Below are 56,982 nucleotides of genomic sequence, written 5' to 3'. Positions count from 1 at the left end.
GCGAGGTGACGTGGACCTTCACGCCCAAGCAGTTCGCGCCCAACGTCTACGTGAGCACCTTCCTCGTGAAGGACCCGCATCTGGAGTCCCGCGAGGCGTTCATGCCGGACCGCGCCTTCGGCGTGGCCAGCGTCACGCTGGAGCCCGTGGACTTCACGCAAGCCGTGACGCTGAACGTGCCCAAGGAGGTCCGCTCCAACGACACGCTCAACGTGGACCTGGACCTGGGGGCGCTGGAGGGGCCGACCTTCGCCACGGTGGCGGTGGTGGACGAGGGCATCCTCTCCCTCACGCGCTTCCAGAGTCCGGACCCGCTCAAGCAGATCTTCACCAAGCGCGCGCTCGGCGTGGGCACCTACGAGACCATCGGCTGGACGCTGCTCGTGCCGCCCGGCGGCAACTCGCGCTCCACGGGTGGTGACGCGGAGAGCGATGCGAGTGGCCGGGTGCAGCCCGTCAAGCCCGTGGCGCTGTGGAGCGGCGTGGTGCTGGTGCCCGCCAGCGGCAAGCTGCGCCTGCCCTTCCAGATTCCGCAGTACCGGGGCGCGGTGCGGGTGATGGTGGTGACGGCCGGACCCAAGCGCCTGGGCCGCGCGAGCGCGCAGGTGCTGGTGAGAGACCCGCTGGTGCTCCAGACGACGCTGCCTCGCTTCCTCACGCAGAACGACGAAATCCAGGTGCCCGTCTTCGTCACCAACCTGTCCGGCAAGCCGCAGGACGTGAAGGTGACTCTGGGCGCGGAGTCGCTGCCGGTGCCGGGCCTGTTGCAGCCCGCGACGGCGTCGTCGCCGCTCCAACTGCTGGGCAAGAGCGAGGGTCGGGCCCGGCTGGAGGATGGCAAGTCCACCACCTTCGTCTTCCAGGCGCGCGCGGTGCAGGCGGTGGGCGCCGCGCGGCTGAGCGTCGTGGTGGAAGGCGGTGGCTACACGTCGAAGGAGACGCTGGATGTGCCGCTGTCCCCGGCGGGCCCCCGCGAGCGGCGCGTGCAGCGCATCGAGCTGGCGGAGGGCGTGACGGACCTCTCCAAGCACCTCCAGGGCTGGGTGCCCACCACGGAGCGCTCCACGCTGTGGGTGACGACCAATCCCTATGCGCAGTCGCTCCAGCACCTGTCGTACCTGGTCCAGTACCCCTATGGCTGCATCGAGCAGACGACGTCCTCCACGCGTCCGCTGCTCTTCGTGTCGGAGCTGGTGGACACCGTGGACCCCACGCTGACCCAGAAGGGCTCCGTGGGAGACATGGTGCTGGCGGGCATCAACCGCGTGCTGTCCATGCAGACGTCCTCGGGCGGCTTCTCCTACTGGCCGGGCTCCACGGAGCCGGTGGAGTGGGGCACCGCGTACGCGACGCACATGCTGCTCGATGCGCAGAAGCTGAAGTACCCCGTCTCGCAGGACCGGCTGAACGACGCGATTCAGTGGATGAGCAGCCGCATGGGTTCCTACGAGAACGCCGCGGTTCGCTCGGATGGCCGCATCAACAGCGAAGAAGCTTACATGCACTACGTGCTGGCGGTGTCCGGCAAGGGCCGCAAGGCGCGCATGTTGAAGCTGGTGGAGACGCTGGCCGAGAAGTCGAAGAAGGGCGCGCTCGATGGTCAGGAGCGTGAGGACGACTACATGCTCAAGGCCGGCCTGTGGCTCGCCGGAGACCGCCGCTACGAGAAGGAGCTGCGCACCCCGGACCTGTCGCCCGTCACCGACGAGCGCAAGAACAGCTGGTCCTTCTACTCGGACCGTCGGCGCCGTGGCTTCATGCTGAGCACGTACCAGGACCTCTTCGGCAACTCCGCCGCGGGGGAGCCCCTGGCGGCCATGGTGGCCGAGTCCCTCCAGGCCCACACGAGCAGCTGGTACACGACGCAGGAGCTGGTGTGGGGAATCACGGGCCTGGGCAAGCGACTGCAGGGCGCGGCCTCGCAGTTCACTCCGCCGGTGTTGACGGTGGACGGCAAGGACGTGGCGTCGCTGCAGGCGAAGGACGCGCGCGCGTCGGACCGGACGTGGGCCCTGGCTCGGGCCAGCGAGCGCAAGCAGCTCCAGCTCGACGTGAAGTCGAAGGACGCGGGGAAGCTGTACCTCGTGTTGAGCAGCGAGGGCGTGCGCGCGGACGGACAGGTGCGCACCGGAGGCGAGGGCCTCACGCTGAAGCGCACCTATCGCAAGCAGGACGGCACGGAGCTGAAGCTTCAGGCGTCGCCCCTGGCCCTGGCGGAGCTCATCTACGTGGAGCTGACGCTGACCAACACCACGCACGAGCGGGTGCAGAACATCGCGCTGGTGGACCGACTGCCGGCGGGCTGGGAAATCGAGAACGCGCGGCTGGGGCGTGGCGGCTCGGTGGACTGGGTGGGCGCGGACGCGCTGTGGACGCCGGACTACGTCAACATCCGGGATGACCGGATGGAGGTCTTCGGCGCGCTCGGGGCTCGGGAGTCGAAGAGCATCGTGTACGCGGTGCGCGCGGTGACGGCGGGGGCCTTCACCCTGCCGACGGCGGAGGCCGAGGCGATGTACGACCCGCGCATCTGGGCCCGCGAGGGGGGTGGCACGGTGCAGGTGTCCGGCCCGTGGAAGGACAGCCTGCTCTGATATGCGCCGCGCTCGCCACCTCCTGAAGAAGCTCGTGTGGTTCGCCGTGGGGCTCGTCGGCCTCACGGCGGTGGGGGTGGCGGCGGCGTGGGTGTTGCCGCTGCCGTCGCGGCTCTCCGCGCCGCCCTCGGTGGTGCTGGAGTACCGCGATGGCACTCCGGCGCATGTCTTCCTCGCGCCGGACGAGCGGTGGCGCATCGCCGCTCCGGCGGAGCGCATCGACCCGGCCTACCTCCGGGCCCTGCTCGCGTTGGAGGACAAGCGCTTCTATTCCCACCCGGGCGTGGACCCGCTCGCGGTGGCGCGCGCGGCCGTGCTCAACCTGACGCGAGGCCGCCGGGTGTCGGGCGCGTCCACGCTGACGATGCAGCTGGTGCGTATGCTGGAGCCGCGTCCGCGCACCTTCACCTCGAAGATGGTGGAGGCCTTTCGCGCGGTGCAGTTGGAGCTGCGTCTGACGAAGCAGGAGGTGATGGGCGCCTACCTCCAGTTCGTCCCGTACGGTCGCAACGTGGAGGGCGTGGAGGCCGCGGCGCTCGCGTACTTCGGCCACACGGCGGCCCACCTGAGTCCGGCGGAGATCGCCACGCTGCTGGCGGTGCCGCAGAACCCCAACCGTCGTTTCCCCACGACGGAGAACCGCGCCCGGCTGCGCGCGGCCCGGGATGACGTGGCCCGACGGCTGCTGGAGGCCCACGCCCTCCCACGCGGCCCCGAGGGCGCGACGGTGTCGGCCGAGCAGGTGCTCGCGGAGGTGCATGCCTCCGCCGTGCCCCTGGACTTGAAGGCGTTTCCTCGCGAGGCCCCGCACGCGGCGGTGTGGCTCCGGGCGCAGCGCCCTGGGCAGACGCGGCTGCGCACCACGCTGGATGCCGGCACGCAGCGGTTGGTGGAGCGGGTGATGCGCGACGGGGCGAAGGACCTGACGTCGCGCGGCGTCCACAACGGCGCGGCCGTGGTGGTGGAGCGCGAGCGGGGCGAGGTGCTCGCGCTGGTGGGCAACTTCGACTTCTTCGACGAGAAACACGGCGGACAGATTGTCGGCTTCGCCGCGCCGCGCTCTCCGGGGTCGGCGCTCAAGCCGCTGCTGTACGCCATGGGCATCGACCTGGGGCTGGTGGGGCCGGAGCAGCTCGTGGCGGACATCCCCACGACGTACGGCGGTTATGCCCCGCGCAACTTCGACGGCCGCTTCCTGGGCCTCGTGCGGCTGGAGTACGCGCTGTCCCAGTCGCTCAACATGCCCTTCGTGCGGCTCCTGGAGCGCGTGGGCGTGGAGCGCTTCCTGGGTTCGCTGCGCACTGCGGGGGTCGCAAGCCTCGTCCCGGAGCCCGGCTACTACGGCCTGTCCGCGGCGGTGGGCGGCATCGAGGTGACGCCCCTGGAGCTGGCGGGGGTGTACGTGGCGCTCGCGGGTGATGGCCGCACGCGGCCGCTGCGCCTGCTGGAGGAAGGGCAGCCGGTGGAGTCCCCCGTGGAGGTCATGTCTCCGGGGGCGGCGTGGCTTACGCGCAAGGCCCTGTCGCTGAAGGACCGGCCGGACTTTCCGGAGCGGCGCCGGCTGACGGGCCTGCCCGCGCGCGTGCACTGGAAGACGGGGACGAGCTTCGGGCACCGGGACGCGTGGGCCGCGGGCTCCGGGCCTCGGCACACGGCGGTGGTGTGGCTGGGAAATTTCGACCACTCGCCGAGCGTGCACCTGGTGGGCGCGGATGCGGCGGGCCCCCTGTTGTTCGACATCCTCGAAGGCGTGGGTCCCCGGGGTCGCTCGCTGCCAGAGGATGAAGTGAATGCGCCGGACGACTTGATGCGCGTGGAGGTCTGCGCGTACTCGGGACATCTGCCGACGGAGGCCTGCACGCAGCGCAAGGAGGTCTACGCGCGGCGCTCGGCGGTGCCCACCGCCCGCTGTCCCTACCACCAGCACGTGGAGGTTGACGTGGCCTCCGGGCTCGCGGTGGGGCCCACCTGCCGCGCCGGGCGGAAGACGGAGTCGCGGGTGTTCGTCACCTGGCCCGCCACCATCCGCCGTTGGCTGGAGGAGCAGCACCGCCGCCTGCCGGAGCCTCCCTCGGCGGCGCCCGGCTGTGAGCCCGGTGGCGAGCGCGCCGCGCCCAGCATCGTCTCGCCCGCCCAGGGCCACATCGCGCTGCTGATTCCCGGAGTCCCTCCGGAGCAGCAGGAGATGCCGCTGGAGGCGGAGGCCTCCCACGAGCGCGCGCTCACCTGGTTCGTGGACGGCGCGCTCCTGGGAACGGCGCGCGCCGACGAGCGCATGTGGTGGAAGCCCTCGGTGGGCTCCCACGAAATCCTCGTCACGGATGACCGGGGACTCAGCGCGAAGCGCACGCTCGTCGTCCGCGAGCGGCGCTAAAGCGAAGCACTCCGGCTCAGCGGACCTCCCAGCCCTTGTCGCCGCGCTCGTACTGCTGACCTGCGCGCAGCGCGCCGTAGAAGAGGAAGTCCTTCACGCCCACGACGGACTTCCCATCGAACAGGCCCAGCTCCCCCTTGGGCATCAACTGGATGCCCAGCTCGGAGAGCTTCAGCCGCACCTTCGCGCCCGGGGCCACCGTCACGTCCGGCAGCACCGCGCCCACGGGGGTTCTCACCAGGGTGGGTGCATGGTCGCTCTGCGCCAGGCTCACCCGCAGGTTCGTGGTCAGCACCATGCCCTTGAGCGACAGCGCCACCGTGCCCCGGTTGCCCACGTCCACCCAGCCCGCCACCGGGTCGAACGCCTCGAACACCAGGGGCGAGCCCTGGGCCTTCAGCCGCGCCCAGTCCTTCTCCACGAAGGTCCGGCGCTCCTTCACGTAGCGCTTCATGTAGTCGCGGCCCGCCTGGAACTGGGCGAAGTCGGTGTACGGGGCTCCACGCATGTGCGGGGTGATGAGCGCGTGCAGCGCGTCGATGTACGGGTTCATCACCTCGGGGGTGAACAGCTCGTCGAGCGCCTTGTCGAGCCGCGCGCCCAACTGCTCACGCAGCGCGGGGTTGGCCAGCACGCGCGTGCCCAGGTTGGAGAAGACGGGCAGGTAGCCGGGATAGGACTGCGTCTCCGTCTTGCGCTGCAGGTACATCCTCTCCGTCCACGCGTCCGTCAGCGTGAAGTTGAACAGCGGGTGGCGCATGTTGTTGGAGCTGGTGCTCATTCCCTCCACGGGATTGAGGTACCACCAGCGCGCGTCCACGTTGTTGAGGTCCCAGGGCACGTAGGACCACTTCGCCACGGCCCGGTCGTAGATGAAGTAGCTCTCCGAGTCCTCGACGAAGTTGTTGGACATCAACGCGTCCAGGACCATGGAGCGCAGGTAGTGCTCGAGCTGGAGGTGTTTCTCCAGTGCCTCGGCGAACTGGGGCTCCGGCGTGTGGTTGATGACGTCCAGCATGGCGAGGAGCGCGTCGTCCGGCTGCTGCTCGTTCGTCTTCTTCGTCCAGTCACCCTGGTAGGGCACCTTCCACGTCTTCAGCTCGCAGTCCTTCCAGCCGCACCGGTAGATGGTGGCATCGTCGTCCGCGAAGGCGTGGGCCTTGAGGAAGGCCTTGTTCACCTGCTCGATGTCCAGGAACACGCCCTGGTACTGGCCATTGAGCTTGAGGCGCACGTAGGTCGCCTTGGACGCGGGCACGCGCATCGCGGCCATCAAGTCGAACGCCATCTTCTCCGCCAGCATCGTCGCATCGGCGTACTCGGCCACGAGGTTGAGTGACGTGCGTCCCTCGAACCGGGCGTCCTTCTCGAAGCTCACGTTCCAGCTCTTCTTCGGGAAGTAGCGCGCGGAGGCACCTCGCAGGCGCACCTTCACCTGATACGTCGTCCCGCCCGCCTTGAAGACGGCGTCCTGCTCCGGCGTCCACACGTCCGCCTCGAACTTCTTCATCGCCGCCTCGGGGATGATGAGCTCGTACTCGGGCACGCTCGCTTGCAAGGCTGGCATCGTGAAGGGCCGCTGGGCCTCGGGCGTCACCGGAGGCGGGTCCACGGGGGGCGGGTCCACCGGAGGCGGGCCCACGGGCGGAGGGTCCACGGGGGGCGGGTCCACCGGCGGAGGTTCCACGGGCGGATTTGTTGGAGGCGGCTCCTCGATGATGACGGGAGGCGATTGAGTGGGCGAGGACGGGGCTCCAGAGCCGCAAGCCCACAGCCACATCACCGGAAGGCAGAGCAAGAGTCGTGAGCGAGTCATCGCCGGGTGTTGAGCAAGGCTCGTGCCTCATGGAGGGAGACGTGCGCCGCTCGAAAGTGAACGAAGCCAGTGCCCTGAGACGCCGTGGGGTGGGTAGTTGATGAAAGGGATTTCCCTTCCTGGTCCGGTCATTTGCTTCACCCTGGAGGGCTGAGGACCTGTCGACCCCTGGGTCGGCGTGAGGGCTTCTTGAGAAGGAGCTGCGTCGCACGCGAGCCTCCCTGGTGGGGCAGGCGGGCAGGCAGGGAAGCCTTCTTCCCTTCTTCCCACCGCTGTTCCCGACGCGGAACGTCGGGCCTAGCTTCTTCAGGAAGAGGGGAGCGCCGCGACAGGGAGACGCCCGCGATGGAGACCTGGAACCAGTCGTCTGATTCCGCCCGCAATCACACGCCGCTGATGGTGAACCGCCGTATCGACGAGCATGTAGAGGCGTGCGTGCGGCACATGGCGACGCACGCGGACCGGCCGGAGATGAGTCGCTACCTCCAACGGTTGGAGCGCGAGTGGGACCTCAACCGCGCCGTCATGGTGGGCACGGCCGCGATGGGGGCGCTGGGCCTGTTGCTGGGCAAGAAGGATGGCGGCCGGTGGCGGGTGCTGAGCGCCGTGGCCGCGGGAGTCCTCCTCCAGCACGGCGTCTTCGGCTTCGGGCCCTTGTCCGCTCCCTTGCGCGCGCTGGGCATCCGCTCGCGCCGGGAAATCGACCTGGAGAAGTTCGCCATCAAGGCGCTGCGCGGTGACTTCGAGCGCATCCCCAATGACGGCGGGCCCATGGCGAAGGCCAACGCGGCGCTCGTGGCCGCGCAGTCCTGACGCCGCGTCCCCAAGCCTCACCAGCCCCCGCTCACCCGATGAAGGGAGCGGGGCGGCCTTGTCGCCTCAGTGCCGAGGCGAGGTGTAGCCACCACCCTGCGCCGGCATCAGCGCGGGGGACCCGCCCTGGGGTGGGCCGTTGTTCGTCGCGCCGGTGTTCCCCTGGTCGAAGAAGCCGTTGAGGCCGGCGATTCCCAGCGAGAAGTTCGTCACCCAGCCGGAGTCCGGCTTGCCGGCCTTGGCGCCGATGTCGAGCGGCCTGCCGAAGTGCAGCCGCAGCAGCAGGGGCCCCAGCGCCAGGTTCACACCGACGACGGCGTTGAGCACGCGGTGGTCCCACAGGTCCTCGGCGCTGTTGCCCACGCCACCCACGTCCATCGCCGCGATGGCTTCCAAATCACTGAGGAAGGCCACGCGGATGATGTCGTTGAGGGGCAGCTGCAGCTCCAGCGTGGCGTAGGTGAAGTTGCGGCCGAGCAGCCACCGCTCGTCGCCGAAGTTCACGCCGCGCAGGGTGTCGAACGACGACAGGAAGTAGGAGCGCGCGTAGCGTCCGCCCAGCGTCGTACCCGCGCCGCCGCGCAGGAACAGGTGGGTGCGGCCGTAGATGGGGAAGTAGCGCTCGGCATCCAGCCGGAGGTTGCCGTAGGCCTCGCTGTCGAAGGGCTGCACGCCCAGCGTCATCTCCAACAACGCGGAGCTGCCCGACAGCGGACCGGTGGCGTAGTGGTATTTGAGGCTGTCGTAGCCCACCTGTCCGCTCAGCTCGGTCTGGAAGCGGATGGAGCCGTTCTTCGCGTTCCACAGCGACAGCAGCTCCCGGTTGGCCTCGTTGCGGTCCGCGAAGAAGAGGCGGAACTCGGTCTGGTCGTCGAGGAAGTACTTGGTTCCGCCCATGCTCAGGTCGCCCTGGACGAAGAAGAACGTGCTCAGGGGATAGCGCAGGCTGCCGAGCGCGCCGAAGTACCGCTCCGCCGACGTGAAGAAGACGGGCAGGTCGTCGAACGTCTGGTCCACGCGGAAGCGCAGCGACTGGAACAGACCGCCGCCCCACGTCGTCCGGCCCGCGTCGTTGATGTACAGCATGTAGCCGTCCGTCAAATCGAAGCTGCCGTACACCGCCAGGGTGAGGATGAACTGGTGGTCCCTCATGCGGTCGCTCGCCGCCGCGAAGAGCTGACCGACGAAGCCGCCGCCGCCCGCGCCCGCGAAGCCGAAGATGGGGCCGAACTCCAGGTTCTTTCTCGCGAAGGGCTCGTACGCCTGCGCATCCGTGAGCGGGCGCACCGCCAGCGGGTTGGGCGGCTCCGGAGGAGGCTCCGGCGCCACGTCGAGCGCGAGCATGCGCGGAGGCCTGAGCACCGCGGGCTTCCGCTCACCCGACACGTGGAAGAGCATCCACAGGCCACCCTCGGGGCCGGGGCCCGGCTCGAAGACGCCGGTGGTCAGGTCCGTACGGCGCACGATTCGCCCATCCGCCATCAGCTCGTGCAGGTCGGAGCTGCTGTTGTTGAAGGCGGTGAAGAACACGCGGCCGTCGACCAGGGCCAGCGGGTCCGCGTGGTCTCGCTCCTCGCTCGTCAGCCGCTCCACCTGGCGGGGTGCGTCCAGCTTCACTCGGAAGAGGTTGAACTTGCGGTGCGACGTGGCGTCCGACGTGAAGACGATGCCCGCGGGGCCCCACGTTACCTGGCGCTCGGAGAACACGTCGTCGGTGAGCTGCAGGGGCTTGGCGTCCGGGCTCGCGTTCAGGTCGATGACGTAGACGTCGCGCAGGCCCTCGTCCTGGATGCCGATGAAGGCCACGTAGCGCCCATCCGGCGAGAGGGCCGGCGAGTACGCCGCGAGGATGCCGTGCTTGTCGATGCGGTAGGCCTTGCGGTCGCCCACCTCCAGTTGCACCGACGTGCCCACCTCCCGGTCGATGCCGGTGCGGATGGGGTTGCGTCGCACCAGCACGTCGTTGGCGCGCTTCTCCACGGTGTGTTTGTAGTCCTGCACGTAGATGATGTCGCGACCGGTGATTTCGGCGACGAAGGCCAGCTTGTCCTTGGACAGCGCGAAGCTGCGGCCGGAGATGGGGTGCAGCGACTCCACGCCGGGCACGCCGTCACCGGCCACCTTCACCGCCTTGTCCGGCGCGCGCGGGTCCATCACATACAGCCGGCTCTCGCCGGTCTCGGGGACGATGGTGCGCAGCGCCAGCAGGGTGCCGTCCGGCGAGCTGGACATCGCGGTGATGTAGCCCGGGGCCTTGTCGAGCAGGTCCAGCGCGGGCGCGGACTGCTCCGAGCCGAGGTACGTCTTGTAGGCCCGGCGCTTCAGCCAGTTCTCGAACCGCGCGGACAGCCGCTTCGGATCATCCCCCGTCAGGCGCTCCAGCAGCTCCTCGAACTTGAGCGACGGGGAGTCCTTCGAGCCGCCCACCAGCCGGGGCGAGTCCTCCAGCACGCGCTGGATGAAGCCCTTGCCGTACTCCTCCTCGAGGAAGGCCACGCGCACCTGACCGACCTTGTAGATCCACAGGTAGCCGTAGGGCCCGGGGGAGAAGAAGTCGAGGAAGGCGTAGCCCTTGTAGAGGTCCGGATTGACGAGCAGGTCCCGGACGAGCATCTCCGCCTCGGGGTCCATGCCGCGCTTGGCGTAGAACTCGGCGATACCTTCGATGAACCACAGCGGAATCGCCTGGAGGGGGTCGCCGAACACCTTGGCCTGCTCGGCCACGGTGCGCGTCTTCTGGATGGTGAACTGGTGCGCGAGCTCGTGGGTGCTGATTTCCTCGAAGAGTCGGTGATCACCCAGGTACGGCAGCGTGAGCTTCAGGTCCTCGGTGCTGGTGACACCCAGGGTTCCCTCGGACAGCGGGAAGAGGTTCGTCTGAAGGAATTCCTGGTAGCTGCTGTAGAGGATGTACGGGAAGGTCTCCGTGGGGACGTACTGGAAGGTGTCCACCAGGTACCGGTACGCCTCTTCGATGAGCGGCGCGGCGCGCTCGGCGACGACGCGCTCTCGCTCGTAGAAGTAGAAGCGCACGCCGCCGGCCTTCGCGCCTAGCGACTTCGCATAGGTGTAGTTGAAGCCGCCGTCGGGGTTGCCGCCCAGCGCGGGGCCACCGAGCGCGGGCCCGCTGCCGAGGGCCGGGCCGCCGTCTCCGAGCGCGCTGCTCAGGGGCGTGCCGCCGTCCTCTCCGCCCGTGACGCCCGCGGTGGCGCCCGAGGGAGGCGTGCCGCCGTCCTCGTTGTCCGCGACGGCTCCCGTGGGAGGCGTGCCCGAGTCCTGCGGCTCCGCGAGCTGAGGTGCGGGGCTGGGGGAGAGGGTGGTGGAGGGGTCGGCGCCGGTGGGGGGATCCGCCGGGACTGACTTCGTGTCGCCGGTCTGGGGGTGGGTGGTGGGCGCGTCGGGGTTGGCTCCCCCTTGTGCCTCGGGCGGCTGTTCATGCGCCGTCCTGTCAGGAGGCTTGGCGACCCCGGTGGCCTGTGGGCCCACGAGGATGTCGACGTGCCGCCACTCGAACTCGAAGCTGTTCACCGGCGTCTTGCCCGGGCGACGAGGCACGACGAAGACCTGGGCCAACGCCAGCTCCGGGAGGAGCAGGGTCAGCGCGGCGGCAGCGAGGAGACGGGGGTTCACGAAGGTCACCTCTTGGGGTGGGGTACTGGCGAGACAGGTGCTTCCTAGGAGGCTCGCTCTCAGGAGTGAGCCTATACAAGCACCTCGATAATTTCTTTTCGTTTACTTGCCGGGCGGTGGACGTCGCCGCTCCCTTGGGGAGAAAGAGGGAAGGGCTTTCGTTGGGTTCCAACGCCCGGTATGCATACGGGCCATGAGACGCTTCTTCCTACTGAGCAGCACGCTGGTCCTCGCCCTGGGTTGCGGCAAGGACGACGACTCCAAGAACAAGGCGGAGTGTCATCTTGCCGCCATCAACCTGTCGGCCTGTCAGCGTTCAAGCCTCGCCTCGGTGCAGTCCACCGGGGTGTGGAACGTCAATGTTGAACTGAACGACGGCTCGGGCTCCGCGGGAGCGCTGAAGTTGTCGGGCGGTTCAGGGGCCCAGATTCTGGGGTTGTCGGTGACGGAGCAGCAGCTCACGGAGGACACCTTCTATCTGGCCGCCGACGTGGTGGACACGTACGGCCGCACGGTGCGTTACGCGTTCGCGGGTTGCGAGGCGAGTGCGCCGACGAAGCTGGAGGGAACGTTCCGTCGGTGTGTGGACGGAGCGCTGGACCTGCAGGGCACCTTCAAGGGGGCTCGCCTGGAGCGCAACGCGGGCGAAGGCGAGTCGTCGGGCGTGGAGCTGGTGAAGGAGCTCGCGTTGCCGCGCGGCGCCGCGCGGGATTTGACGGTGTCGGGTGGCTACGCCTATGTGCCCGCGGGCCCCGAGGGCTTCTTCGTCTTCGACGTGACCAACCCGGCCGAGGCGCGGCGGGTGGGCGAGGGCAATCCGGGCAACGACGTCTACACGGACGTGGCGGTGAAGGGCACCACGCTCTTCGTCGCGAGCCAGAAGAATGGCCTGGCCCTCTACAACGTGGCGAATCCGGCGGCGCCCGCCTTCCTGCGTGCGTTGGCGGACCCGGCGGTGGAGGTGGTGTCGCTGGCGGTGGAGGGGAATCTCCTGTTCGCGGCGTCGCCCGCGCCCAACGGAGAGGTGCTCATCTTCGACGTGACGACGCCGGTGCAGCCGAAGCTGGTGGACCGTTACTTCGTCGAGGGAGCGCAGCCGCAGGGTGGTGAAGTGCCGATGGATGTGATGGCGGTGGGCAATCGCCTGTACGTGAGCAACTGGACCTACGGCGTGACGGTGTCGGATATCACCACGCCGTCGACGCCGAAGCTGCTGGGGCGGTTCAGTGGTGGCACGTCGCGCACGGTGGCGGTGGGCACGGTGGGTGACCGCACGCTGGCCTTCTCCGCTGGCGAGGACTGGGACGCGCACCTGACTGTGCTGGATGTCGCGTCTCCGGCGAACGTGCTCCAGGTGGGTGAGTTCCGGATTCGTCCGGAGGTTTCCATCCGCGCGCTGGCGCTGTCGGGAGCGAAGCTCTACGTGGCGCACTATCAGGATGGCCTGCGCGTGCTGGACGTGAGCAACCCGAGCGTGCCGCGGCAGGTGGCGTACTACAACACCTGGCGTGAGACGGATGCTGGCCGTGGCATCTCGTTCTTCGAGGGGCTCAACAGCGTGAACGTTCCCGGGGATGGGTACGTGTACGCGACGGATTCGTCGCGAGGGTTGCTCATCTTCCGCGAGACGCCGTGAGCATCAGGTCGCACCATCGGTTGAGGCGCCTCATGCGTGAGGCGCCTCGCCGGTGTCGTGCGCGGAAGGTGCTGCGTTGTGCGGTCGCTTCGTTCGTGAGCCAGGTGCTTCGCCGGCGTCACGGAGTGAGCAACGAGTTGCCCGTGTCGGACCTGCCGAGGCTGGTGTCACGGCGCGAGCAGGGAGTTGGCCGTGCCGGACGTGCCGAGGCCGCCGTCACGGAGTGAGCAGCGAGTTGCCCGTGCCGGACCTGCCGAGGCTGGTGTCACAGCGCGAGCAGGGAGTTGCTCGTGCCGGACCTGCCGAGGCTGGCTTCACGGAGTGAGCAACGAGTTGCCCGTGCCGGACCTGCCGAGGCTGGCGCTGCGAGCGAGGCTGAGTTCGACGCCGGCATCTTGCAGTGCGCGTCGCGCGGAATACGTGTCGCTGCGTCCGGCTGCGTCGCGGGCGAGGTTGATCAGGGCGCGGGCGCGTTCAGCATGAACGATGACAGTCCCCTGGCCGAACTCGGCGGCGCTGTCGCGGACGCTGGCGAAGGCGCTGTCGGCGATGTCCAGCGCGTTGCCGACATCGTCTTCGCCCTGTTGGAGCGCGGCATCCGCCGCGAGCATCCACTCCCCCGCGCTCTGGATTGCGGCGAGCCGCTGCTGACGTGAGCGCTCGGTTTCGACCGCGCGCTCGCCGAACGTGTCGACTTGCTGCTGGGTGGCCTGGGCGTTCTGTTCAATCTGGGTGTCGCGTGTCTTGAGTTCTTCCTCGAGTTGCTGAAGGCGATTCCGCAGTTGGGTCACCTCCGCGTCCGTGGCGGGCTCGGTGGCCTGGGCCGAAGGGTTCGCGGCGGTGTTTCCATTCTGCTGCCCGCTCACGGAAGACTGTTGCTGCGGCTGAGCCGGCGCGGTCGATGTGTCGCCCGACGCGCCCGCGCCGCCCTGTCCATCGAGTTGCTCTGTTTCAGTGGGCCCAAAGCCACCGAGGGAGTCCTGGCTGTCAGGCTGTGTCGTCGTGCTCGTGCCGGAACCCCCCGTCGCGCCCTGGTTATCAGGCTGTGTCGTGGCCTCCGTGCCGGAACCACCGGTCGCGCCCTGGCTATCAGGCTGTGTCGTGGCCTCCGTGCCGGAACCACCCGTCGCGCCTTGATTATCGGGCTGTGTCGTCGTGCTCGTGCCGCCGGTCGTGCCCGGGTTGACGGGCTGCGTCGTCGTGCTCGTGCCACCGGTCGCGCCCTGGTTGTCGGGCTGCGTCGTGGTGCTCGTACCCGAGCCGCCAGTCCCCATGGGATCCACGGGAGCCGTCGTCCCGCTCGTGTCCAAGTCGCCGGTCGAGCCCTGAGTGCTGGGCTGGGTCGTGGCATCCGTGCCAGAACCACCGATTCCTGTCTGGCCAGCGCTGTCCGTGCCTGAAACGTCGGACGAGTCCTGTCCGCTCGGAATCGGGGTCTGCGGCGCCGTGCCGGCCGTTCCATCCAGCCCGCCAGCCTGCGATGCCGACGACGGAGCCACGGCCTCGGTGTTCGAGCCACCTGGCTGCGAAACCCGAGCATCACCCGAGTCATCCGAGCCCGCCCCCTGTCCTGTTGTCACATTGCCCGAACCACCCACGCCCGGGGCATCTCCGCCTGTCGTCCCCGAGGTCGTTGATGAAGCATCGGAGTCATCCGTCCCACTGCCCCCCGTGCCTTCCGGCACCTCGGCGGGGATGGGCTCATAGTTCCGATACGTTTCGTCGATAGCCACCTCGCCGGAAGTCGACGGGGCATCGCCATCCGGAAGAGCAGGCGTGATGCTGTAGGGCCCATAGGGCGCCGTCCCATCCGCCATCGGAGATTGAAGGACGTAGTTGGGAGGGAGCCATGCGCCGTCCGCTGCCTCGGCGGCCTGCTCGTTCGCATCCCGCAGGGCCGAAGCCGCGGGGCCCCTGTTGGACGGATCCGTGGGGGAAGGGTAGGGCGCCTCGCTCTGACCCTGCGCGAGGCTCAATCCGGCGGCGATGGCGATCCACAGGTGCATGCCGGAAGGATGTTCACTGCATGAATTCTCCGGCACCTCGTCGGCCCAAGCGCCCCTCGTTGGCCCGCCCGGGCGGCGACCTGCCCCCGAAAACGAAGGACCGCGTCCCCGGGAATAGGAGACGCGGTCCCTGAAACTCCACTGCGCGAGGTGTCCGCGTCAGATGCTGATGCGCAACCCCGCGCCCAGCTCGAAGGTGGGCGCCGCCAGGGTGCGGCCATGAACGGTCTCCCCGTTGACGTCGACGTCGGGCACCGAGAAGCCGAGTCGGAACTCACCACCCTTGTGGCCGTAGTGAACGGCGCCATAGGCCTCGACCGTCAGGTAGCTGAGGGCGCGGTGGGTGACGTTGATCCGACTGATGTACGACTTGTCCGAGAGGTTGCTGAGCGTGAAGAAGTTGAAGGACGTGCGCTCGAGCGACCCGGGCCGGTCCAGGAACAGGTACGCGGCACCATAGTGGCGGCCCAGATACAGCGGCTGGAAGGCGTCCTCCGCGATCAGGTACGGATAGCCGAAGGAGCTCGTGTAGCCCGTCGAGTTGTAGAAGTACTCCACGCCCAGCACTGCGATGTCGTTGTCGCCGTAAGGGAAGCTGTAGTTGGCGCCACCCGTCACCTGGGGCGTGAGCCCCGAGGGGACATAGGCCTCCACCAGCGACGTGTCCTTGATGATCTCCTCGTACGTGGTTCCGGCGGGGATTCGGTACAAGGGGCGCTCGGTGCCCTTCTTGATGCCCACTTCTCCGTAGACATCGATGGGACCCAACGCCGAGGACAGGTCGAACCCGAAGCGCGGCTTGCGGCCCCGCTGTGCCACGGCGCTGGCGCCGAACTCCGCGGGCCCGAGGACGACTTCCGCGCGCAGCGCCCCACCGATACGGCTCAGGCGGTTGACCGGGTCGGCCGCCACGGGGGGCGGAACGCCTCCCGTGTTGTCGACCAGCGCGCCCGCATCGGTGCCCAGGTCATCCATCACCGCGATGGCATAGAAGTTCCAGCCCTTCGCCTCCCAGGGAACGTGGACCTTCAACATGGACACGCCGGTGCGCAGGTCCACGAACGCCAGCGGATTGCGCCGCTGCGGTGACAGGAAGTCGGTGGGGTTCCAGATCTGCCCCGTGCCCCACTTCACATGCTGCTTGCCGATGGTGAGGAACAGGGTCCGTTCGATATCGAAGCGGAGCCAGGCCTGGTCCAGCAGCACGCGAGGATTGGACGGCGTGTTGTTGTCCGTGGTGCCCGTCTGCGTGGCCACGGTGGGGTCGTAGCTCAACCGCCCCACCACGAAGCCCCGCAGCCGGTCCATGGGCCGCGCGTCGAAGTACCCGTCCACCAGGGTGGGCGCGGAGAACGACGTGTCACCGAACGACGTCCCCTCCGTCGCCGCCGCGAAGCCGCGCATGTAGAACTGCCCGCCAATCTTCAGCGGGTCGTCCACGGCCTCATCGGAGTCGAAAGCGCTGCGCGTCCCTGGCCCCGACAGCGCCTGCGAGTCCCGGTCTCCCGGCTCGGGCGGAGCCGTGGTCAGCGGCGGTTGCCGCTCGGTCGCGTCGCCCGTGTTGCTCGCGTCGGCATCCGCGGACGGCGCGGGGTCCTCGCCGAACACCTCGTCGTCACTGGGACGCCCCGGCGTGGGAGCCTCCCCGGGCGTGTCCGCCTGGGCGGGTTTGTCGTCCTCGCCCCCGAAGAGGGCATTCTCGTCCGGCCGCCCGGATTGCCCGAGCGCGGTGGTGCCGGCGAGGACCACGGACAGGGCCGTGGCCAGGGTGAGGTTGCGCGGGCTCATCGACTCTTGCTCTCGAGCCAGGCCTTGGTGAAGAGGTTGGCCTCCAGCGGGCGCAGGTCCACGGACTTGATGAGGATGATGGTGGAGTTGGCCTTCTCCACCTCGTCATAGAAGCGGATCTCCTCGGGGAACCAGACGTCGGCGCCCTTGGACTCGCTGAAGATCTTCTTCCATCGCGGATAGAGCGCGGTGCGCATCAGCCGGCCGGACAGGGCGTAGTCCTCGCGCTTGAGGATGTTGTTCGTGTCCTTGTCTATCCACATCTTGACCAGGGGGTAGGCCACGTCCACGTTGGGCTTCACCTTCAAGAGCAGCTTGTGGGCGGTGAACTTGCCCAGCTTCGCCTCGCCTTCGTAGGTTGGGTCGAACTCCTCGGCCAGACGGGACTCGTCGAAGTCGGCGCGTCGGCTGTCGGTGCCGGCGATGCGCTCGCGCTCGGTGCGGCGCTCCCACTTGCCCACGTTGGGGTCGTAGCTCCAGAGGTTCTTGTCCATCCGCAGGTAGCCCTTGCCCGCCTCCGTCTTGGGCTTGCTGAAGAGGATCATCAGCTTGTCGTCCGCGTCGCGCCGGTAGACGAACGCCTCGCGCACGTTGTCTGTTTTGTCCTTCTCCTTCTGCTCCATGTAGATGAGCGACTTGTAGTCGCCACCGTTGCGCTGACGGTCATCGATGGTCGCCAGCATCTGCGTCATGGCGGCCGGCTCCAGGGCCAGCGCGACGGGCGCGGACAACATGGCCACGGACAGCGCCGCGGCGGACAGCAGATTCTTGAGGCTCATGGATTTCATCCGATGTGGTGCATCGCCGTCACCGGCTTGAGGCGCGCGGCGAGGAAGGAGGGAATCAGCGAGATGAGCGTGGTGCAGGTGGTGATGAACACCATGGCGCCGACGACGGAGCCCGCGTTCACCACCAGGTGCAGCCGGTCCGACATGATGAACATCGCCACGGCCGCCGGGACGCCCACGTGAGCGGCGTCCACGCCCAGGCAGACGGCCAGCCCGATGAGCGCGCCCGCCAGGGTGCCCAGCGCCCCGAGCGTCATCGCCTCGAACAGGAACATCGCCACCACCCGGGTGCGCTGCATGCCGATGGCGCGCAGCGTGCCAATCTCCCGGGTGCGCTCCCGGATGGCGATCCACAGCGTGTTCATGATGCCCACGCCGATGATGACCAGCAGCACGAAGATGAGGATGCCGGTCAGCCCGTTGAGCGCGGTGAGCGTCCAGGTGATGAACGACAGCTCATCCTCCCAGTTGGTGATGTCCAGCTTCTGTCCGGTCCACGCCTCGCGGTTGACGACCTCGAACTTCATCCAGAAGGCGCGAGGGTCATTGTCCATGAGCTGGTGGCCCGCGTCCGCCAGCACCGTGCGCAGCCGCGCCTGGACGACGGGCACCTGGTTCACGTCCTTGAGGTACAGATAGAGGGCGCCCGTGGTGTCGTCGCGCAGCTGGTACAGCGAGCGCAGCGTGTTGGACGGGACGAAGACGTTGAAGTCGCTCATCATGCCCACGTCGGTGGCGATGGCCGCGACGCGGACGTCCACCGTGTTGTTGGTGCCGCGCATCGTGGGGGCGGAGACGGTGACGGTGTCGCCCACCTTCACCTGGAGCCGCTTGGCCTGCTTCTCGAACAGGAGCACGGTGCCCTGCTCGTTCAGCCCGTCCATGTTGCCCTCGTGGATCTGCAGGACCTGCCGGAAGCCCGGCTCGTCCTTCACGTCGATGCCGCCCACGCCCACCTGCATGGAGGCGGACTCGCTGACGATTTTCGCCCAGCCGCGCCCGCGCTGGACGGCGTAGTCCAGCTCCGGCACCTCCTTGCGCACCAGCTCGAGAATCTTGGGGTAGGCCGTCACCACCGGCGCGGCCTGGCCGGCGGTGACCTTGAAGAAGCCGCCCACGTTGACGTGGCCGGTGGCGAGCGTGGTGGCGGAGCGCAGCATCGTCTCCTTCATGCCCGTGGACAGGCCCATGAGGATGACGAGCAGCGCGGTGACGCCGGCGATGGCGCCGCCCAGCAGCAGCGTGCGCCGCCGGTGGGTGCCGAGGTTTCGGAATGCGATGAGGAAGAGTTGGAACATGGCCTTACTCGTCCGTCTGCATCGCCTGGAGAGGCGACACCCGCGTCGCGAGGAACGCGGGATAGAGGGTGGAAATGGCGGACACCAGGAGGACAATCACGAAGGCCGCGATGAGGTTGCCGGCGCTCAACGTGGGATAGAGGCGGGGACCGGAGAAGAAGAAGTACAGCGCCTCGTTGCCGGCGGGGATGCCGGCGCTGCCCAGCGCGCTCATGATGCCGCTGCCGAGCAGCGCGCCGCCCACGCCGAACACGAAGCCGAGCAGCACCGTCTCCACCAGCACCATGCTCAGGATGAAGGAGCGCTGCGCGCCGATGGCCCGCATCGTCCCGACTTCGCGCACGCGCTGGAGGGTGGCCATCATCATCGCGTTGTTGATGATGACCAGCGCGACGATGAAGATGATGAAGACGGCGAAGTAGAGCACCAGCTTCGCCATCAGCACGAACTGGCCGATGAGGCCCGCGGCCTGCTGCCACGACACCACGCGCAGCTTCAATCCCGCCGCCGTGGAGGCCTGCTTCAGCTCCTCCATCGTCTGCTGGAGCTGCTCGGGGTCCTTGAGGATGATGGCCGCGCTGAGCGCCACGCCCTGCTCGATTTCCTGCTGGGAGTAGACGCGCGAGGCCAGGTCGTCCCGGCGCAGCGAGCCCAGGGCCCCCTCGAACGCCTTCGAGTCCTCGATGAGTCCCGGCGTGGCTTCCGCCACCAGCGTGTTGCCGCTCTCCTCTCCGAAGAGCGCTTCCTCGGCGTTGGCGCGGTCCACCGCCTTCAGGCCGCTGTTCTTCTGCAGTTCGGCGATCTCCGCCTTGCGGTCCGGACTGAGGTAGCCGTACAGCTCCCGGAAGGACATCAGGTCCATCAGGTTGATGACGCCGGCCATGGCGGACTTCTCCAGCCCCTTGAACTGATAGGTGCCGTAGATCTTCACGTTGATGCTCTGCACGTAGCCGGTGCGCGTGAAGGCGGTGATGGTGAGGTTGTCACCCATGCGCATGCGGTACAGCTCCAACAGCGGCGCGAGCTCCGCGTAGAACTGCTGGTAGCGCGTGTCGAAGTTGTCGTCGGTGGTGGTGAGGAACTCCGACAGGAGCTTCTCCAGGGAGGCCTCCTTGCTGCCGAGCACCTTCTGCAGCCGCTCCACCGCCTGCCGCGTCTTGATGGGGTCCAGCTGGAAGAGGATCTCCCGTGGCTGCGTCTGGTTCTCCTTCACCCAGCGCTGCAGCTGCGGGTCGGTGTCGATGCGCTTCTGGTTGAGGTCCCGCTCCTGCTTGATGTTGTCCAGCCGGAGCGCCGTCTTCAGCTTGAGGAAGTTCTCGTAATAGAACTTGGACAGCAGCATGCCGCGCTTGCCCTGGGGCACCGGCTGACCGTCGACAATCTCCATGCGGTCGAAGGTGCGCTGGAAGGAGTCCAGGTCCGTGCCCACGTAGCGCATGTCCAGGAGGTCGCCGTCCGGAAGCTGCGGGGCGATCCGGTTCTCCAGGAACTCCAGCGAGGCGAACGGGTCCTGCTCGAAGGTGTCCCAGAACGCGTCGGTGCGAGCGCGCGCCAGGGCCTCCACCTCCAGCGGGTCCACGGCGGCGGAGCTGAGCAGCTCGCGGCTCTTGTTGCGCTGCTCCTCCATGAGCGACACCATCTGCCGCACGTGTGACGTGACGCTGTCGATGTTCGCGCGAAGGGCAGGGGACTCGCCTTCCTCCGCGCGCTTCTTGTAGAGGTCTCTCAGGCGCGCGAGCGTCAGGTCCACCGTGTTGCCGGAGGTGATGAGCGCGCCGCTGGTGCCCATGGGCACCACCGTCTTCACGTTGGGGTGCTTCTCCAGGACGGGCTTGATGCGGCTGAAGTCGTCCAGCACCGCCAGGTCCGGCTCTCCGCTCATGCCGCCGTACAGGCTCAGCTCGTCCTTGGAGTCGTCCGAGTAGACCTGGAGGTGGCCCGCGACGCTGCCGATGATGCTGCGGCTCATCGCGCTGTCCATGCTGTCGAGCAGCGCGCCGCCCACCACCACCAGCAACGTGCCGAAGAAGATGATGCCGCCGATGAGGATGTTGATCTTGCTGGTGAACAGGTTGCGGAAGGCCACCTGCATCAGCAACCGGAGCTGGCCCATGTCAGTGACCCTCCGCGCCCACGGCCAGGGCCCGCTTCGCCTCGGAGGGGGTCAGCCGGTCCAGAATCTTGCCGTCCGCCAGACGCACCACGGCGTTCGCGTGGTTCATCACCTTGGCGTCGTGGGTGGAGAAGATGAAGGTGGTGCCTTCCTTCTGGTTCAGCTCCTTCATCAGGTCGATGATGTGCTGGCCCGTCACCGAGTCCAGGTTGGCGGTGGGCTCGTCCGCCAGCACCAGCTGGGGCCGGGTGACGAGCGCGCGCGCCACGGCCACGCGCTGACGCTGGCCGCCGGACAGCTCGTTGGGGCGGTGCTTGGCGTGATGGGCCAGGCCCACCTGCTCCAGCAGCTGATTCACCCGCTCCTTGCGCTGGTTCTTGTCCAGCTTGCGCTGGAGCAGGAGCGGGAACTCCACGTTCTGGAAGACGCTGAGCACCGACACCAGGTTGAAGCTCTGGAAGATGAAGCCGATGGTGTGCAGGCGCAGGTGCGTGAGCTGGCGCTCCGTGAGCTGCTTGGTGTCCTGGCCGGCGACGCTGACGACACCCGACGTGGCGGTGTCCACGCAGCCGATGAGGTTGAGCAGCGTCGTCTTGCCGCTGCCGGACGGGCCGGCGATGGAGATGAACTCACCGGGATGCACCTGGAGATCCACGCCTCGCAGCGCCGGGACGACCACCTTGCCGAGGGTGTAGTCCTTGGTCACGTTGGTGATGGAGACGATGGGAGATTGCGCGACTGCGGCGTTCATGCGGTGCGTCCTTTCGATGCCTTGGGGGTGCGGGGCGAGGGGCGGGCGCCGCGCGAGGCGCGCCACCGCTCGGCGATGCCGGCCATTTCGGCCAGGTAGAATTCACAGAAGTCCGCCGCCTCAAGCAGGTGCTGCTTGTGCGCGAGCTGCGGCGCGCGGAGGGCCTCCTGGCACACGCGGACAAACGCCTTCACGCTGTCCTCCGCGGTGCGAAGCCGGCTCTCCCAGCCGTCGTTGTTCACGACGTAGTAGTGCTGCCGGTCTCCGGGCACGCTGGCGGGCTCCACCAGTCCAATCGCCATGCTGGCGCGGATGTTGGTGGACACGGAGGCCGCGCTCACCTTGAGCACGCGGGCAATCTGCTGGAGCGACAGCGGTTGGTCCGTCAGCATCAGGAGCGCGTGGATGCGCCCGCCGATGCGCGTGCTGCCCTGCCGTTCGAAGTACAGCCCCATCGATTCGATGAAGCGCTGCTCCGCGGCGCCCAGCTCCTTCATTCCCGGCCTCCGTCTCACCCGAGGAGGCCGCGCGCGACAGACGTCCGCGAAGGGCCAGGGTGGCGCCCGGCATCTAGTTCGTTCAGACCATTCAGTCAATACTGAATGAAGTGAACGCAAGCAGGGCCCGCGACCTGTGGAGGCCGCGGGCCCTGCTCATCCCCGTCTCGGGGGAAGACGTGCGTCACGGGTACCGGTCCGTCGGCTCAGTACGTGTCGGGGCTGGTGCTCTTGTCCCCGGAGGTGCCGGTCCCCATGTCCTTGTTCTTGTCGGTCCCCATGCCGGAGCCGCCGGTGCCCGGCTCCTCCATTGGGGCGCCCGGGTCCTGGGTGCCCGTGTCCGGGGCGGGCTGGTTGATGGTCGGGTCAGGCGTCATGACGTCCGTGCCCGCGCCGCCAGTGCCCGACAGCGAGATGCTCTTGGCCATGTTCTTCGTTTCCTTCACCTCGAAGCTGGCCCGGATCTCCTGACCCTCCTTGAGGTCCTTGGCCTTCTTGAGCGTCGGGTCGGTGAACGTCGTGCTCTTGTCGATGTCGAGCGTCACCACCGCGCCCTGCGCGTCCTGGACGAAGACCTTGCTGCTCTCGGCCTTCACCACCTTGCCGCTCAGCTCCTTCTGGCCCATGGCGCTGGAGCCCATGGTGGAGCCAGAGCCCCCCATGGAGCTGTCCTGCTGCATGGAGCTGTCCTGCTGCGTGCTCCCGGTACCTGAGGTGCCCGAGCCACCCTGGGCCGCAGGGTCCTGCTGCGGCTTGGTCTTGTCATCGTTCGCCATCGCCGCGCCGGACCCCATCAGCGCCATCGCCGCGAAAACCCCAACCAGCTTCTTCATGGGAGAGTCTCCTGTGTGAGTGCGACGGAGGGGTGTGCGTGATGCAATCGGTCCCTCCGCTGTTCCAAAAGCTAGGTGCGACCGTGGAAGGGGACAGGGCTGGGGGGGCAAGGTCGGCGCGTGCCCGGCCCCTCCCCTGCCGGTGGGCCATGGGCAGGGTGGACCCGAGGGCAGGCCTCAGGCGGCTTGTGGGCGGACGGGCTTTTCCCCTAGCGTCACGCCGGCAAGCGTCCATCGGCCCCCTGGCCGCTGGCCCGACAGGAGACCCCCTCCGCGATGCCCCCGTCAGCCAAGCCCTCCGCTCCCTCCCCGTCCCAGGAGCTCCCCGTGCCCTCGTACCCCGCAATCGAGTCGCTGCTCGAGGCGACCCCCGCGGAGGACGTCCGGGCGCTGTTCGACCCGCTGAAGGACGGCCTGGCCGCCCTCAAGGGGCCCAAGGTGGACGCGGGCAAGAAGGCCCAGGCCGCGCTGACCCACGCCGAGCAGCTGCTGGAATTGTTGGTGGATACCCGCGAGCGGCTGATCGCCGAGGCGAAGGGTTCCAAGGGTCGGAAATGACGGGGTTTTCCCGTTGAGTCGCGGTTTTTCGCCACGGACAGGCAACTGGCGGAGGGCTGGGCCGATAATCAGGGAAAGAGCACTGGATCATCCGGGAGCTCTGTCTACTTCTCGCAGCGCCTGGAGGATGAAATGGCGAAGATCGACAACATGATGGGTCCCGGCGTCCGGCTCTCGACCAACGTCACGACGGCGCGCCAGACCCCGAACACGGGCTTCGGCGCTCGGCTTCAGAACGGCCTGAACAGCGCGGCGGGCGCGGTGGGCACGGGCGTCGGCGCGGTGGCCGGCATGATTCCGGGCGGTCAGATTGTGTCCGCGGCGGTCTCCTCGGTTCACACCCTGTCCAACAACGCGGGCTCTGGCAGCGCGCCCTACGCGGGCGTGATGAGCACCGCGGTCGGCATGGGCGGCGGCACGGTGGCCCCGTCGATGGGTGGCGGCGTCGCGGCCGGCATCAGCGGCGTGGCGGGTGGCGTCGGTGGTGGTGTCGCGGGTCCGGGCACGGGCGCGCTGGGCACCAGCACGTCGGACACTGTCGGCGGCAACTTCTCGCTGAACCAGATGGCGGCGGAGAACTCCAAGCTGCTGAACCTGCAGGCGGCCATCCAGCAGGAGTCGCAGACCTTCACGGCTATTTCCAACGTGATGAAGTCGCGGCACGATTGCATCAAGAACTCCATCAGCAACGTCCGCTAAGCCCTCGGGGCGTGGCGGGCGCGAGCCCGGAGGGGAGGGGAGCGGCGCCGCTTCCCTCCAACCCGGGCCAGGAAAGGAAGAGCGAAGTCCATGGCGGAGAGCGTCTCGGAGATCTCGAACAGCCTGGTCCCCTTGGGGCGCCAGCAGGCCATGGTGTTGCTGGAGGCCGGCTATCTGTGGCTGGACATGGGGCAGTTCGACAAGGCGAAGGAGATCTTCTCCGGCGCCGCGGCGCTGATGCCCAGGAGCGAGGTTCCGCAGCTGGGGCTGGGCGCGGTGGAGTTCGCGCAGGGCCGTCACGACAAGGCGTTGCAGGCCTACCGCTCCGCGCAGCGACTGGCGCCGCAGGCGTCCCTGCCGCGCGCGCATGTGGGAGAGGCGCTCCTGTTCCTCGGCAAGGTGCCGGAGGCGCTCAAGGAGCTGAAGGCCGCCATCGACCTGGAGCCCGAAGGTGACGGGGCCCGTCTTGCGCAGGCGCTCCTCCAGGCGAAGGAAGCGGGAGTCCTGCCTCCCGCGAAGAAGTAGAGGCAGAAGGGGAGCTTCGCCCATGGCTGTCGGTGGCGTTGGACGCGGTGGTGGGAAGGGGCGCGCCGGCGGCGCGAAGGGGGCGTCGTCCGCGGCGCCCACGGGTGGCACGGCCTTTGGCGCCCGGGTGGACAAGGCGGAGTCTCTCGTCGGCGTTTCGGGTCTGGTAGGCTCCAGCAACGTCCAGGGCCCCCAGGCCGCGGATCCGGTCGCCGCGCAGGCGATGGCCATCGCCCGCGGATTGAAGAACGGGGGCTTCAAGAGCAAGGAAGAGGCGACCCGGGCGTTGGTCGCCGAAGTCCTGAAGGAGAAGCTGCGCATGAAGTCCTCCTCCCTCACCACGAAGATCGCGGACGCACTGCAGGATGACCCGAGGCTGAACCAGGTACTCGAGCGGCTGTGGTCCAAGGCCGAGTGAGCAGCGCTTGCCACTGGGCGAAGACAGGAAGGCCATTCTCACCAAGTACGGCCCCTACGTTCGGTCGCTCGCGGCGACCGTGCGCAAGCAGTTCAACGCCCAGCTGGAGCTGGATGAGCTGGTGGCGTACGGACAGATTGGACTGCTGGAGGCCGCTGAACGATTCGACCCGAAGGTGGGAGCCAACTTCCTCACCTTTGCCCACTACCGCATCAAGGGCGCCATCTTCGACGGCTTGAGGAAGATGGGGGTGTTGAGGGGTTCTGACGCCCGCAACGCGTATGTGGGCGAGCGGGCGGCGGCGTATCTCGGCAATTTGTCGGACCGGGAGTCGGGCTCAAGCAACCGGGGCAGCTCATTCGACGATGATGTCAGTGACATCTCGGATGCGGTGCAGGGTCTGGCGATGGTGTTCGCCTCCAGTCTGGAGGGGGCCGACAACGGCGGGTACACCGACGAGTCGCTGCCGGTGGATGTCCGGCTGGAGCAGGAGCAGCTGAAGACGCGGGTGCGGGCGGCGATAGAGAAGCTCCCGGAGAAGGAGCGCAAGCTTCTTCAGGGGTACTACTTCCAGGGCAGGACGCTGGAAGAGGCGGGGTCGGAAATCGGGCAGTCGAAGAGCTGGGCGTCGCGGCTTCATGCGCGCGCCATCGACCGCCTCAAGGAACTCTTGAACGAGGAGGAGGAACTTCCCCCTACCTCGACGGATGCAAGGAGGCTGTCACATGGCGGGTCCGATGGCGGGCATCTCCGCGGCGCAGGTGGCGCAGCAAAAGCTGCAGGATCAGGGCGTCCAGCAGACGAACAAGGCGGGAGCGTCGAAGTTCGACGGAGTTCTCGCTGACAAGGCGCAGGGCGCCGGCCAGGTGGACGCGGCCCAGGGCGTGAACAAGGCCCAGGCGGCGCAGGCGACCCAGAAGACGGACGCCGTCCGCCAGGTGGAGACCGTCAACAAGACGGAGAAGGCGGCCCTGAACAAGGTCAGCGCCACCGCCACCCAGCCGGTCTCCGCGAAGGCCGCGGAGCCTGTCGCCGCCAAGACGGAGACGGGCAAGACGGGCAAGGCCTCCGACATGATGTCGCAGGTGATTGGCGACCTGGAGAAGGGCCAGGGCAACCTGGAGAAGATCATCTCCCAGGCCTCCAGCGGCAAGCAGTTCTCCAACGCCGAGCTGCTGTCGCTCCAGGCGTCCATGTACCAGTACACCCAGCAGTTGGACCTGACGAGCAAGGTGGTCGAGAAGGCCACCACCGGCCTCAAGGACGTCGTCAAGACGCAGGTCTGATTCAGTCCACCGTCCTCGGTGGCGCTTGGATGAAGGGCGGCCTCTCCGAGTTGGAGGGGGCGCCCTTCCGCGTTTTCCGAGGCCCTAGTAAGCTCAATGTGCCCATGATTCGCCGACCGCAAGCGTTCGCCGCCCCGCTCCTCGCCCTCGTGCTCGTGACGGGATGTCACATCGAGCTGCAACATGAGCTGAGTGAAGCGGACGCCAACGAAATCTACGTCCTGCTCAGCAAGAACGGCATCAACGCGAAGAAGGAGAAGGAGGAAGGCGGCAACGAGGTGCGGTTCATGATCACCGTGCCCAAGACGGACGCCGCGGAGGCAGCGGAGTTGCTCAAGCTCAACTCGCTGCCCAGACCCGTGGAGAAGGGGCTGTCGCACTTCGCCAAGGGAAGCATGGTGCCCACCGCCACGGAGGAGCGCGCCATGCTCCTCAAGGCCATGGCGGGCGAGGTCTCCAACGCGCTCAATCAGATTGACGGCGTGTTGGAAGCACGCGCCATCGTCAGCGTGCCGGAGAACAACGACCTGACGCAGCCGGAGAACAAGCCGCTGCCGTCCGCGTCGGTGTTCATCAAGTACCGCATCGTCGAGGGCGGCAAGGCGCCCATCGAGGTCGCGGCCGTGAAGGCCTTCGTGGCCACGGCCGTGCCGGAGATGCGGCCGGAGGCGGTGACGGTGCTGATGACCGCGGCGCAGGGCCCCAAGGCGGAGAAGACGGACGAGAACCGGCAGCAGGACGTGCTGGGTCTGCGGATGACGGCCTCCAGCGCCAGCCAGTTCAAGGTCATGCTGGGGGGCGCCTTCCTGCTCATCGTGGTGATGATGGGCGTGACGGGGTGGTCGTTCATGCGCTCCCCCGGCGGCGCGCCCGCGGCGCGTGGCACCCGTCCTCGCGTTCGTCCGCCCGAGGCCTGACGCCTTCCGCGCCCCTCCCGGTGGGGCGCCTTCTTTCTCCCAGCGGGCGTCCGTGGAAGCCCGCGAGGTGACGTTTGGACTCGTTCTTCACCTCGCTCAACAAGCGCCAGAGCATGTTGCTCCTGACCGCCGTCACCTTCGGCGGCCAGGAGAGCTTGGGGGCGATGGAGCACCTCCCGACGGAGGAAGGTGAGCTGCTGCGCCACCGCGCGCAGGAAATCCTGCAGATCCCCCGCGACAAGCGCATCCCCGCGCTGGTGCAGGAGATCAAGCGGCTGGTGAAGGACCGGCGCGGCCAGTTGTGGAGCGCGGAGCCGGAGCGCCTGGCCGCGCTGCTGCAACGCGAGCGCGGTGCGCTGATGGAGATGGTGCTGCGCGCGCTGCCCTCCGCGATGGCGGAAGCGGTGCGGGTCCACCTGCCGCCGTCTCGCGTGAAGCTGACCCGCGAGGTCCGGCCTCAAGTATTGGACATCGTCCGGTGGAAGCTGGAGGAGGCGCTGGCTCGGGAGTCGAGCGCCTCGCAGTCCGCGGGCTTCAAGTTCTCCGACGTGCTCATGCTCCAGCAGCGAGAGCTGCTCACGGTGAGCGACAGGCTGGGCGCGCGCGTGCTCGGCCCGGCCCTGGCGGGCCTTCCCGACGCGGAGCGGGAGATGCTGCTGGAGGCCCTGCCTCCGGACCTGAAGCTCCTGGCCGGCAAGTCCGTGGCGGCCAATGCGCCGCGCAAGCTTCCCGAGGAGGACGCGCGCGCGCAGTTGGAGCTGCATGACGGACTGAAGAACCCGGCGGGCTCCATCCGCAGCGCGGGAGTCCAGCGGCTGGCGCGCGCGTGCGTGGCCCAGTCCCCTGAGTTCGCCGCGCGCATGCTGGAGAAGTACCGGGGTGAGTTCGGCAGCCTGGTGGCGAAGTGGGTGCGCGAGGAGCGCATCCGTCCCACCGCGCGCGGAGACGGTGGCCGCACCGACATCGTCATGGACCTGGAGCGGCTCGCCACCCGGGGCCTCATCGAGCGGCCCGTGCGTCTGGCGACGCCTCCGCCGCCGCGTCAGTCCGCCGTGCTTCCGCCGCCCCCTGGCGCCCGCAAGGCCGCGGCCGCCGCGGCTTCCTCCGTCGCGCGTGAAGCTCCCGCTGGAGGGACCCGTGAGCCCGGCGCCGCACCTCGAGAAGGAACAGGCGTGGCCCGTGAGCCGGCGAAGGCAGCCGCCGCCGCGCCTCGAGAGGGGACGGGCGTGGCCCGCGAGCCGGCGAAGGCCGCCGCCGCTCCTCGAGAGGGGACAGGCGTGGCCCGTGAGCCCGCGAAGGCACCAGCCGCCGCGCCTCGAGAGGGGACGGGCGTGGCCCGCGAGCCGGCGAAGGCAGCCACCGCCACGCGCCGGCCTCCAGGGGCCGAGCCCGCGGCGCGGCGTGACTTCATGGCCGAACGGGCCGCGAGGAGCGCGGGCGCCATGTCCAGTCGCGAGCCGTCGCGCGTCGCGCGTCCCAAGGATGGTGCCTCGGACGGCTCCGCGGTTCATCGCATCCCTCCTCGCCGTGAGCCCACGTCCGCTGCGCCGGCCCCGGGTGCTCCGCGTCGCGAAGGCACCTCGGCGGGTGCTCGCCGAGAGCCTCCTGGCGCGCCCGTCGCTCGTCGCGAGCCAGGTGGCCCCGAATCCCGCCCCGGGCGACCGGACCCGGAGGGGGCCCGCATCGGTCCTCCTCCCTCGCGTCTGGGCCTGGGGGGACCTCGGCCCCGGCCCGCGCCTCCCGCGGGTGAGCCAGAGGCGCCTCCGGCTCGGGAGCGCTCGCGCGTGGGCCCCGCGGCGGAGGGTTCCCGCGTGCAGCGCCCGCCCGAAGAGCTGTCTCGCTCCTCTCGCGTGCAGCCCCGTCCCGACGCCGCCCCCCTGCCCCGCGAGGACCCGGAGGGCTCTCGGGTGTTCCGCTCGCGCTCCTCGGTCAGCGTCAAGGCGGTGCGCCCGGACCCGGCCCGGGAGGGCTCGAGCCCGCAGGAGAGGCCCCCTCGGGTGCTGGCCGGGCGAGCGGCTCCCGCTCCGGGCGCGCCCCCAGGGGTTCGGGAGGGCACGTCGGTGCAGCGCCGACCCCGTGGGGCGTCCGACACGGACGGCCCGGTGCCTCCTGGCTCCGGTGGGCGTGGACCGCGCGGCGGAACGCGCTAGCATCCGGCCCGCAAGGAGCGGCGCATGGCGATCGGCAAGGTGATCAAGGGTGACGGGACGGCGGAGCCGTCTCTCGTGTCGGAGCGGCCGGTGTTGCGGCCTCCGCGCGCGGGGGTGATGAACGCCGAGGTCTTCGAGGCCCGCCAGGGAGCCCAGGGCATCATCGAGGAGGCCCACCGCGAGAAGGAGCGCATCCTCGCGGAGGCCCAGCGCGAGCGCGAGGAGCTGCTCGTGAAGACGCGGGAGCAGGGGCGCCAGGAAGGGCTGGCCCAGGCCACGGAAATCATCCTCCGCGCGAAGATGCAGGCCGGGGAGCTGCTGGGCACGTACGAGAGGGACATCATCGCCCTGGGCCTGCGCGTGGGTGAGAAGATCATCGGCCGGAGCCTGGAGAAGGACCCGGACCTGATGCTGGAGCTGTGCGCGTCCGCCATCGACAACCTGCGCAGCGCCCGCGCCATGACCCTGCGCGTGCACCCGAAGACCGCCGCCGTGCTGCGCGCCAAGAAGCCCATTTTGATGGAGCTCATCGGCCGCGCGGTGGACCTGGCCATCAAGGAGGACCCGGAGGTCGCTCCGGTGGGTTGCATCGTCCAGACGGAGTTCGGCACGGTGGATGCGCAGCTGCCCACGCAGCTGGAGATGCTCCAGAACGTGCTGCTGCCAGACCAGAACGGCCCGAAGGAAGGCCCGGCCTAGCCGGGACGGAACGTCCATGGCCATCGACCTTTCGCGCTATTTCGACCTCATCCAGGACGCCCAGACGGTGCGCGTCCGGGGCCGCGTCACCGAGCTGACGGGCCTCATCATCAAGGCGAGCGTCCCCAACGTCCGCGTGGGCGAGCTGGTGCTCATCAAGAGCCGCGGCCGCGGCCCCGTGAAGGCGGAGGTGGTGGGCTTCCAGGGCGACGAGGTGATGCTCATGCCCCTGGGCGAGCTGTACGGCATCGGCCCGGACAGCGAGGTCATCCCCACCGGAAAGCCCCTGAGCATCAAGTGCGGCGAGGCGCTCCTGGGGCGCGTGCTCAACGGCATCGGCGAGCCCATGGACGGCAGCGAACTGCCGGAAGAGGGCCTTATCGACTGGTCCGTGGACCGCAACTGCCCGGACCCGTTCACCCGTCAGCGAATCGAACGGCCCCTGCCCCTGGGCGTGCGCTGCATCGACGGGCTGCTCACCGTGGGCGAGGGTCAGCGCGTGGGCCTCTTCGCCGGCTCCGGCGTCGGCAAGTCCACGCTGATGGGACAGATAGCGCGCAATACCCAGGCCGACCTCTGCGTCGTCGCCCTCATCGGCGAGCGTGGTCGCGAAGTCCGCGAGTTCATCGAGGACGCCATGGGCGAGGAGGGCATGAAGCGCTCCGTTCTGGTGTGCGCCACTTCTGACCAGCCCAGCCTCGTGCGTCTGCGCGCCGCCTACGTCGCCACCGCCATCGCCGAGTACTTCCGGGAGCGCGGCGGCAATGTGCTCTTCATGCTCGACACGGTGACGCGTCTGGCGCGTGCCCAGCGTGAGATTGGCCTCGCCGTGGGTGAGCCCCCGGCCCGCCAGGGCTATCCGCCGAGCGTGTTCTCCATGCTGCCGCGCATCCTGGAGCGCACGGGCAACTCGGAGAAGGGCAAGTGCACCGCCATCTACACCTGCCTCGTGGCCGGCGGTGACATGGAGGAGCCCATCGCGGACGAGGTCCGCGGTATTCTCGACGGCCACTTCATCCTCAACCGCGCGCTGGGCGAGCGAAACCAGTGGCCCGCAATGGACGTGCTGGCGAGCCTCAGCCGTGTGATGAGCGGCATCGTCTCCAAGGAGCACAAGAAGGCGGCGGGCAAGCTGCGCGAGACGCTGGCCACGTACGAGAAGCAGCGCGACCTCATCCTGCTGGGCGCCTACCAGTACGGGACGGACCCCCGCACGGACTACGCCATCGACAAGTACGACGCCATCATCGACTTCCTCAAGCAGGACACCCACTCCAACTCCGGCTTCGAGGAGACGGTGGAGCAGTTGATCGCCCTCTTCGAGGAGTGAGGGACAGGGGTGCACCCCGGTAAATCCGGGGTAGGATGGGGTCACCATGCCCCCGTACCGGTTGCAAACCCTGCTGGACATGCGGACCCGGGCCAAGGAGGAAGCCGAACAGGCCTTCTCCGACGCCATCAAGGCCCTCGAGCGGGAAAAGGTGGAGCTCCAGCGGCTGATTGACGAGCTGGAGCGCCGCAAGCGCGAGCGCAAGGAGAAGGTGGCCGCCTACCTCAAGGAGGTCATGGCCAAGGGCGCCGGCATCAACGGCATGAACATGATGGGCCGCTTCGAGGAGCGCCTGAAGGACGAAGAGGCGCAGGTGGCGCTGGAAGTGGAGCGTCAGCGGGAAGCGGTGAAGGTGGCCGAGCGACTCGTCGAGCAGCGGCGGCGGGAGATGGCCGAGGCGGCCAAGGAGCTCAAGGCCATCGAGAAGCACAAGGAGACCTGGCAGAAGCAGGTGAAGCACGAGCGCCAGCAGCGCGAGGAGTTGAGCCAGGAGGAGATTGGCAACGCCTTGTTCCTGGCTCGGCAGCGCAAGTAACCTGCCGCCACCCCTTCCCTCGGGAACGATGTCATGAGCCGAGTCGACGACGACCGTGAAACAGCGCGCCTGGCCGAGCGCATCATGCAGGAAAAGAAGCTCGCCGAGGGCCAGGCGAAGAAGCGGACGGAGGGGGCCAGCGCCTTCCAGAAGCTGATGCAGCCCCAGGCCCAGCCGCAGGCGACGGCCCCTGCTCCCGCGCCCACGCCGCAGACGCCGGGTGCCTTCGCCAGGCAGATCCTGGCCAAGGCGACGCAGGAGGGGAAGACCTTCGGGGAGCAGGCCCAGCAGATGCAACTGGGTGGCAACCCGGCGGGTCTGGCGCAGACGCAGCGCCGGGCGGACAGCGGGGCGACGGAGGCTCGTTCCGGCTCGCGCGCCGCGGATTCCAAGGAGGACAAGCGCACCTCCGAGGGGCGCGACAAGGACATGAGCAAGGCCGAGTCCGCGCTGGGACAGGTCAGCTCGGAGAAGGGCGCGCTCATCCGGGCGGATGCCGACGCGGGCGGCGGCAAGGGCAGCGGGGGCGGCGGCAAGGACAAGAAGGAAGGCGGCGGCGCGGAGATGGCGCCGGGGTTCCGGTTCAACCCCGCGCTGATGGCGCCGGTGCCGGTGGCCAAGCCCAAGGACACCGCGGGCTCCGAGCGGCTGCGCGCCATGGCCAGCGAGATTGCCCAGAAGATCGTGGACCGCGTGCGTGTGGGCACCAACGCCGCGGGCCTCGCGGAGTTCCAGATTGATTTGCGCGGCGACGTGCTCAGCGGCCTGTCCATCAAGGTCAGCGCGCGCAACGGGAAGATCTCCGCGACCTTCAGTGGCACCAACCGTGACGTGCTGAAGATGCTCGAGGAGCACAGCGAGGGGCTTCGCACCGCGCTGGGCGGCCGTGGCCTGAAGCTCGAGACGGTGCGCTTCGAGGCGAAGACATGAGCGTGGAGCCGGAGGACGAAGGTCCCGGCGTGCATGAGCGGACGATGCTGGTGGACCTCCGCCAGCTCAAGCCGGTGCGTCCGCCGGAGAAGACCGAGCGTCCGGAGAAGGTCGAGCGAAGCGAGCGTCCGGAGAAGGTCGACCGGGGCAGCTGGCGACCCTTCCAGTTCAAGGGCCTGGAGAAGGTGTCCAGGGCGCAGGGGCTCCTGGCGGAGCGGCTGCGCTGGCTGACGCCGAACGATGGGACCCTCGGGGCGGTGTCCGCGCGGCTCAAGGGCTTGTTCGACGCGGAGGTGCGTCTGTCCCTGGAGTCCGTGCAGGTGCGGCCCATGGCGGAGCTGCGCAGGTTCCTCGGCGACCCGACGTTCCTCGCGGTGCTGGCACCGGGGGCGTTGCAGGGCAGGGCGGTGCTGGAGGTGGAGCTGTCACTGGCCCACACGGCGGTGGACCTGCTGCTGGGTGGCGCGGGCGAGACGGTGGGCCTGCGGCCGCTGACGGACATCGAGGAAGGGGTGATGGGCTACGTCATCCTGGAAGCGCTGCGGGTGCTGGTGCCCGCGCTGCAGGCCGGGGTGCCTCGCCCGAGGCTGGACGGCGTCGCGCGTGGCGTGGACGAGGTGTCCGCGCGCCTGGGCGACGACGGGCCGATGCTGGCGGTGCATCTGAATGCCACGCTGGGGCCGCACAGCGGCATGGTGCGGCTGGTGGTGCCCTCGGCGGTGTTGGAGGCGGCGGAGCCCGCGGTGGAGAGCGCCCAGCGGCGCGCTCGGGCGAAGGCGGACCTGGCGGTGCATGCGCACCGGCTGTCCGCGGTGCGAAGCTGGCTGCGGGCGGAGATTGGCACCGCGGAGCTGACGTCCAATGACCTGGCGAGCCTGCGGGTCAAGGACGTCGTCCTGGTGGACGTGCTGTCGGCGCGGCCGGACCGGGGCGAGCCTGGAACGGCGCAGCTGCGCGTGGGCGCGGGGCGCTCGGGGCACGCGGAGGCCCAGGTATTCGTCGAGGACGGGCGCTACAAGGCCCGCATCACCGGCATCATCCCCGGGGAGTCGGGGAACCCGCGCTCGGCCACCGAGGAGGGTGGGGGGCGGGAGCAGGAAGAGGACTTCACCAACCCGGAGCTGGACGTTCCTCCGGAGCTCGAAGGGGCGCCCTTGGACGACGTGAACAAGCCGGACGGAAGCGACCTGCTCGGCGACGTACCGCTGCAGATCGCCGTGGAGCTGGCGCGCATCCCCGTCACCGCGGAGCAGGTGGTGGGCATGCGGGCCGGTCAGGTCATCGAGCTGAGCCGGGGGCCCGGCGAGCCAGTGGAGCTTTCCATCAACGGCAAAGTGGTGGCCCGAGGCGAGCTGGTGGAGATGGAAGGCCAGCTCGGCGTGCGCGTCACCACCCTGGCGAGCTGAGGACTTCATCCGCGACGGAAGCAAGCGGGCGGGAGCGGGCTGCCGGACGGGGGCCCGTGGCGGTCCTCCGGCCTTTGAACTAGCCTCGCCCCCATCCATGGCAGTCCTCCGCACCCCCCTCATGCGCCTGTCCCTGGGCGCCGCGCTGCTGCTCGCGCCCTCCACCGTGCTGGCCCAGGCGCCCTCCGCGCCCGCGCCGAGCGCCACGGCTTCGCCCGTTGCCGCCGTTCCGGCTTCGTCGCCCGAGGCCCAGAAGTCGGCCCCGCCGAGCGCCACGGCGCCCGCCGTCGTTCCGGCTTCGTCGCCCGAGGCCAAGAAGTTGGCCCCCAGTGCGACGGCGCCCGCCTCGGCGGACAATGTCCGGGTTGCGGCGCCGCCCTCCGCGCCGAGCACTCCAGTGGCCCCCGCCCAGAAAGCGGCGGTGGTGCCAGGCTCCACGGCATCAACCGTCCCTCCCGCCCCGGCGGAGGGTTCTACCGAGGCTTCCTCTTCAGCAGTGGCGGGTGTGGTGCCCGAGTCCGCGCCCGCGCCAGAGGCATCCGCCGCATCGCGTCAGAAGACTCCGGGCGCGGAGCCACGCTGGGAGGACCCCGCGCTTGAGGGCGCGGCGGCGACGGAGGCGGAGGCCGAGCCGGAGAGCATGGGGTGGATGCTCATCCGCACGCTGCTCGTGCTGGGCGCGGTGGTGGCGTCCATCTACCTCACGCTGAACGTGGGGTTGCGCCGACTGATGGGCCTCCAGGCGGCCGCGCCGGGAAAACAGACCGTCGTCACCGTGGTGGAGCGCCTGACGCTGGACCCCAAGCGCGCGCTCTTCGTGGTGAAGGCCGCGGACGAATACCTGCTGGTGGGCGGCGGCGAGGCGGGCCTGCAGCTGCTGTCGAAGCTGGATTCGGAGGCAGTGGAGCGCATCCGCGCGCAGCGCCCGCAGACGAACGTGGTTCCCCTGAGCCCTTTCCTTCAGAAGCTCCTTTCCCGCCGCTCCGGGGGCTCGTCGTCCCAGCCCCCCGGCGCCTGATGGCACCCGTCCCGTGAACGCCCAGACTCCTGCCCGCTCCTTGCTCCCGCGCGTCTCGCCCTGGCTCTTCGCGGCCGCGGTGTCGCTGCATCCCTTCATCGCCCTCGCGCAGAAGAAGCGCCCCGGCTCCATCCCCGACTCCGTGGCCAACGAGGCGGTGAGCGCCGACACCTTCACGTCGCGTCCGCTCATCCTCATCCTCGCACTCGCGGCCATGGGCCTGGTTCCCTTCGCGCTGATGATGGTGACGAGCTTCGTGAAGATCTCCGTGGTGCTCTCCATCGTCCGCTCGGCGCTCGGCACCCAGCAGATTCCGCCCACCCAGGTCATCACCGGGCTGGCCGTCATCCTCACCGTCTACATCATGGCGCCCGTGGGCATGACGATGTACCGGGCCTCGGAGCTCAACGTCTGGGACTCCTCGGGGGCTGGCGCGTTCTCCTCGGCGAAGGTGGGCACCCTCCTGGATGGCGCTGACCGCGCCAAGGAGCCACTGCGCGACTGGCTGATGAAGAAAGTCACGCTGAAGGACCGCTCGCTCTTCTACAACCTGGCCAAGAAGATGCGCCAGGGCGAGGACCGGGACTCGGTGGACAGCAAGGACTTCATGGTCATCGTCCCGGCCTTCGTGGTGTCGGAGCTGAAGGAGGCCTTCCAGATTGGCTTCCTGCTCTTCGTCCCCTTCATCGTCATTGACATGGTGGTGGCCAACATCCTGCTCGCGCTGGGCATGCACATGCTGTCTCCCACCACCATCTCCATGCCCTTCAAGCTGCTCCTGTTCGTCCTCGTGGACGGCTGGTACCTCATCGCCAAGGGCCTGGTCGTCGGCTACTTGTAGGAAGAAGGCATCCCATGAACCAGCTCACGGCCATCACCCAGGAGGCACTGTTCCTGGTGCTCGTGGTGTCGGCCCCGCCGGTGTTGATGAGCCTCATCGTCGGCTTCATGATCTCGCTGTTCCAGGCCACCACCCAGATTCAGGAGCAGACGCTCACCTTCGCGCCCAAGGTCATCATCGTCTTCGGCGTGCTGGCCATGACGGGGCCGTGGATTGGAAGCCAGCTGGTGCGCTTCACCTTTCACGTCTTCGACCGGTTCCCCGCCCTCATCAAATGAACGCCGCGGACCTCGTGTCCGAGCTGGCTGCTCGGACCAACTTCTCCGCCGCCATCTTCACGGTCGCCCTGCTGATGTGCCGGGTGATGCCGGTGCTCATCTTCAGCCCGTTCCTCGGCGGTGAAGTGGTGCCCACGGAGATGAAGATGGGCATCGGGCTGACGCTGGCCATCGTGCTCTATCCCTCCATCGCGCACACCGTGACGACGGTTCCCCTGACGGCGCTGCCCTACATCGCGCTGATGGCCAAGGAGGTCTTCATCGGGTTCTGCATGGCGTTCATCGTCAGCAGCGTCTTCGAGGCGGCGCGCATCGCCGGCACCCTCACGGACACCATGGCGGGCAGCAACAATGCCCAGCTCTACGTGCCGCAGCTCGGCCAGCAGGTCTCGCTCTTCTCCAACCTCAAGGTGCAGCTCGCCGTGGTGTTGTTCCTCACCCTGGACGGGCACCACCTGGTCATCAGTGCCCTGGCGGAGAGCCTCGCCGTGGTGCCGCTGGATGGCTTCCCACGCTTCAGCCAGGGCTCGTGGACCTTCTTCGACCTGCTGGCGCGGGTCTTCGCGGACATGCTGAGGGTGAGCCTGGCCCTGTCCGCTCCCGCGATGCTCGCCACCTTCCTCACGGACGTGGCGCTGGGCGCCATCAACCGCGTTGCGCCGCAAATCCAGGTGTTCTTCATCTCCATGGCCATCAAGCCGCTCGTCGGTGTGCTCATCGCCTTCCTGGTGATGGGGGCGCTGCTGGCGCGCATTCAGGGCGAGCTGGCCCACATGCTGCGGGTGCTCACTGACGCCCTGCGGCTGCTGGCCTGAGCCTCTTCCCCGGGAACGCGCGCCCATGTCCGACGAGGGTGGAGACAAGACAGAAGAACCGTCGCAGAAGAAGCTCGACGACTCTCGCAAGAAGGGTCAGGTCTGGAAGAGCAAGGACCTGAGCGGCGTGGCGGTGCTCGTCGTGGGCCTGGGCGCCGTGAAGGCGACCTGGGACAATGTGGAGCATGAGATATCGAGCCTCTTCCTCTTCAGCTTCGACCAGCTGGCCAAGGGCGATGACCTGGGGGACGCCACCTGGCAGTTGATGTACCTGGGGCTGCGCGCGATGTTGCTCGTGACGCTGCCGGTGCTCGCGGGCGGGGCACTGGTGGGCGGGTTGATGGAGTTCCTGCAAGTGGGCTCCCTCTTCACGTTGGACCCGTTGATGCCCAAGCTGGACAAGCTCAACCCGCTGGGCGGGTTGAAGAACATGTTCAGCAAGAAGTCGTTGGTGGAACTGCTCAAGAACCTCATCAAGATCTCCATCACCGCCAACGTCGTCTACGGCGTGGTGCGCGACGCCATGCCCATGGTGGTGGAGACGGTCCGCCAGGACACGCACGCCATCATGGTCATCATGGGGGAGCTGGTGACGCGTGTGGCCACCCGCGTCGCGCTGCTCTTCGTCCTCTTCGCCATCTTCGACATCTGGTGGCAGCGCAAGTCCTTCATGAAGGACTTGATGATGTCCAAGGACGAGGTGAAGAAGGAGTACAAGGAGAGCGAAGGCGACCCGCACCACAAGGCCAAGCGCAAGGAGTTCCACCAGGAGATCATGGAGGGACAGCAGATGGAGGCCGTGCGGGACGCGGACGTCATCGTCACCAACCCGGACCACGTGGCCGTCGCGCTCAAGTACGACCGGGAGAAGGACGGCGCGCCCCGGGTGCTGGCCAAGGGCATGGACCACAAGGCCGAGCGCATCAAGGGCATCGCCCGCGAACAGGATGTCCCCACGCTGCGCAACGTGCCCCTGGCCCACGCGCTCCTGCGGGTGGAGGTGGGCCACGAGGTGCCCGAGGAGCTCTACGACGCGGTCGCCGAGGTCCTCAACTTCGTCTACGACCTGAAGAACGGCGGTCCCGCCCCGGTGGCCCGCGCGTGAGCGGCCCTGGAGCGGTTATCATCGGCAGGACTTCTCGGAGCGCCCCATGAGTGACGACGCCGAAATCGCCATCGCGCTGAAGTACGACAAGGAGAAGGACACCGCCCCGCGCGTGGTGGCCAAGGGGCTGAGGCTCAAGGCGGAGAAGATTCGCGCCATCGCCAAGGAGCACAACATCCCCATCATGCGCAACGTGCCCCTGGCCAACGCCCTGTACCGGGTGGAGGTGGGACAAGAAGTGCCCGAGGAGCTCTACGACGCGGTCGCCGAGGTCCTCAACTTCATCTACGAGATCCAGCGCGAACACGCGGCCGCCGGAGGGCGGTAGGGGAGGGGGGCTGGACGGCCCCCCCCTTCCTGGAGTGAGCTTCGGAGTTCACGATGGCCAGAATCAATAATCAGCCCCCCGGACCCCAGTGGCCCTGGGGGGGACCCCGCAGCGTCCGTGAGCGCCTGGTTGACCCTTCCCAGGTCGACCGCAAGAAGCTGCGCAAGACGGGCAATCCCAAGAACCCGGCGCTCGCCTCCGCGGCGCTCCTGGACTTCATCGGTCCCGCGCACTCGTCGGAGGAGCTGCGCCTGCCCCTGCCCCCTCATCCCGGCGGGCATGACGCGGACCTGGAGGGCTTCAGCGACCGGCCCCACCTGGCCAGCGTGGCGGGGCGGGGGAGCGACGAGTCGCGCCACCTGATGGAGCGGGGGCTGACGCGCATCAACGCGTCCCCGGACCGCCTGGAGCGCCTCAAGGCGCTGCTCCAGCGAGAGTCCTCCATGCTCACCCTGGTGGACCAGGTGAACGAGGAGACCAAGGAGATCATCCGGCGCATGTGGGCCGAGCAGAAGGACGAGGGTTACTAGCGCATGCCGGAGGACCCTCAGGACGAGGCCCAGCTGGCGGCTCGGCTCCAGCGTTGGGCGGATGGCAAGTCCACGCTGCGCGAGGTGCGCGGCTATTCCAACGACGAGCTCTACGCCATCGCCAAGACGGCGTACTACTTCTTCTACCAGGGCCGCATCAACGAGGCCCGGACGCTCTTCCAGGGCCTGTACGCCGTGAATCCCACGGACGGCTACTTCGCCAAGGCGCTGGGCGTGGTGGAGATGGCCGCGGGCAACGGGACGGGCGCCCTGGCCGCCTTCGACGTCGCCGCCAAACTGTCCCCCCAGGATGCGTCCGTCTACGTCGGCCGCGCCGAGGTGAAGCTCGCCCTGGGCAAGAAGGACCAGGCCATCGAGGATCTGCGACGCGCCGCGGCAATGACACCGGTGGATGATCCGGTGGTGCGCAAGGCCGGCGCCATGCTCACGGCGCTCGGAAAGCGTTGATTCTGGCTTGTCCCGGCGTCTGGTTGTGGCCAGACGCCGGGTAGGTGAGCCCGGAACAGTCTGTTAGGCTCGCCAGGTAAACCCCAACCCCTCGTTGTGGAGAGGTGGAGTCAGTCAATGAGCACGCAGAAGGCGAAGATGGGCCCACTGCCTCCGGAACCCGCGGAGCTGGTGGAGAAGCGCGACAAGTTGCTGGCGGAACTGGAGTCGCAGTCCAAGGTGGCCCAGGGCACCTTCCTCCAGGTGGTTCGGACGATGAAGATGCTGGTGGCCTCCACGACGCCGGGCACTCCGTTCGACGAGAAGCTCTATGGCGACGTGTCGGGCGCCCTCCAGCGCTTCATGGCCGACCCCATCCTCCCCGTGCCTCCCACGCTGGGCCTCGTGGTGTCCTACCTGTCGGAGCGCCTGAGCACCTACGGGATGACCATCCAGAATGCCGTCAAGGAGGCCAACCCGGAGCTGCACGCGAAGTTCGCGTTCGCTCCCCCGGGCGCGCAGGTCCCCGCGGCCCCCGCTGCTCCGCCGGCTCCTGCCCGCACGTCGGGCGCCCCTGCCGCCAAGGACGGCTTCGAGAGCGCTTCCAACAAGCGCTCCCTGTCCCTGGACCCGGAGGCCAGCCCGCCGCCCCCGGCAGATCCGAAGAAGGAGCAGCAGCAACTCGAGTCCTTCAAGGCCTGGATGAAGAATCCCAGCCTTGGAAAGCTCAAGGGTTAGGCCCGTTTCCCGGGGGGGACCCGGGCCTCGCGAAAAGGCCGGAAATGATCCCGGTTAATTCGCAGGAAACTTCCGAGCCCCTCCCCCGATAATCTTTTTGTAGCCGCCGCTGCACTTCATCCCGCAGCAAAACCGAATCAATCACTGGAGAACGACCATGAGCATCTCTGCCAACTTCAACGCCGCTGCGAGCAGCATCCTGGCCGGTTCCAAGGCCTCCAACGCGATGATCGCCGCCGCCCCCGAGGATCAGCGTCCGTTCCTGCAGGCGCAGGAGCAGATGCAGCGTGAGGCGAAGCTGGTCGAGCTCATCTCGAACTCCATGAAGAAGATCGAGCAGATGCAGAGCGCGATCGTCGGCAACATGCGCGGCTAGTCGTAAGCCCGCAGCCTGCTGCACCCTGGCCTCGCAACAGCTCCTGGAGCTGGTGCGGGGCCAGTTCATTTCCAGGGCCCGGTGGAATCACCTCGTCGGCTTGTCCGAAACTTTCCGGCCCCGTCTCACGAGAATTCCTTCACCCCACCCCTTTTGGAGAAATCCATGGTCGCTCCTGTCAATGGCGGTTCCCGTTCCACGTCCACGGCGAAAACGAGCCAGGCGGAAGCCACGCCGTCGGATCCCAAGGCCGAGCAGGCCAAGCAGCAGGCCATCATCGACGACATCGGCAAGAAGCCGGAGACCAAGCTGACCACCGAAGACCGCGCCAAGTACGCGGACGCGGTGGGCACGAACCAGGTCCTGCAGAACCAGCCGTTCCTGAGCTTCTTCTCCAAGTCCACCACGGAGAGCCTGACCAAGAAGCTGGACGCGGACGTGGCCAAGTACACGAAGGAGAACCCGAAGGCGTCGCTCAAGGACATCGAGTCGCACGTCAAGGACCGCTTCAAGGCCCAGATGTTCAGCGCGGTGGTGGCCCAGAAGGGCGTGGACATGGCCATCGCCAACTTGAAGAAGCAGCTGCAGAAGATTCGCGACGGCTTCGACGAGTAGTGCCTTCTCGGCGTCCCCTGACTGGTGGGCTCGCTGGAGGCGGGCTAGACTCCAGGCCGCCTCCGTATTCGCCCCGGGAATGAGTCCAGATGACGACGACCCAAGCCAAGGCGCCGGTCTCCAATAATGATGGGAAGCCGCTGTCCGGCCCGGAGTTGCTCGAGCGGGCCACTCAGGGCTTCGACCTGTTCCAGGACGGCCGCTTCCAGGAGTCCCTGGCCGTCTTCGAGCAACTCGCGGCCATGGATGGCTCCGAGGCCTACTTCCAGACAGCGCTCGGCGCCTGCCACCTGGCGCTGGAGAACCTGGACCAGGCGGAGGCCCACTTCAACCGGGCCATCGAGCTGGACCCCACGGACCTGACGCCGTTCGTCAACCGGGGAGAGGTCCACCTGCGCCAGGGCAAGGTGATGGAAGCCGCCCATGACTTCAACCACGCGGTGTCCCTGGACCCCGAGGGCAAGGACCCGCTGAGCGCGCGTGCGCGCATGCTGGCGGCCGCGGCCCTGGAGAGCGTGGAGGAGGCCCAGGGGGTCTCCGACGGCGACTCTGGTCCGGACGGGCGTTAAGCCCTCCCTTCGCATCTTCCGACGGACACCCCGCCCGGCTCGTGAGGCCCCCCTTGGGCCCGGGGCCGGGCGCGGACTAGGATGGCTCCCCGCTGATGTCCGCCTCCAATCCGAACAGCTTCCTCTCCAAGTACTCCGACATCGTCCTCGCGATTGTCGTGGTGTTCATCGTCGGGATGATGATCGTCCCGCTGCCCACGCTGCTGCTGGACGTGCTGCTGACGCTGAACATCAGCATCTCGGTGGTGCTGCTCCTGGTGTCCCTCTACGTGCCAGCGGCGCTGCACCTGTCGGTGTTCCCGACGCTGCTGCTCATCACCACGATGTTCCGGCTGTCGCTGACCATCTCCACCACACGTCTCATCCTGCTCACGGGCGACCCGGGAGAAGTGGTGGTGGCGTTCGGCAACTTCGTGGTGCAGGGCAACTTCGTCGTCGGCGCCATCCTCTTCATCATCCTCGTCATCGTGAACTTCATCGTCATCTCCAAGGGCTCGGAGCGTGTCGCCGAAGTGGCCGCGCGCTTCACCCTGGACGCGATGCCGGGCAAGCAGATGTCCATCGACGCGGACCTCCGCGCGGGCTCCATCGACCAGGATCAGGGCAAGAAGAAGCGCCGTGACTTGGAGCGGGAGAGCCAGCTGTTCGGCGCCATGGACGGCGCCATGAAGTTCGTGAAGGGCGACGCCATCGCCAGCATCATCATCACTGTCGTCAACATCGTCGGTGGCCTCATCATCGGCGTGACGCAGAAGGGGATGACGGCCGCGGACGCGGCGCAGAAGTACACCCTGCTCACCATCGGTGACGGCCTCGTCGGCATGATTCCCGCCATCCTCGTCTCCACCTGCGCCGGCATCATCGTGACGCGCGTCGGTGGTGATGAAGAGGGCGCGCACCTGGGCAAGGACATTGGCACGCAGCTCACCGCGTACCCGAAGGCCATCGCCATCGCCGCGGGCATGCTCATCGTCCTGGGGCTCGTCCCGGGTCTGCCCAAGATTCCCTTCTTCCTGCTGGGCGCGGGCGCGGGCTTCGGCGCGTGGACGATGCTCAAGAAGAAGCGCGAGTCGGAGATGGTGGAGGAGGCCGGTCCGGCCATGGAGTCGGACCTGGGCACGCCGATGTCCTCGGAGCCCGCGCCCAAGGAGCCGATGAACCCGGACTCCGAGCTCTTCATCCCCGTCGTCACGCCCATCGTCCTGGAGGTCTCCGACGCGCTGGTGCCCTACGTGGACTCGCGCCAGGACAACGGGAAGTTCCTCTTCGAGCTCATCCCGTTCATGCGCGACGGCCTCTTCATCGAGCTCGGCGTGCGCTTCCCGGGCGTGCGCGCGCGCGGCAACTCGTCGCTGCCGCCGGGCGCCTACCAGGTGCAGATCAACGAGGTGCCCGTCGTCACCGGCCAGGCCACGCTGGGCCACGTGCTCGTCAACGACACGGTGGACCGCCTGCGCCTGATGAACATCCAGGGCTTCGAGGCCATCAACCCCGCCACCCGCCAGCCGGCCGCGTGGGTGCCCGAGCAGCACCGCGACACCCTGGAGGCCGCGGGCCTGACGACGTGGGACGTGCCCGGCTACATCATCCTGCACGTGGCCGCGGTGCTGAGGCGCAACGCGCGGGAGTTCGTCGGCGTGCAGGAGACGCAGACGATGCTGGAGCAGTTGGAGAAGGCGTTCCCCGCCATCGTCAAGGAGGTCATCCCCAAGGTCGTCAACGTGCTGAAGTTGACCGACATCCTCCAGCGGCTCGTGGAGGAGGAGATCTCCATCCGTGACTTGCGCGGCATCCTCCAGGCCCTGGCGGAGTACGGGCAGGTGGAGGCGGACAACGTCATGCTCACCGAGCACGTCCGCGCCTCGCAGCGCCGCTACATCTCCCACAAGTACGCGCGCGGCAGCGGCACCCTCGTGGTGTACCTGTTGGATCCGAACATCGAGGAGGCCATCCGCGGCTCCATCAAGCGGACCTCCGCGGGTGCGCACCTGGCGCTCGAGCCGGAGCTGGCACAGGAAATCGTCCAGGCCGTCCGCTCCGAGTGCGGCCACCTGCCGCCCAGCGCCCAGCGCCCTGTCATCCTCACCGCCATGGATATCCGGCGCTACGTCCGCAAGCTGCTGGAGTACGAGTTCAACCCCTCGTTCTCCGTCCTCAGCTACCAGGAGCTGTCCCCCGAGCTGAACATCCAGCCGGTGGCTCGCATCTCCACCCGGTAGCCGCGTTGACCCGGGGTCGGTCCTCGCCGACCCGTCACCGTTCTGATCGGAATCCTTGCGCTTCAACGCAACTTCCGACGCGCGCTGTCGAGAATGGAAGTACGGCGGGAATGCGCGCTTCAGGGCGTGGGATTCCCCGAGATTCGGGAGGAAGTCATGACGAGTGTCACCCAAGCCGGCAACGCTCCCCGTACCACCAGCACTGGCAACACGAAGGTCGGGCTGAGTGAGACGGAGCTGACGAAGAACCTCGGGCTCATCGAGAACACGGTGGAGCGCGCCCTCTCGGAGATCGAGTCGGCGGTGAAGCAGCTCAAGCAGCTGGACGAGAACTCGTTCGCGGCCGGGGCTCCCCGTCCTGGCGACACGGCCTCGACGGCGGGCACGGGCGGCGCCTTCCCCACGGAGAAGCCGGTCCTCACCGAGGACACCTTCCGTCCCCCCGACAAGCTGAAGGTGGACGACAAGGGCACCATCACCACGCCGGGCGGCTACAAGATTGAGCAGCTGGGCCAGTTCGAGTGGAAGATCTCCGGCCCGGACGGCAAGAACACCCGCATCTGGGGTGACCCGCACGTCGACGAGAGCGACGGCGGCAAGTTCGACTTCAAGCGCAACACCACGTTCAAGCTGCCGGACGGCACGGAGATCAACTGCTCCACCGTGCCCTGGGGCAACGCGGGCATGACGGTGACGGGCAAGCTGGACATCACCAACGGCGCGGACCACATCGCCGTGACGGACATCGACAAGGGCAAGGGCAAGGTCGGTGAGCTGACGAAGGACGGCTACGAGACGACGGTCGCCTTCCAGTGGGACGACGCGTTCAAGAACAACAGCAGGGACTTGCTCGTCATGGGCAAGGACTCCGACGACTGGGCGAACGTGGGCAAGGAAGTCATCGGCGACGAGGGTGGCGGCGCCACCTTCAAGCACGGCAAGGATTTGGAGTTCCAGTACAAGGAGACTCCGTCCCTGCTGACGATGCTGCCCGAGCCGGCCAAGGAGAAGAAGGACGCCAAGACGGCGGACGTGTCCAAGCAGCGTGACGCGCTGATGCAGCAGATCTCCGACCACGTCAGCCGCGCCATCTCCGAGCTGGGCAAGTCCAAGGAGTCCGAGAAGGACCAGCCCATCGAGGACCGCTTCAAGTCGGTCACCAAGATGTTCAAGGCCTTGGATGAGATCAACTCGCTGAATGATATGATCAAGCCTCGGAACGTCTTCTTCTGACCTTGACCCGCAGGTAGAGGGGCCCACGCGTGGGGCCCCTCGCGAGGTGGCCGTGAGCAGCAAACCGGAGAGCGAAGCCCCGTCGGATGTTCGGATTCCGAAGGCCCTGACGGAGAAGCTCGTCCGCGGGGAGCTGCAGTTGGGCCAGTTCCTCGGGATGACGCGCGAGCGGCTCTTCGACTACGCCGGCATGGGCCACAGCATGCTGCAGGCCGGCCGCACCCGCCTCGCCCTGGAGATCTTCCAGGGCCTGGTGACGGCGGCGCCCCGTGAGCCCGCCTTCCTTACCCAGCTGGGCGCTACCTACCTGACGCTGGAGCGCACCGACGAGGCGTTCGACGCCTTCCAGCGCGCGCTCGCGGTGGAGCGCTCCAACGTGGACGCGCTGGTGGGCCGCGGTGAGCTGCTGCTGCGCCGGGGCAACATCCCCGACGGGCTCAAGGACCTGAGCCGCGCGATTGAACTGGACCCGAGGCTCCAGAAGCGCTCCACCCAGCGCGCGCGGAGCACGTTGCTCGCCCTCAAGTCGCAGGCGGAGCAGATCAAGGGACGCCCGGCGTCCTCGCAGAAGAAGTAGCGGTCGGCAGCGGAGCAGCGTGGGGCGCCTTCACCTGGCGCTCCCTGTCCGCGCGCTCAGGCGCCAGCGACCACGGCGATGAGCAGCACCAGGAACACCAACCCCACCAGACCCATGACGACGAGCGGGACGAGCTTCTGCTTGTCCTTGAGCGCGGCCAGGGCTCCACCCGGCGCCACCTCGTCGGGGAGGGACGTCTCGGCGGAGGGCTGGATGGGCTCCTCCGGCTCCGGAGGGACGGGTTCCGGCTCGGGCTCCGGGGGCGCGGGTTCGGGCTCTGGAGGCGCGGGCTCCGGCTCTGGCTCCGGGGGCTTCACTTCCTTGCGCACCGGGGCGGGACGCTGGGGCGACGGGGGCGGGGCCTTCTTGATGTCCGTGGCGAGCTGGACCTGCTCCTCGGCGGGCTCGCTCGGGTCCACGTAGAGGAAGCGCGTGCCGCCGACCTCCAGTTCGTCGTTGTCCTTGAGGGCCCTGCGGTTCACCCGCTTCTTGTTGACCTTGATGCCGTTGCGGCTGCCCAGGTCCTCGACGTGGGTGCCGGACCAGTCGCGGCGAATCTTGGCGTGCTTGCGGGAGGTGAGGTCGTCCTTGAGGACGATGTCCGCCTCCTTCTCGTCACGGCCGATGACGAGCTCCTTCGCGTCGGCGATTTCGATGCGCTCGCCTTCGCGCGGGCCGTTCATGATGCGCAGGTAGCGCTCCTCGGCGCTGGACAGCCCCCGCATCACGTCCTTCAGGTTGCCCCGGGCGATGAAGGACGTCTTCTCCGAGTTGACGTCGCCGTTGAGCTCCGTGACGCGATCAAACTTCACGTCGTACTGGGCGATGGCGATGACGTCGCCGTTGCGCAAGAGGCGCTTCTCACCCTTGGGCAGGGGCTTGCCGTTGATCTGCGTGCCGTAGGCGCTGCCCAGGTCCTCGAGGAAGAAGAGGTTGCCCTCCTGGACGATGCGCGCGTGGTTGCGCGACACCGCCTGCTGGGCGAGCACCACCTGGCAGGACTTGTCCCGTCCCAGGGTGATGACCGAGTCGCCGAGGACGAGCTCAGTGCCCTGGGCTCCGGCCTCGCTGCGCTGCGTGACGGTGAGACGGACGCTCATCGAGGGGGTGGTGGTACGTGCGGGAAACGGCGGGGCATCAGAACGTCGCGTTGCTCAGGTACTTCTCGCACGCCTGATACTCGGTGGGGAACTCTTCCGACGTCGCGTACTTCAGGAAGTTCTTGCAGGCGATTTCCGCGTGCTCGTGCTTGTTGGCGTCCTGGAAGAGCTCGAAGAGCCCGTAGTGGCAGGGGGCGAACTTCGACTCCAGCTTCACGCACTTCTTGTAAGTGGTCTCCTCCTCGGCCAACAGCCCCTTCTCCCGGAACTGGCGGGCCAGCATGAACAGGGCAGGGGCGGAGTTCTCCGCCTGCTGTGTGTCCTTGACCTCCTTGAAGGCCGCGTCCGTGAGCGCCGCCTTGCGCTGGGCCAGCGCGAGGTTGTTGGTGCAGTTGGTCGCCTTGGGGTTCAACTGGGCGCAGTTGGAGAAGGCCTCGCGCGCATCCGCGTAGCGGCTCAGCTCCATCAGCGTGTTGCCGTAGTCATGCCACGCGTCGGGGTTGTTCGGATCCAACGCCACCGACTGCGCCATGGCCTCCGCCGCATCCTCGAACTGGTCCTCCCCGAAGGCGATGATGCCCAGCGTGTGGTGGGCCGCCGCGAGGTTGGGGTTCACGGCGAGCAGGGTGCGCAGCTCCTTCTTGGCCTCCGTGAACTTGCGCATCTTCATCAGCGTGTACGCCAGGTTGTAGCGCGTATCCAGGTTATCCGGATTTACCTTGAGGGCGCGGCGGAAGTTGTCGTGCGCCTTTCCGTAGGCGCCTTCCTCGTTATAGATGGCGCCGAGGTTCTGGTAGGCCTGGAGGTGCTCCTGGTTGTAGCGGAGCGCCTTGATGAAGTGCTTCTTGGCCTCGTCGTTGTTGCCGTTGGCCATGGCGATGAGACCCTTGTTGACCCACAGGTCGGCGTACTGGGGGGAGAACTCCAGGCCCAGGTCGCAGTACACGTCCGCGCGGACCAGGTCGCCGTTGTGCAGTTCCTGGGTGCACAGCTCGTTGTTGATGAGGGCGCGCTCATGGGGCGGCGGCGTGGTGAGGCAGCCGGCGAGCGGGAGCGTGAGGACCAGGGAAAGCGCGGAGGCGAGGCGGGCAAGACGCATGGCCGGCCGAGTGTAGGAGAGCGCCCCCTCCCGTGCAACGCCCCGGCGGGGCTGAATCCGGGCTGATTTCCGGGGGTTGCACCGGTTAGAGTGGACGCCCATGCGTACCTTGCTCTGCACTCTCACCTTCACCCTGGCCCTGCTTGGGGCCGCCCCGGCTCACGCCCAGTTCGCCAATCGCAGTCTCGGGTTGTCGCTGGGGTACATGGATTTCAACCGCACCAACGGGTTGGATGACGCGTTCTTCGTGGGCATCGACGCCAGCCTCTACATCGAGAACGGCTTCGAGGTGGTGTCCCTGTCGAAGATCGCCTTCCCGCGCGACTCGACGGACCCCAACAACAAGCGCGTGGTGGGCCTGGCCCCGTCCCTGGGCCTGCGCTACCTCCTGCTGGAGGAGAGCATCCGCCCCTACGTCGGCTCCGACATCAGCTACCTCGTGGTCTTCAAGGAGAGCACGAGCAACTTCGTGGGCATCGGTCCCAACGTGGGCGTGGACTTCTTCACGTCCGACTCGGTGAGCGTGGGGTTGCGGGCGCAGTACAACTTCTACATCGCCCTCAACGAGAAGACGCAGACTTCGCTGACGCTGTCCGCGGGCATCTCCGCGTACTTCTAGCGGCTCACCCCAGGGCCCGGGCGCGCGGGGGTTGAGCGCCGCGCGGGGCCTTGGAGGGCAGCAGGGCGGCGGCCACCAGCAAGGTCCACTTCTCGTCGGAGAGGTGGTCTGGCTTCTCCATGGCCAGCGCGTCCTGCAGTCGGGCGCCCAGCGCGGCGAACAGGCGCAGCCGGGCCTCCATCCGGAGCTCCTCGCGGCGCAGGGCGGCGGTGAGCACCAGCTCCCGCTCCTCCGTGGACAGCCGCTTCACGCGCGAGACGAAGAGGGGGTCCGCCAGCAGGCCCTCCTCGCCGGAGGCGTTGATGGCGGAGGGCACCTTCAGCCGCCGCTCGCGTACGACGATGGTGCCGGCCAGCATGTCCCCCAGCCGCTGCTGGGAGCCGGACACGAGCGCGGCCACCCCACCCACGAGGTAGAAGAAGGGGAGCCGGTCCACCGGACGCGCCAGGTTGCGAAGGGCCGCGTGATAGAAGCCGATGCGCACGCCGCTCTCCTGGATGACTCGCAGGGAGAGAGCGCGCTTGCCCACCGTCTGACCGCTCCAGGCCGTCTCCAGGGTGATGCCGTAGCCCCAGTCCACCAGGAAGTAGACGACGATGCCCAGCGCGCTGGCCACGCCGGGAAACGCCGACATGATCAAGCCCAGCCCCATCATCACCGCCAGGCTGACGGTGAGGACGATGACCGCGTCGAGCAGCCACGCCAGGAAGCGTGAATACAGCCCCGCGAGAGTGAAGCGGAACTCCACGTACTCAGGTGTGAGCACCGTGTGGGTGCCGTCCAGCAGGGTGTCTGTGGCTATCGTCACCGGCGCAGTGTAGCCGCGTCCCCGCACCGGCGGGGGTCCTCCGAGGTTGCTCCGGGTATGTCCCGCTGACACCTCCCGCTTCATGCCAGCCCGAACACCAGGCAGGAGGGCGCCAAGGGGGGCGCAGGCGGGCGGCCGACTGTGTTATTCATGGCTGTCGGGGTGGTGGGGTAGCCTCCCCGCCCCTCGCGAATCCGTGGCCCCCTCCGACACATCATCTTGGAACCGCCGATTGTGGCCGGCGGCTGCCTTCCAGTTCGCGCTCATCGCCGGGGTGACGCAGCTGAAGACGGCGGCCAACGCGCTGGTCCTGTCGCGCTTCGAGTCGCAGGCGTTGCCCTACCTGTACCTGCTGGGGGCCCTCATCACCGCCGCGCTGACGGTGCTGCCGCGCTTCAAGCCGAACTCGCCACTGGACTCGCCGGGCGTGCTGACGGGGCTGGGTGGGGTGATTGCGCTGGGGCTGGCCGCGGCGCTGTCCGCGGGGCAGCGCACCCCGGCGCTGGCGCTGTACCTGTTCGCGGACACCTTCTCCACGTTCGTGTCCTTCCGGTTCTGGTCGCGGATGGCGTCGGCCTTCGATGCGCGGGAGGCCCGGCGGGCCTTCACGGCGCTCAATGGCTTCGCCATGGGCGGCGGCATCGTCGGCGGCCTGCTGGTGCAAGGCCTGGCGGAGCCGCTGGGCACACCCGCCATCGTGGTGAGCGGCGCGCTGGGCCTGCTGGCCGCGGGCGCCATCTTCCACCACCTGTATCGCGGCGTGCCTCCGCCTCCACCGCGTGGCCGTCCGGCCCCCACGTCGTTCATGGCGTTCAGCTACCTGGCGGAGAGCCCGTACGCGCAGGTGCTCGCGGCGCTGGGCATCTCCTTCGCGGTGCTGTCGTCCTTCGTGGACTACCTCTTCCGCCTGCGCCTGGAGGGCACGCTGAGCGAGGACGCGCTGACCGCGCTCTTCGGCTCCCTGCAGCTGTGGATAGGCATGTTCTGCGTGGCCTTCCAACTGCTCCTCACGCAGCCGCTGCTGCGACGGCTGGGGCTCCTGCGCTACGTGGCACTGGTGCCGTTGGTGCTCGCGCCGCTGGCCGGGGCGACGCTCCTCACGCCCAGCCTGGCGCCCGTGCATCTGCTGCGCCTGGTGGAGACGGCCGTGAGCTACTCCATCCTCCCGGTGGGCATCCAGCTGCTGTACGCGGCGGTGCCGGATGATCAACGCGAGGGCCTGCGTGTCGCGGTGGACGGCCTGCTCCGCAAGAGCGGCGTGGTGGTGGCCGGTCTGCTGCTCATCGGCGCGGGGCGCGCGGCCACGGGCGCGACGATGGCGTTGGCGGTGATGGGCATGTGCCTGGGGCTCGTGCTGCTGCTGGTACGACTCAGGCCGGCGTATGTGGCGGCCCTGGGCGAACAGGTGGGCGCGGCCGAGGACGAAGAAGTCGCGCTGGATGGCGAGGAGGAGCAGCGCCTGCTGGCGGAGGCCCTGTCCGCGCCCACGCCGGACCGCGTGCTGCGCGCGGTGGACCTGATGGCGCAGGCCGAAGTACCGCTGCGACAGCACCTGCCCGCGCTGCTGCGCCATCCGCACGAGCGAGTGCTCGAGCGGGGCGTGGCCCTGGCGCTGGAGCTGGATGCGCGGGAGCTGGCGCCGGTGCTGGAGCGACTGGTGGAGGAGGGGCCCCGACGCCCTCGGGACCAGGCCGTCTGGGCCCTGGCCCGCCTGTCTCCGGAGCGGGCAGAGCGGCTGTTGCCGGCGTTGCTCAACCACCCGGACGTGGGACTGCGGTGCGCGGCCATCGGCGCGCTGGTGAAGACGACGGGGAGTTCGGTGGCGCTGGCCTCGCTCCAGGAGTTGCTCGCGCGAGGCGAGGGCGCGCCCGTGGTGGAGCGTCGCGAGGTGGCGAAGCTGCTGGGGCGGCTCCAGGACACGCGCTTCACCGATGCGCTGGCGCGCTACCTCGATGATGGGGACAGCACGGTGCGCCGCGTGACGCTGGCCGCGGTGGGTGAGGGTGGCTATGTGGACCTGGCCCCTCGGCTGTTGCCGTTCCTCACCTGGCGCGAGGAGCGCAAGACGGCTCGTGAAGCCCTGGTCGCGCTGGGCGACGTGGTGACTCCGCTGGTCGAGGAGCACCTCAACAACAAGAAGGCGCCGCTGGCGATGCGGCTGCAACTGCCTCGCGTGCTGCGCGGCATCGGTACGCCGGCGGCGCTGGATGCGCTGCTGTTCTCCAACGTGCGCGACGATGCGTCACTGCACTTCCGCATCGGCGCGCAGCTGTCGCGGCTGCGGGATGAACACCCCGAGCACCCGGTGGACGTGGACCGCGTGCGCGAGGCCCTGGTCCGGCGACGCGACGTGTATCGGGCGCTGGTGGGGGCCTATCGCGACGTGCGCGCGGCGCTGGGTGACGGCTCGCTGCTCACCCGTGCGGTGGGCGACCGGTTGGACCAGGCGCTCGAACTCTCGTTCTTCCTGCTGGGGCTCCTGGATTCGTCGCATCGCATGCGCGGCATCCACTACAACCTGGTGGGACAGGATGCGCGTCGACGCGCGCTGGCGCTGGAGCTGCTGGACAACCTGCTCTCGGAAGAGGACCGCGAGCTGGTGATGGAGCAGGTGGAGGCGCACCATCGGGAGTTGCCGCCGGGGGCCTCGGGCCGGTTGTGGCGCAGGCTGGCGGCGTTGGTGCAGAGCGAGGATGTGGTGCTGCGCGCGTGCGCTCGCCATATCGCGCGGGTGAATGGGCTGGATGTGCTCCCGCAGGAGGGTGAGTTGAGCGACCGGATTGTCCAACGGATGTTCGCCCTGGAGGGCGTGAGCGTCTTCTCGCAGAGCGACGTGGACGACATCGCGGCCATCGCCGCGGTGGCTCGCGAGGGCGCCTTCCGCGCGGGTGAGCGCATCTACGCGCAGGGCGACCCGGGCGACGCGCTCTACGTCATCGTCGAGGGCGCCATCGACGCGTTCCACGACGGCGAGCATGTGCTGCGCTTCCAGGGCAAGCAGGCCTTCGGAGAGGTGAGCCTGCTGGACGGTGCGCCGCGTCCCACGGACATGGTGGCCGCGGTGGACACGCGCGTGCTCATCATTGACCGGCGAGACTTCCTGGACCTGCTCGCGGACCGGCCCGAACTGCTCACCGGCTTCTTCCGCGCGGTGAGCCTCCAGCTCCAGGCACTCATCGCGCTGCCCGACTCGCGCGAGACGGGCGAGCGACTGGAGATGACGGCGCCGCTGCCTCCCGTGGCTCCTCCGCTGCCCACGGGCCCTGCTCCCGACTCCCCCGAGCCGACCGAGAAGCGCACGCGCGGCGGCGACGCCTGAGCGTCGCCGCGGGGCTCAGCTCGAGCGGATGGTTTCCTCCAGCGGTCCGGGGACGCGGGGGCTCGAACCCGTGCCCTGTCCTTCACGGGCGCGTCTGGCGCTCTCCTCCCGGAGGATGTGCGCGGACGCCACGGGGATGAGGGGACGCACGAAGAACTTCAGCGGTGCGAACGAACCCACGAAGCGCACCACCGTCAGTCCCGCATAGGCCCACGGATGGCGCTCCACCGTGGCCACCGGCACGAAGACCTCCGTCGAGCGCCGGGTCCACATCGCGCCATAGCGTTGCAGCACATTCCACCGCAGCCCGGGCACGCGGGTGGTGAGGAAGGTCCACGCGCGCAGGAACCAGGGAGGCCGCTGGCCCGCCATCGGCTCCCAGGCCTGGGCGCTCTTGGCCGCGGTGAACACCATCAGCCACCACGCGCCCCACAACGAGGTGATGGTGGTGATCAGCGGACTGCTGAGCCCCAGGCAGAAGAAGGGCGAGACAACGAAGGCCGCCGCCGGCACGCCGACCGCGAACAGAATCATCGCCCTGACCCGGCGCCGCACCTTCTTGCGCATCCACTGCACGTTGAGGCGGATGTGCGGCGTGATGGCGTCGTCTTCAGGCTCCACGCGCGTCAGGAGGCTCGCCTCCCGGGAGATGACGTCGTGGTAGTCGCGCGACAACGCGATGATGACCCACTGGGCAAGCTGCATCGCCGCGAACAACGCTATCCAGAAGGGGATGCCGACCACGGAGAAGCCCTTGAACGTCGGCCCCGTGGAGCCCTTGTCTTCAGCTTCGGGATGAGGCTTGCGCGGCGACTTCCCGGGCTCGGACTTGACCTTGCCTGCCTTCGAGGAATCGCCCTCGGGCTTCTTGGGCCTGGGCTGCACGCTGGACGCATCCGAAGAAGCACTGGAGACGGCTTCGGCCACCAGGGCCATCACCGCGTCCGAGACCGCCGTGCCCGCATCCGGGTTGTTCGCGGCGGCCTCGATGTCGCGAAGCCGTCGCTCGATGTTCATCGCGAGGCGGGCTTCCGGGTCCTCTTCGTCCGCCGTGGCCCGCGACGGTTCCCGTGGGCTTTTGTCTTTGTCGGAAGTCGGAGCCGCGTCCGTGTTCTTGCCCTGGACGGTGGGTTCCCGTTGCCTGGCAGGCGCGGCCGAGACGTCGGCGGCAAGCTCCGAGGGCGTCTCGCCGTCCTTCGCGTCTCGTTCCGGAGGACCGGCATCGTTCGTGTCCACCTTCCCGGCCTGAACCTGGGGAACTTCGTCGGCGCCCGGCGCGAGGGCGACGGCATCCGGGTCGGCGGGGTCCTCGGCCTCGCCCGCTTCTTCGTCCTGGGCGTCTGAATCCAGCTCCGCCGCCGTGGCGCGAGCCGTGTCCGCCGGGGCCTCGCCGTTCCGACGCTGCTTGCGAAGCTCGCGGGCGGCCGCCCGTTCCGCCTTCCTCGCGTTCTGCTCGGCCACCACCGACGCGACCTTCTTGAGCGCCGACGACACCTCGGCGGCGACGGCTTCGTCCTGGGAATCCTCCACCGCATTGGCGGCCTTGTTCGCCGAGCCCATGCACGTCAGGGACAGCGCCAGGGCGACCACGGTCTGCATCAGCCCCACGCGCAGGTACTGACGGCGCGCCACCGGGTCTCCCAGCAGGGCCCGGGCAATATGAAACGGAAGGCTCAGTCCATGGATGAACTGTCTCAGCCGGCCCCGAGGAACGACCTCCGAGCCCTGTTCCTGGAAGTGCACGGCGCCTTTTTGCAGTTCTTCCCAGAAATGCTGGGCCAGCACGCGGCCAGTCTGGTTCTTTCCGCTCGCGGCGTCCTGCTGCTGCTCCCCTCGTGGTGAGGGTGGGCCCTTGGGGTCCTGTTCATCTGACACGCCAGTCACCGTATCACGTCCCGAGTTGTGCTAAACGGCGCGCTGTGAGCTCGAACCCCTGCTACCGCCCCCGTCCCTCCCGCCAGTCGCGCCTTTCCGGCGTGCTGGTTCTCGCGCTCGGCGCCCTGGCCGGCTGCGAGAAGAGCAGTCCTCCCCCTTCCGCCCCCGTCGCCGAGCAGCCTGCTCCCGCGCCGGCGAAGCCCGCGGTGCCCAGTGAGGTGACGTTGCTCGTCACCGGTGGCACCTTCGGTCAGCTTCAGCCGGTCGATGGCAAGGGTGGCGCCGCCGAGTTGCTTGGTCACTGGGTCAATGACGAGAAGCACTGTCCCGGCCCCATCAAGGATGGCCAGGCGACCTGCGCCGACTCCGGCACCCTGGCGCTCGCCACGGGCGACCACTGGAACGGGCCGGCCCTGTCGTCCTTCTTCCTGGGTGCCCCCACCGCCGAGGTCATGGGCCGCATGGGTTATGCCGCCTCCGCCATGGGCAACCATGAGCTGGCGTTCGGCAAGGACGTCTTCCTCAAGAACCGCGCCTCCGGTGGCTTCCCGTTCCTCGCCGCCAACCTCCGCGTGAAGGACCCGGCGCTCGCGGGCGACCTGTCCCTGCCCGCGTTCCAGGTGTTCGAGCGTCGGGGCCTGAAGGTTGGCGTCGTGGGTCTCGCCTCGGAGAAGACGGTGCGCACGGCGATGGCTGGCCGCGCCGAGGGCCTGGAAGTCACGGGCTACGAGGAGGCGCTCAACAGCGCCATCCCCGAGGCCCGCAAGGCCGGCGCCGACACGGTCGTCGTCGTGGCCGACACGTGCGTCACGGAGCTGCAGCCCATCGTGGCCAAGCACCCTGAATGGAAGCTGTCCGTCGTCGCCGGTGGCCGCTGCCCGCAGCAGGTCTACTCGAAGGAGAACGGCGTCATCTTCGCGTCGCTGGACCGTGGCTTCGCCAAGTACCTGCGCGCGCAGATTTCGTTCGACCCGGCCAAGCCCGCCGGCGAGAAGGTCACCAACATCGAGGGCAAGCTCGTCGATGTGGCCGGGGGCACGCCGGACGCGGAGACCGCGCAGCTGGTCGCCAAGTGGAAGGCGCAGCTCGACGAGGTGCTGGGCCAGCAGATTGGCTTCACCAAGACGGGCATCACCCAGGCCTCTCCGCAGATGGCGAAGTGGATTGGCGGCGCGGTGCGCGAGTCGCTCGGTACGGACGGGGCCATCCTCAACAAGGGCGGCATCCGTGGCGACCTGCCGGCCGGTCCGGTGACGCGCGGCAGCATCTACTCGGTGATGCCGTTCGAGAACTCGCTGCTCGTCGTGAAGCTCAAGGGCGAGGACCTGGCCAAGCAGCTGGCCAACCCCAACGCCCTGGTCTCCGGTTTCACCGCCGCCGGGAAGAACAAGTTCAAGGACGCCAAGGGCAAGGCCCTGGACCCGGCGAAGGAGTACTCCGTCGCCACGGTGGAGTACCTGTACTTCGGCGGTGACGGCTTCGAGTTCGAGAAGCTCGCCCCCGAGCCCACCGAGACGGGCATGGCCTGGCAGACGCCGGTGGTGGATTGGACCAAGCAGCTGGAGTCCAGCGAGAAGAAGCCGCTGGAGAAGCAGCTGAAGTAACCCGCGCTCACGCGTGAGGTTCTCGAGGCGCCGGTCGGGTCCCCTTCCAGGGCTCACCGGCGCTTCGTCGTTCCGGCGCTACTCGCCTCCGGACGGAGACGTCGACGCGGCGGGAGAGGCTCCACACACCGCCTCGTAGCGAGCCAGGGTGTCGTGCACCGTCTGGCGCAGCCGCTCCGGCGTGCCTTCGTAGAGCACCTCCACCGCGAGCTGCTGCGTGGCGAGCGCCTCCTGGCAGCGGCCCAACTGGAAGAGGATGGTGGAGTAGGTGTCGAGCACGCTGGCGTTACCGGGCGCCAGCGCGACGGCCCGCTGCGCCGCCCCCAGTCCCTTCTCCGGCTGCGCGGTACGTGCGTAGTAGCGGGCCAGTCCGTTCTGCGTGCCCACGCTGTCGGGCACCAGCTCCGCGGCGCGCAGGCGGGCGGCTTCCTGCTCCTCGGTGGCGTAGCCCGCGGCATCCAGCGCCTGGGCGAGCGCGT

The 56,982-nt window shown here is 68.3% G+C and carries 50 protein-coding genes (2 of these 50 running past the window's edge); 35 read left to right on the top strand and 15 right to left on the bottom strand.

Features of this window, described 5'->3' with window-relative positions:
* Together HUA74_RS29480 and pbpC are read left to right on the top strand one after the other, a co-directional pair.
* Window positions 1-2,594 carry the end of an alpha-2-macroglobulin gene (locus HUA74_RS29480; RefSeq protein WP_174457206.1) on the top strand. Its footprint begins 3,148 nt before the window's first position, so 2,594 of the gene's 5,742 nt are visible here — the last part of the coding sequence; its start codon lies beyond the left edge, outside the window; its stop codon occupies window positions 2,592-2,594.
* Window position 2,595: 1 nt separating this feature from the next.
* Window positions 2,596-4,968 (top strand): penicillin-binding protein 1C, encoded by a 2,373-nt coding sequence (pbpC, locus tag HUA74_RS29475; RefSeq protein ID WP_174457205.1) that lies wholly within the window; start codon window positions 2,596-2,598, stop codon window positions 4,966-4,968.
* A 16-nt stretch (window positions 4,969-4,984) separates the two neighbouring features.
* Here the strand turns inward: pbpC and HUA74_RS29470 are convergent, their stop codons facing one another.
* A complete protein-coding gene (locus tag HUA74_RS29470) occupies window positions 4,985-6,784 on the bottom strand; it encodes a CotH kinase family protein (protein WP_174457204.1) in 1,800 nt (599 codons plus the stop codon).
* Between the two features lie 345 nt (window positions 6,785-7,129).
* Here HUA74_RS29470 and HUA74_RS29465 point away from each other — a divergent pair, with 345 nt between their 5' ends.
* Entirely contained in the window at window positions 7,130-7,597 is a 468-nt protein-coding gene (locus HUA74_RS29465) for a DUF2892 domain-containing protein (protein WP_174457203.1), read from the top strand.
* 66 nt (window positions 7,598-7,663) lie between these two features.
* On the opposite strand, the gene HUA74_RS29460 is transcribed toward HUA74_RS29465, so the two are convergent.
* Window positions 7,664-11,227, bottom strand: a complete 3,564-nt coding sequence (locus HUA74_RS29460; protein WP_174457202.1) for a tolB protein precursor protein — start codon at window positions 11,225-11,227, stop codon at window positions 7,664-7,666.
* A 193-nt stretch (window positions 11,228-11,420) separates the two neighbouring features.
* On the opposite strand from HUA74_RS29460, the gene HUA74_RS29455 reads away from it, so the two are divergent.
* Entirely contained in the window at window positions 11,421-12,863 is a 1,443-nt protein-coding gene (locus HUA74_RS29455) for an LVIVD repeat-containing protein (protein WP_174457201.1), read from the top strand.
* A gap of 314 nt (window positions 12,864-13,177) precedes the next feature.
* Here the strand turns inward: HUA74_RS29455 and HUA74_RS29450 are convergent, their stop codons facing one another.
* From HUA74_RS29450 to HUA74_RS29415, 8 genes are all read right to left on the bottom strand, one after another.
* Window positions 13,178-14,869 (bottom strand): hypothetical protein, encoded by a 1,692-nt coding sequence (locus tag HUA74_RS29450; RefSeq protein WP_174457200.1) that lies wholly within the window; start codon window positions 14,867-14,869, stop codon window positions 13,178-13,180.
* Between the two features lie 159 nt (window positions 14,870-15,028).
* Window positions 15,029-16,657, bottom strand: coding sequence for a hypothetical protein (locus HUA74_RS29445; RefSeq protein WP_174457199.1), 1,629 nt, complete (start codon window positions 16,655-16,657; stop codon window positions 15,029-15,031).
* A complete protein-coding gene (locus HUA74_RS29440) occupies window positions 16,654-17,436 on the bottom strand; it encodes an outer membrane lipoprotein-sorting protein (protein WP_174457198.1) in 783 nt (260 codons plus the stop codon). The genes HUA74_RS29445 and HUA74_RS29440 overlap by 4 nt, the downstream gene beginning before the upstream one ends.
* Window positions 17,437-17,441: 5 nt before the next feature.
* Window positions 17,442-18,743 (bottom strand): FtsX-like permease family protein, encoded by a 1,302-nt coding sequence (locus HUA74_RS29435; RefSeq protein WP_174457197.1) that lies wholly within the window; start codon window positions 18,741-18,743, stop codon window positions 17,442-17,444.
* A 4-nt stretch (window positions 18,744-18,747) separates the two neighbouring features.
* Entirely contained in the window at window positions 18,748-20,856 is a 2,109-nt protein-coding gene (locus HUA74_RS29430) for an ABC transporter permease (RefSeq protein WP_174457196.1), read from the bottom strand.
* A 1-nt stretch (window position 20,857) separates the two neighbouring features.
* Window positions 20,858-21,607 (bottom strand): ABC transporter ATP-binding protein, encoded by a 750-nt coding sequence (locus HUA74_RS29425; RefSeq protein WP_141648440.1) that lies wholly within the window; start codon window positions 21,605-21,607, stop codon window positions 20,858-20,860.
* Window positions 21,604-22,104, bottom strand: coding sequence for a GbsR/MarR family transcriptional regulator (locus HUA74_RS29420; RefSeq protein WP_141648439.1), 501 nt, complete (start codon window positions 22,102-22,104; stop codon window positions 21,604-21,606). Before HUA74_RS29420 ends, HUA74_RS29425 begins: the two co-directional genes overlap by 4 nt.
* Before the next feature lie 206 nt (window positions 22,105-22,310).
* Window positions 22,311-22,937: a hypothetical protein gene (locus HUA74_RS29415; protein ID WP_174457195.1), complete on the bottom strand. Its 627-nt coding sequence runs from the start codon at window positions 22,935-22,937 to the stop codon at window positions 22,311-22,313.
* Between the two features lie 327 nt (window positions 22,938-23,264).
* On the opposite strand from HUA74_RS29415, the gene HUA74_RS29410 reads away from it, so the two are divergent.
* From HUA74_RS29410 to HUA74_RS29275, 28 genes are all read left to right on the top strand, one after another.
* Complete coding sequence (locus HUA74_RS29410) at window positions 23,265-23,495, top strand: hypothetical protein (RefSeq protein ID WP_371745608.1); 231 nt, start codon at window positions 23,265-23,267, stop codon at window positions 23,493-23,495.
* A gap of 132 nt (window positions 23,496-23,627) precedes the next feature.
* On the top strand, window positions 23,628-24,194 hold the full coding sequence (locus HUA74_RS29405) for a hypothetical protein (protein WP_141649236.1): 567 nt from the start codon (window positions 23,628-23,630) through the stop codon (window positions 24,192-24,194).
* A gap of 90 nt (window positions 24,195-24,284) precedes the next feature.
* A complete protein-coding gene (locus HUA74_RS29400) occupies window positions 24,285-24,719 on the top strand; it encodes a tetratricopeptide repeat protein (RefSeq protein ID WP_141649237.1) in 435 nt (144 codons plus the stop codon).
* Between the two features lie 22 nt (window positions 24,720-24,741).
* Entirely contained in the window at window positions 24,742-25,137 is a 396-nt protein-coding gene (locus HUA74_RS29395) for a hypothetical protein (protein WP_141649238.1), read from the top strand.
* Between the two features lie 7 nt (window positions 25,138-25,144).
* Window positions 25,145-25,981: a sigma-70 family RNA polymerase sigma factor gene (locus HUA74_RS29390; RefSeq protein ID WP_141649239.1), complete on the top strand. Its 837-nt coding sequence runs from the start codon at window positions 25,145-25,147 to the stop codon at window positions 25,979-25,981.
* Window positions 25,863-26,423, top strand: coding sequence for an ATP-dependent helicase HrpB (locus HUA74_RS29385; RefSeq protein WP_246137878.1), 561 nt, complete (start codon window positions 25,863-25,865; stop codon window positions 26,421-26,423). The genes HUA74_RS29390 and HUA74_RS29385 overlap by 119 nt, the downstream gene beginning before the upstream one ends.
* Before the next feature lie 104 nt (window positions 26,424-26,527).
* Entirely contained in the window at window positions 26,528-27,340 is an 813-nt protein-coding gene (locus HUA74_RS29380) for a type III secretion protein (RefSeq protein WP_174457193.1), read from the top strand.
* Window positions 27,341-27,414: 74 nt separating this feature from the next.
* Window positions 27,415-29,490 carry a hypothetical protein gene (locus HUA74_RS29375; protein ID WP_174457192.1) on the top strand — a complete coding sequence of 692 codons (2,076 nt, stop codon included), beginning with the start codon at window positions 27,415-27,417 and terminating at the stop codon, window positions 29,488-29,490.
* 24 nt (window positions 29,491-29,514) lie between these two features.
* Window positions 29,515-30,189: a FliH/SctL family protein gene (locus HUA74_RS29370; protein WP_141647476.1), complete on the top strand. Its 675-nt coding sequence runs from the start codon at window positions 29,515-29,517 to the stop codon at window positions 30,187-30,189.
* Window positions 30,190-30,205: 16 nt separating this feature from the next.
* Entirely contained in the window at window positions 30,206-31,519 is a 1,314-nt protein-coding gene (sctN, locus tag HUA74_RS29365) for a type III secretion system ATPase SctN (protein ID WP_174457191.1), read from the top strand.
* 46 nt (window positions 31,520-31,565) lie between these two features.
* On the top strand, window positions 31,566-32,054 hold the full coding sequence (locus HUA74_RS29360; RefSeq protein WP_141647478.1) for a flagellar assembly protein FliH: 489 nt from the start codon (window positions 31,566-31,568) through the stop codon (window positions 32,052-32,054).
* Between the two features lie 33 nt (window positions 32,055-32,087).
* The gene (locus HUA74_RS29355) at window positions 32,088-32,984 is read left to right on the top strand and encodes a flagellar hook-length control protein FliK (protein ID WP_174457190.1); all 897 of its coding nucleotides are present in this window, start codon (window positions 32,088-32,090) and stop codon (window positions 32,982-32,984) included.
* Complete coding sequence (gene sctQ / locus HUA74_RS29350) at window positions 32,981-34,390, top strand: type III secretion system cytoplasmic ring protein SctQ (RefSeq protein WP_174457189.1); 1,410 nt, start codon at window positions 32,981-32,983, stop codon at window positions 34,388-34,390. The genes HUA74_RS29355 and sctQ overlap by 4 nt, the downstream gene beginning before the upstream one ends.
* Window positions 34,391-34,487: 97 nt before the next feature.
* Window positions 34,488-35,408, top strand: coding sequence for a flagellar biosynthetic protein FliO (locus HUA74_RS46000; protein WP_254625295.1), 921 nt, complete (start codon window positions 34,488-34,490; stop codon window positions 35,406-35,408).
* Window positions 35,409-35,421: 13 nt separating this feature from the next.
* Complete coding sequence (gene sctR / locus HUA74_RS29340) at window positions 35,422-36,249, top strand: type III secretion system export apparatus subunit SctR (RefSeq protein WP_174457188.1); 828 nt, start codon at window positions 35,422-35,424, stop codon at window positions 36,247-36,249.
* Between the two features lie 14 nt (window positions 36,250-36,263).
* On the top strand, window positions 36,264-36,527 hold the full coding sequence (gene fliQ / locus HUA74_RS29335; protein ID WP_174457187.1) for a flagellar biosynthesis protein FliQ: 264 nt from the start codon (window positions 36,264-36,266) through the stop codon (window positions 36,525-36,527).
* Complete coding sequence (locus HUA74_RS29330) at window positions 36,524-37,342, top strand: flagellar biosynthetic protein FliR (RefSeq protein WP_174457186.1); 819 nt, start codon at window positions 36,524-36,526, stop codon at window positions 37,340-37,342. The genes fliQ and HUA74_RS29330 overlap by 4 nt, the downstream gene beginning before the upstream one ends.
* A gap of 25 nt (window positions 37,343-37,367) precedes the next feature.
* On the top strand, window positions 37,368-38,447 hold the full coding sequence (gene sctU, locus HUA74_RS29325) for a type III secretion system export apparatus subunit SctU (protein WP_174457185.1): 1,080 nt from the start codon (window positions 37,368-37,370) through the stop codon (window positions 38,445-38,447).
* A gap of 46 nt (window positions 38,448-38,493) precedes the next feature.
* Entirely contained in the window at window positions 38,494-38,775 is a 282-nt protein-coding gene (locus tag HUA74_RS29320) for an EscU/YscU/HrcU family type III secretion system export apparatus switch protein (protein WP_141647468.1), read from the top strand.
* A gap of 53 nt (window positions 38,776-38,828) precedes the next feature.
* Window positions 38,829-39,305, top strand: coding sequence for a hypothetical protein (locus HUA74_RS29315; protein WP_141647467.1), 477 nt, complete (start codon window positions 38,829-38,831; stop codon window positions 39,303-39,305).
* A 3-nt stretch (window positions 39,306-39,308) separates the two neighbouring features.
* A complete protein-coding gene (locus HUA74_RS29310) occupies window positions 39,309-39,773 on the top strand; it encodes a SycD/LcrH family type III secretion system chaperone (protein ID WP_141647466.1) in 465 nt (154 codons plus the stop codon).
* Between the two features lie 117 nt (window positions 39,774-39,890).
* The gene (locus tag HUA74_RS29305; protein ID WP_174457184.1) at window positions 39,891-40,490 is read left to right on the top strand and encodes a hypothetical protein; all 600 of its coding nucleotides are present in this window, start codon (window positions 39,891-39,893) and stop codon (window positions 40,488-40,490) included.
* A gap of 157 nt (window positions 40,491-40,647) precedes the next feature.
* On the top strand, window positions 40,648-40,866 hold the full coding sequence (locus tag HUA74_RS29300) for a hypothetical protein (RefSeq protein ID WP_141647464.1): 219 nt from the start codon (window positions 40,648-40,650) through the stop codon (window positions 40,864-40,866).
* A 165-nt stretch (window positions 40,867-41,031) separates the two neighbouring features.
* Window positions 41,032-41,481 (top strand): hypothetical protein, encoded by a 450-nt coding sequence (locus HUA74_RS29295; protein WP_141647463.1) that lies wholly within the window; start codon window positions 41,032-41,034, stop codon window positions 41,479-41,481.
* A gap of 89 nt (window positions 41,482-41,570) precedes the next feature.
* Window positions 41,571-42,050: a tetratricopeptide repeat protein gene (locus HUA74_RS46695; RefSeq protein ID WP_141647462.1), complete on the top strand. Its 480-nt coding sequence runs from the start codon at window positions 41,571-41,573 to the stop codon at window positions 42,048-42,050.
* 95 nt (window positions 42,051-42,145) lie between these two features.
* Window positions 42,146-44,269 (top strand): type III secretion system export apparatus subunit SctV, encoded by a 2,124-nt coding sequence (sctV, locus tag HUA74_RS29285; protein ID WP_141647461.1) that lies wholly within the window; start codon window positions 42,146-42,148, stop codon window positions 44,267-44,269.
* A gap of 156 nt (window positions 44,270-44,425) precedes the next feature.
* Window positions 44,426-45,502, top strand: a complete 1,077-nt coding sequence (locus HUA74_RS29280; protein WP_174457183.1) for a DUF1521 domain-containing protein — start codon at window positions 44,426-44,428, stop codon at window positions 45,500-45,502.
* 52 nt (window positions 45,503-45,554) lie between these two features.
* Window positions 45,555-46,079, top strand: coding sequence for a tetratricopeptide repeat protein (locus HUA74_RS29275; RefSeq protein WP_246137666.1), 525 nt, complete (start codon window positions 45,555-45,557; stop codon window positions 46,077-46,079).
* 56 nt (window positions 46,080-46,135) lie between these two features.
* Here the strand turns inward: HUA74_RS29275 and HUA74_RS29270 are convergent, their stop codons facing one another.
* Complete coding sequence (locus tag HUA74_RS29270) at window positions 46,136-47,179, bottom strand: FHA domain-containing protein (protein ID WP_174457182.1); 1,044 nt, start codon at window positions 47,177-47,179, stop codon at window positions 46,136-46,138.
* Between the two features lie 37 nt (window positions 47,180-47,216).
* The gene (locus HUA74_RS29265; RefSeq protein ID WP_174457181.1) at window positions 47,217-48,278 is read right to left on the bottom strand and encodes a lipopolysaccharide assembly protein LapB; all 1,062 of its coding nucleotides are present in this window, start codon (window positions 48,276-48,278) and stop codon (window positions 47,217-47,219) included.
* A gap of 100 nt (window positions 48,279-48,378) precedes the next feature.
* Between HUA74_RS29265 and HUA74_RS29260 the strand changes: the two genes are divergently transcribed.
* On the top strand, window positions 48,379-48,897 hold the full coding sequence (locus tag HUA74_RS29260; RefSeq protein ID WP_141646955.1) for an outer membrane beta-barrel protein: 519 nt from the start codon (window positions 48,379-48,381) through the stop codon (window positions 48,895-48,897).
* Window positions 48,898-48,901: 4 nt separating this feature from the next.
* On the opposite strand, the gene HUA74_RS29255 is transcribed toward HUA74_RS29260, so the two are convergent.
* Window positions 48,902-49,705, bottom strand: coding sequence for an RDD family protein (locus HUA74_RS29255; protein ID WP_371817320.1), 804 nt, complete (start codon window positions 49,703-49,705; stop codon window positions 48,902-48,904).
* A 196-nt stretch (window positions 49,706-49,901) separates the two neighbouring features.
* Here HUA74_RS29255 and HUA74_RS29250 point away from each other — a divergent pair, with 196 nt between their 5' ends.
* Complete coding sequence (locus tag HUA74_RS29250; protein ID WP_141646953.1) at window positions 49,902-53,024, top strand: cyclic nucleotide-binding domain-containing protein; 3,123 nt, start codon at window positions 49,902-49,904, stop codon at window positions 53,022-53,024.
* A 15-nt stretch (window positions 53,025-53,039) separates the two neighbouring features.
* On the opposite strand, the gene HUA74_RS29245 is transcribed toward HUA74_RS29250, so the two are convergent.
* Window positions 53,040-54,899 carry a hypothetical protein gene (locus tag HUA74_RS29245; RefSeq protein WP_141646952.1) on the bottom strand — a complete coding sequence of 620 codons (1,860 nt, stop codon included), beginning with the start codon at window positions 54,897-54,899 and terminating at the stop codon, window positions 53,040-53,042.
* Window positions 54,900-54,943: 44 nt separating this feature from the next.
* On the opposite strand from HUA74_RS29245, the gene HUA74_RS29240 reads away from it, so the two are divergent.
* Window positions 54,944-56,503: a bifunctional UDP-sugar hydrolase/5'-nucleotidase gene (locus tag HUA74_RS29240; protein ID WP_141646951.1), complete on the top strand. Its 1,560-nt coding sequence runs from the start codon at window positions 54,944-54,946 to the stop codon at window positions 56,501-56,503.
* A gap of 78 nt (window positions 56,504-56,581) precedes the next feature.
* On the opposite strand, the gene HUA74_RS29235 is transcribed toward HUA74_RS29240, so the two are convergent.
* Window positions 56,582-56,982, bottom strand: partial view of a DUF1570 domain-containing protein gene (locus HUA74_RS29235; protein WP_254614349.1) — the final stretch only. The gene runs 1,054 nt beyond the window's last position; the window shows 401 of its 1,455 coding nt (coding positions 1,055-1,455); its start codon lies off the right edge, out of view; its stop codon occupies window positions 56,582-56,584.

The sequence above is a fragment of the Myxococcus sp. CA051A genome (assembly GCF_013336705.1).
GTDB classification, from domain to species: Bacteria; Myxococcota; Myxococcia; order Myxococcales; family Myxococcaceae; genus Myxococcus; species Myxococcus llanfairpwllgwyngyllgogerychwyrndrobwllllantysiliogogogochensis.
The sequence above is the reverse complement of the archived record's forward strand: the minus strand, read 5'-3'. Positions and strand labels throughout refer to the sequence as shown.

Coding starts and splice junctions, on each gene's coding strand:
- HUA74_RS29270 (WP_174457182.1), bottom strand. CDS start 47,179: ATGAGCGTCCGTCTCACCGTCACGCAGCGCAGCGAGGCCGGAGCCCAG.
- HUA74_RS29330 (WP_174457186.1), top strand. CDS start 36,524: ATGAACGCCGCGGACCTCGTGTCCGAGCTGGCTGCTCGGACCAACTTC.
- HUA74_RS46695 (WP_141647462.1), top strand. CDS start 41,571: ATGACGACGACCCAAGCCAAGGCGCCGGTCTCCAATAATGATGGGAAG.
- HUA74_RS29395 (WP_141649238.1), top strand. CDS start 24,742: ATGGCTGTCGGTGGCGTTGGACGCGGTGGTGGGAAGGGGCGCGCCGGC.
- HUA74_RS29445 (WP_174457199.1), bottom strand. CDS start 16,657: ATGAGCCCGCGCAACCTCACCCTGGCCACGGCCCTGTCCGTGGTCCTC.
- HUA74_RS29300 (WP_141647464.1), top strand. CDS start 40,648: ATGAGCATCTCTGCCAACTTCAACGCCGCTGCGAGCAGCATCCTGGCC.
- HUA74_RS29420 (WP_141648439.1), bottom strand. CDS start 22,104: ATGAAGGAGCTGGGCGCCGCGGAGCAGCGCTTCATCGAATCGATGGGG.
- fliQ (WP_174457187.1), top strand. CDS start 36,264: ATGAACCAGCTCACGGCCATCACCCAGGAGGCACTGTTCCTGGTGCTC.
- sctQ (WP_174457189.1), top strand. CDS start 32,981: ATGAGCGTGGAGCCGGAGGACGAAGGTCCCGGCGTGCATGAGCGGACG.
- HUA74_RS46000 (WP_254625295.1), top strand. CDS start 34,488: ATGGCAGTCCTCCGCACCCCCCTCATGCGCCTGTCCCTGGGCGCCGCG.
- HUA74_RS29430 (WP_174457196.1), bottom strand. CDS start 20,856: ATGGGCCAGCTCCGGTTGCTGATGCAGGTGGCCTTCCGCAACCTGTTC.
- HUA74_RS29265 (WP_174457181.1), bottom strand. CDS start 48,278: ATGCGTCTTGCCCGCCTCGCCTCCGCGCTTTCCCTGGTCCTCACGCTC.
- HUA74_RS29450 (WP_174457200.1), bottom strand. CDS start 14,869: ATGCACCTGTGGATCGCCATCGCCGCCGGATTGAGCCTCGCGCAGGGT.
- HUA74_RS29355 (WP_174457190.1), top strand. CDS start 32,088: ATGAGCCGAGTCGACGACGACCGTGAAACAGCGCGCCTGGCCGAGCGC.
- HUA74_RS29305 (WP_174457184.1), top strand. CDS start 39,891: ATGAGCACGCAGAAGGCGAAGATGGGCCCACTGCCTCCGGAACCCGCG.
- HUA74_RS29385 (WP_246137878.1), top strand. CDS start 25,863: ATGGCGGGTCCGATGGCGGGCATCTCCGCGGCGCAGGTGGCGCAGCAA.
- HUA74_RS29465 (WP_174457203.1), top strand. CDS start 7,130: ATGGAGACCTGGAACCAGTCGTCTGATTCCGCCCGCAATCACACGCCG.
- HUA74_RS29260 (WP_141646955.1), top strand. CDS start 48,379: ATGCGTACCTTGCTCTGCACTCTCACCTTCACCCTGGCCCTGCTTGGG.
- HUA74_RS29400 (WP_141649237.1), top strand. CDS start 24,285: ATGGCGGAGAGCGTCTCGGAGATCTCGAACAGCCTGGTCCCCTTGGGG.
- HUA74_RS29320 (WP_141647468.1), top strand. CDS start 38,494: ATGAGTGACGACGCCGAAATCGCCATCGCGCTGAAGTACGACAAGGAG.
- HUA74_RS29370 (WP_141647476.1), top strand. CDS start 29,515: ATGGCGATCGGCAAGGTGATCAAGGGTGACGGGACGGCGGAGCCGTCT.
- HUA74_RS29280 (WP_174457183.1), top strand. CDS start 44,426: ATGACGAGTGTCACCCAAGCCGGCAACGCTCCCCGTACCACCAGCACT.
- HUA74_RS29360 (WP_141647478.1), top strand. CDS start 31,566: ATGCCCCCGTACCGGTTGCAAACCCTGCTGGACATGCGGACCCGGGCC.
- HUA74_RS29380 (WP_174457193.1), top strand. CDS start 26,528: ATGATTCGCCGACCGCAAGCGTTCGCCGCCCCGCTCCTCGCCCTCGTG.
- pbpC (WP_174457205.1), top strand. CDS start 2,596: ATGCGCCGCGCTCGCCACCTCCTGAAGAAGCTCGTGTGGTTCGCCGTG.
- HUA74_RS29295 (WP_141647463.1), top strand. CDS start 41,032: ATGGTCGCTCCTGTCAATGGCGGTTCCCGTTCCACGTCCACGGCGAAA.
- HUA74_RS29310 (WP_141647466.1), top strand. CDS start 39,309: ATGCCGGAGGACCCTCAGGACGAGGCCCAGCTGGCGGCTCGGCTCCAG.
- HUA74_RS29440 (WP_174457198.1), bottom strand. CDS start 17,436: ATGAGCCTCAAGAATCTGCTGTCCGCCGCGGCGCTGTCCGTGGCCATG.
- HUA74_RS29425 (WP_141648440.1), bottom strand. CDS start 21,607: ATGAACGCCGCAGTCGCGCAATCTCCCATCGTCTCCATCACCAACGTG.
- HUA74_RS29435 (WP_174457197.1), bottom strand. CDS start 18,743: ATGTTCCAACTCTTCCTCATCGCATTCCGAAACCTCGGCACCCACCGG.
- sctU (WP_174457185.1), top strand. CDS start 37,368: ATGTCCGACGAGGGTGGAGACAAGACAGAAGAACCGTCGCAGAAGAAG.
- sctN (WP_174457191.1), top strand. CDS start 30,206: ATGGCCATCGACCTTTCGCGCTATTTCGACCTCATCCAGGACGCCCAG.
- HUA74_RS29315 (WP_141647467.1), top strand. CDS start 38,829: ATGGCCAGAATCAATAATCAGCCCCCCGGACCCCAGTGGCCCTGGGGG.
- HUA74_RS29405 (WP_141649236.1), top strand. CDS start 23,628: ATGGCGAAGATCGACAACATGATGGGTCCCGGCGTCCGGCTCTCGACC.
- sctV (WP_141647461.1), top strand. CDS start 42,146: ATGTCCGCCTCCAATCCGAACAGCTTCCTCTCCAAGTACTCCGACATC.
- HUA74_RS29455 (WP_174457201.1), top strand. CDS start 11,421: ATGAGACGCTTCTTCCTACTGAGCAGCACGCTGGTCCTCGCCCTGGGT.
- HUA74_RS29415 (WP_174457195.1), bottom strand. CDS start 22,937: ATGAAGAAGCTGGTTGGGGTTTTCGCGGCGATGGCGCTGATGGGGTCC.
- HUA74_RS29470 (WP_174457204.1), bottom strand. CDS start 6,784: ATGACTCGCTCACGACTCTTGCTCTGCCTTCCGGTGATGTGGCTGTGG.